54 protein-coding genes and 7 tRNA genes (2 of these 61 running past the window's edge) are annotated in these 55,848 nt (G+C 70.6%); 41 read left to right on the top strand and 20 right to left on the bottom strand.

All coding sequences use genetic code 11. The annotated features are described in order from the left end of the window. The 4 genes in view from argJ to OG507_RS07445 are tightly spaced (at most 10 nt apart) and all read left to right on the top strand, a layout consistent with a single transcriptional unit that may run on beyond the window. A protein-coding gene (argJ, locus tag OG507_RS07460) for a bifunctional glutamate N-acetyltransferase/amino-acid acetyltransferase ArgJ (RefSeq protein WP_327366349.1) crosses the window boundary here: on the top strand, positions 1–576 show its end. Its footprint begins 579 nt before the window's first position; the window shows 576 of its 1,155 coding nt (coding positions 580–1,155); the start codon falls outside the window, past its left edge; its stop codon occupies positions 574–576. Beyond that, positions 573–1,487 (top strand): acetylglutamate kinase, encoded by a 915-nt coding sequence (gene argB / locus OG507_RS07455; RefSeq protein WP_327366348.1) that lies wholly within the window; start codon positions 573–575, stop codon positions 1,485–1,487. The genes argJ and argB overlap by 4 nt, the downstream gene beginning before the upstream one ends. Continuing rightward, the gene (locus OG507_RS07450) at positions 1,484–2,680 is read left to right on the top strand and encodes an acetylornithine transaminase (RefSeq protein ID WP_327366347.1); all 1,197 of its coding nucleotides are present in this window, start codon (positions 1,484–1,486) and stop codon (positions 2,678–2,680) included. The genes argB and OG507_RS07450 overlap by 4 nt, the downstream gene beginning before the upstream one ends. Positions 2,681–2,690: 10 nt before the next feature. Beyond that, the gene (locus OG507_RS07445) at positions 2,691–3,227 is read left to right on the top strand and encodes an arginine repressor (RefSeq protein ID WP_327366346.1); all 537 of its coding nucleotides are present in this window, start codon (positions 2,691–2,693) and stop codon (positions 3,225–3,227) included. Positions 3,228–3,250: 23 nt separating this feature from the next. Here OG507_RS07445 and OG507_RS07440 read toward each other — a convergent pair whose 3' ends face one another. Both OG507_RS07440 and OG507_RS07435 read right to left on the bottom strand, forming a co-directional pair. Beyond that, entirely contained in the window at positions 3,251–3,952 is a 702-nt protein-coding gene (locus OG507_RS07440) for a L,D-transpeptidase family protein (RefSeq protein ID WP_327366345.1), read from the bottom strand. Between the two features lie 62 nt (positions 3,953–4,014). Continuing rightward, positions 4,015–4,608, bottom strand: coding sequence for a pyridoxamine 5'-phosphate oxidase family protein (locus OG507_RS07435; RefSeq protein WP_327366344.1), 594 nt, complete (start codon positions 4,606–4,608; stop codon positions 4,015–4,017). Between the two features lie 174 nt (positions 4,609–4,782). On the opposite strand from OG507_RS07435, the gene OG507_RS07430 reads away from it, so the two are divergent. From OG507_RS07430 to OG507_RS07415, 4 genes are all read left to right on the top strand, one after another. After that, a complete protein-coding gene (locus tag OG507_RS07430) occupies positions 4,783–5,976 on the top strand; it encodes an argininosuccinate synthase (RefSeq protein ID WP_283850718.1) in 1,194 nt (397 codons plus the stop codon). 119 nt (positions 5,977–6,095) lie between these two features. Beyond that, positions 6,096–7,523, top strand: a complete 1,428-nt coding sequence (gene argH / locus OG507_RS07425) for an argininosuccinate lyase (protein ID WP_327366343.1) — start codon at positions 6,096–6,098, stop codon at positions 7,521–7,523. 111 nt (positions 7,524–7,634) lie between these two features. After that, positions 7,635–8,606: an aldo/keto reductase gene (locus OG507_RS07420; protein WP_327366342.1), complete on the top strand. Its 972-nt coding sequence runs from the start codon at positions 7,635–7,637 to the stop codon at positions 8,604–8,606. Between the two features lie 81 nt (positions 8,607–8,687). Then, positions 8,688–9,587 carry a sigma-70 family RNA polymerase sigma factor gene (locus OG507_RS07415; protein ID WP_327371887.1) on the top strand — a complete coding sequence of 300 codons (900 nt, stop codon included), beginning with the start codon at positions 8,688–8,690 and terminating at the stop codon, positions 9,585–9,587. 27 nt (positions 9,588–9,614) lie between these two features. Here the strand turns inward: OG507_RS07415 and OG507_RS07410 are convergent, their stop codons facing one another. After that, a complete protein-coding gene (locus OG507_RS07410; protein WP_327366341.1) occupies positions 9,615–10,136 on the bottom strand; it encodes a hypothetical protein in 522 nt (173 codons plus the stop codon). Positions 10,137–10,220: 84 nt separating this feature from the next. Here OG507_RS07410 and OG507_RS07405 point away from each other — a divergent pair, with 84 nt between their 5' ends. Continuing rightward, the gene (locus OG507_RS07405; protein WP_327366340.1) at positions 10,221–10,772 is read left to right on the top strand and encodes a TetR/AcrR family transcriptional regulator; all 552 of its coding nucleotides are present in this window, start codon (positions 10,221–10,223) and stop codon (positions 10,770–10,772) included. Next, on the top strand, positions 10,769–12,313 hold the full coding sequence (locus OG507_RS07400; protein WP_327366339.1) for an MFS transporter: 1,545 nt from the start codon (positions 10,769–10,771) through the stop codon (positions 12,311–12,313). The genes OG507_RS07405 and OG507_RS07400 overlap by 4 nt, the downstream gene beginning before the upstream one ends. Before the next feature lie 108 nt (positions 12,314–12,421). Here OG507_RS07400 and OG507_RS07395 read toward each other — a convergent pair whose 3' ends face one another. Continuing rightward, the gene (locus tag OG507_RS07395; protein WP_327366338.1) at positions 12,422–13,093 is read right to left on the bottom strand and encodes a lysophospholipid acyltransferase family protein; all 672 of its coding nucleotides are present in this window, start codon (positions 13,091–13,093) and stop codon (positions 12,422–12,424) included. A 234-nt stretch (positions 13,094–13,327) separates the two neighbouring features. Here OG507_RS07395 and OG507_RS07390 point away from each other — a divergent pair, with 234 nt between their 5' ends. The 3 genes from OG507_RS07390 (at position 13,328) to OG507_RS07380 (ending at position 15,734) form a co-directional block, all read left to right on the top strand. After that, positions 13,328–14,506 (top strand): glycerophosphodiester phosphodiesterase, encoded by a 1,179-nt coding sequence (locus OG507_RS07390; protein WP_327366337.1) that lies wholly within the window; start codon positions 13,328–13,330, stop codon positions 14,504–14,506. 94 nt (positions 14,507–14,600) lie between these two features. Then, positions 14,601–15,194, top strand: a complete 594-nt coding sequence (locus OG507_RS07385) for an RNA polymerase sigma factor (RefSeq protein ID WP_327366335.1) — start codon at positions 14,601–14,603, stop codon at positions 15,192–15,194. Positions 15,195–15,230: 36 nt separating this feature from the next. Then, positions 15,231–15,734 (top strand): GNAT family N-acetyltransferase, encoded by a 504-nt coding sequence (locus tag OG507_RS07380; protein ID WP_327366334.1) that lies wholly within the window; start codon positions 15,231–15,233, stop codon positions 15,732–15,734. 26 nt (positions 15,735–15,760) lie between these two features. Here the strand turns inward: OG507_RS07380 and OG507_RS07375 are convergent, their stop codons facing one another. After that, complete coding sequence (locus OG507_RS07375; protein ID WP_327366333.1) at positions 15,761–16,198, bottom strand: hypothetical protein; 438 nt, start codon at positions 16,196–16,198, stop codon at positions 15,761–15,763. A gap of 2 nt (positions 16,199–16,200) precedes the next feature. Further along, positions 16,201–16,560 (bottom strand): hypothetical protein, encoded by a 360-nt coding sequence (locus tag OG507_RS07370; protein ID WP_327366332.1) that lies wholly within the window; start codon positions 16,558–16,560, stop codon positions 16,201–16,203. Between the two features lie 106 nt (positions 16,561–16,666). Between OG507_RS07370 and OG507_RS07365 the strand changes: the two genes are divergently transcribed. From OG507_RS07365 to OG507_RS07325, 9 genes are all read left to right on the top strand, one after another. Then, entirely contained in the window at positions 16,667–17,314 is a 648-nt protein-coding gene (locus tag OG507_RS07365) for an HAD family hydrolase (RefSeq protein WP_327366331.1), read from the top strand. A 364-nt stretch (positions 17,315–17,678) separates the two neighbouring features. Further along, entirely contained in the window at positions 17,679–18,737 is a 1,059-nt protein-coding gene (locus tag OG507_RS07360) for a methionine ABC transporter ATP-binding protein (RefSeq protein WP_327366330.1), read from the top strand. Beyond that, positions 18,734–19,405: a methionine ABC transporter permease gene (locus tag OG507_RS07355; protein WP_327366329.1), complete on the top strand. Its 672-nt coding sequence runs from the start codon at positions 18,734–18,736 to the stop codon at positions 19,403–19,405. Before OG507_RS07360 ends, OG507_RS07355 begins: the two co-directional genes overlap by 4 nt. A 75-nt stretch (positions 19,406–19,480) precedes the next feature. After that, positions 19,481–20,347, top strand: coding sequence for a MetQ/NlpA family ABC transporter substrate-binding protein (locus OG507_RS07350; protein WP_327366328.1), 867 nt, complete (start codon positions 19,481–19,483; stop codon positions 20,345–20,347). Positions 20,348–20,448: 101 nt separating this feature from the next. Continuing rightward, a complete protein-coding gene (locus tag OG507_RS07345; RefSeq protein ID WP_327366326.1) occupies positions 20,449–21,135 on the top strand; it encodes a GNAT family N-acetyltransferase in 687 nt (228 codons plus the stop codon). Positions 21,136–21,242: 107 nt separating this feature from the next. Then, positions 21,243–22,481 carry a precorrin-6y C5,15-methyltransferase (decarboxylating) subunit CbiE gene (cbiE, locus tag OG507_RS07340; RefSeq protein ID WP_327366325.1) on the top strand — a complete coding sequence of 413 codons (1,239 nt, stop codon included), beginning with the start codon at positions 21,243–21,245 and terminating at the stop codon, positions 22,479–22,481. Positions 22,482–22,813: 332 nt separating this feature from the next. Then, complete coding sequence (cobT, locus tag OG507_RS07335; RefSeq protein WP_327366324.1) at positions 22,814–25,987, top strand: nicotinate-nucleotide--dimethylbenzimidazole phosphoribosyltransferase; 3,174 nt, start codon at positions 22,814–22,816, stop codon at positions 25,985–25,987. Positions 25,988–26,162: 175 nt separating this feature from the next. Continuing rightward, a complete protein-coding gene (gene cobA, locus OG507_RS07330; protein WP_327366323.1) occupies positions 26,163–27,458 on the top strand; it encodes a uroporphyrinogen-III C-methyltransferase in 1,296 nt (431 codons plus the stop codon). A 65-nt stretch (positions 27,459–27,523) separates the two neighbouring features. Then, positions 27,524–28,342 carry a TrmH family RNA methyltransferase gene (locus OG507_RS07325; protein WP_327366322.1) on the top strand — a complete coding sequence of 273 codons (819 nt, stop codon included), beginning with the start codon at positions 27,524–27,526 and terminating at the stop codon, positions 28,340–28,342. Positions 28,343–28,346: 4 nt separating this feature from the next. Here OG507_RS07325 and OG507_RS07320 read toward each other — a convergent pair whose 3' ends face one another. Further along, positions 28,347–29,720, bottom strand: a complete 1,374-nt coding sequence (locus tag OG507_RS07320) for a serine/threonine-protein kinase (RefSeq protein WP_327366321.1) — start codon at positions 29,718–29,720, stop codon at positions 28,347–28,349. Between the two features lie 670 nt (positions 29,721–30,390). Here OG507_RS07320 and OG507_RS07315 point away from each other — a divergent pair. The 5 genes from OG507_RS07315 (at position 30,391) to OG507_RS40355 (ending at position 33,853) form a co-directional block, all read left to right on the top strand. Continuing rightward, entirely contained in the window at positions 30,391–30,600 is a 210-nt protein-coding gene (locus OG507_RS07315; protein WP_327366320.1) for a hypothetical protein, read from the top strand. A 344-nt stretch (positions 30,601–30,944) separates the two neighbouring features. Then, positions 30,945–31,910, top strand: coding sequence for a phosphotransferase family protein (locus tag OG507_RS07310; protein WP_327366319.1), 966 nt, complete (start codon positions 30,945–30,947; stop codon positions 31,908–31,910). A gap of 67 nt (positions 31,911–31,977) precedes the next feature. Next, positions 31,978–32,262, top strand: coding sequence for a TFIIB-type zinc ribbon-containing protein (locus OG507_RS07305; protein ID WP_327366318.1), 285 nt, complete (start codon positions 31,978–31,980; stop codon positions 32,260–32,262). A gap of 147 nt (positions 32,263–32,409) precedes the next feature. Next, positions 32,410–33,756 carry an L-lactate MFS transporter gene (locus OG507_RS07300; protein ID WP_327366317.1) on the top strand — a complete coding sequence of 449 codons (1,347 nt, stop codon included), beginning with the start codon at positions 32,410–32,412 and terminating at the stop codon, positions 33,754–33,756. After that, a complete protein-coding gene (locus OG507_RS40355; protein WP_442810952.1) occupies positions 33,737–33,853 on the top strand; it encodes an MFS transporter small subunit in 117 nt (38 codons plus the stop codon). Before OG507_RS07300 ends, OG507_RS40355 begins: the two co-directional genes overlap by 20 nt. 67 nt (positions 33,854–33,920) lie before the next feature. On the opposite strand, the gene OG507_RS07295 is transcribed toward OG507_RS40355, so the two are convergent. From OG507_RS07295 to OG507_RS07275, 5 genes are all read right to left on the bottom strand, one after another. After that, a tRNA-Val gene (locus OG507_RS07295) sits at positions 33,921–33,995 on the bottom strand. A gap of 23 nt (positions 33,996–34,018) precedes the next feature. Next, positions 34,019–34,090, bottom strand: a tRNA-Val gene (locus OG507_RS07290). 20 nt (positions 34,091–34,110) lie between these two features. After that, positions 34,111–34,182 (bottom strand) — tRNA-Val (locus OG507_RS07285). Position 34,183: 1 nt separating this feature from the next. Further along, positions 34,184–34,257 (bottom strand) — tRNA-Cys (locus tag OG507_RS07280). A gap of 36 nt (positions 34,258–34,293) precedes the next feature. Then, a tRNA-Gly gene (locus tag OG507_RS07275) sits at positions 34,294–34,366 on the bottom strand. Positions 34,367–34,529: 163 nt separating this feature from the next. Between OG507_RS07275 and OG507_RS07270 the strand changes: the two genes are divergently transcribed. From OG507_RS07270 to OG507_RS07260, 3 genes are all read left to right on the top strand, one after another. After that, on the top strand, positions 34,530–35,567 hold the full coding sequence (locus OG507_RS07270; protein ID WP_327371886.1) for a chorismate-binding protein: 1,038 nt from the start codon (positions 34,530–34,532) through the stop codon (positions 35,565–35,567). Then, a complete protein-coding gene (locus OG507_RS07265) occupies positions 35,564–36,385 on the top strand; it encodes an aminotransferase class IV (RefSeq protein ID WP_327366316.1) in 822 nt (273 codons plus the stop codon). The genes OG507_RS07270 and OG507_RS07265 overlap by 4 nt, the downstream gene beginning before the upstream one ends. 75 nt (positions 36,386–36,460) lie before the next feature. Next, positions 36,461–37,297, top strand: a complete 837-nt coding sequence (locus tag OG507_RS07260; protein WP_327366315.1) for a GNAT family N-acetyltransferase — start codon at positions 36,461–36,463, stop codon at positions 37,295–37,297. Positions 37,298–37,337: 40 nt separating this feature from the next. Here OG507_RS07260 and OG507_RS07255 read toward each other — a convergent pair whose 3' ends face one another. Further along, entirely contained in the window at positions 37,338–37,853 is a 516-nt protein-coding gene (locus tag OG507_RS07255) for a DsbA family protein (RefSeq protein WP_327366313.1), read from the bottom strand. 201 nt (positions 37,854–38,054) lie between these two features. Between OG507_RS07255 and OG507_RS07250 the strand changes: the two genes are divergently transcribed. After that, positions 38,055–38,510: a hypothetical protein gene (locus OG507_RS07250; RefSeq protein ID WP_327366312.1), complete on the top strand. Its 456-nt coding sequence runs from the start codon at positions 38,055–38,057 to the stop codon at positions 38,508–38,510. 285 nt (positions 38,511–38,795) lie between these two features. Continuing rightward, positions 38,796–38,951, top strand: coding sequence for a hypothetical protein (locus OG507_RS07245; protein WP_327366311.1), 156 nt, complete (start codon positions 38,796–38,798; stop codon positions 38,949–38,951). On the opposite strand, the gene OG507_RS07240 is transcribed toward OG507_RS07245, so the two are convergent. After that, entirely contained in the window at positions 38,941–39,543 is a 603-nt protein-coding gene (locus OG507_RS07240; protein ID WP_327366310.1) for a CGNR zinc finger domain-containing protein, read from the bottom strand. The genes OG507_RS07245 and OG507_RS07240 overlap by 11 nt on opposite strands. A gap of 354 nt (positions 39,544–39,897) precedes the next feature. Beyond that, complete coding sequence (locus OG507_RS07235) at positions 39,898–40,311, bottom strand: SsgA family sporulation/cell division regulator (RefSeq protein ID WP_003959770.1); 414 nt, start codon at positions 40,309–40,311, stop codon at positions 39,898–39,900. A 190-nt stretch (positions 40,312–40,501) separates the two neighbouring features. Between OG507_RS07235 and OG507_RS07230 the strand changes: the two genes are divergently transcribed. Further along, positions 40,502–40,993, top strand: a complete 492-nt coding sequence (locus OG507_RS07230) for a TIGR02611 family protein (RefSeq protein ID WP_327366309.1) — start codon at positions 40,502–40,504, stop codon at positions 40,991–40,993. 54 nt (positions 40,994–41,047) lie between these two features. Continuing rightward, positions 41,048–41,119: transfer RNA gene (locus OG507_RS07225), tRNA-Val, on the top strand. Positions 41,120–41,388: 269 nt separating this feature from the next. Here OG507_RS07225 and OG507_RS07220 read toward each other — a convergent pair. Next, a complete protein-coding gene (locus OG507_RS07220; RefSeq protein WP_327366308.1) occupies positions 41,389–43,875 on the bottom strand; it encodes an SCO7613 C-terminal domain-containing membrane protein in 2,487 nt (828 codons plus the stop codon). Positions 43,876–43,958: 83 nt separating this feature from the next. On the opposite strand from OG507_RS07220, the gene OG507_RS07215 reads away from it, so the two are divergent. Next, entirely contained in the window at positions 43,959–44,405 is a 447-nt protein-coding gene (locus OG507_RS07215; protein ID WP_327366307.1) for an SRPBCC family protein, read from the top strand. A 39-nt stretch (positions 44,406–44,444) separates the two neighbouring features. Continuing rightward, a tRNA-Val gene (locus OG507_RS07210) sits at positions 44,445–44,516 on the top strand. 79 nt (positions 44,517–44,595) lie between these two features. Here OG507_RS07210 and OG507_RS07205 read toward each other — a convergent pair. Continuing rightward, positions 44,596–45,321 (bottom strand): 3'-5' exonuclease, encoded by a 726-nt coding sequence (locus OG507_RS07205; RefSeq protein WP_327366306.1) that lies wholly within the window; start codon positions 45,319–45,321, stop codon positions 44,596–44,598. A 222-nt stretch (positions 45,322–45,543) separates the two neighbouring features. On the opposite strand from OG507_RS07205, the gene OG507_RS07200 reads away from it, so the two are divergent. From OG507_RS07200 to thrS, 3 genes are all read left to right on the top strand, one after another. Next, complete coding sequence (locus OG507_RS07200; RefSeq protein ID WP_327366305.1) at positions 45,544–46,110, top strand: DUF4365 domain-containing protein; 567 nt, start codon at positions 45,544–45,546, stop codon at positions 46,108–46,110. Further along, complete coding sequence (locus tag OG507_RS07195; RefSeq protein WP_327366304.1) at positions 46,110–47,384, top strand: hypothetical protein; 1,275 nt, start codon at positions 46,110–46,112, stop codon at positions 47,382–47,384. The genes OG507_RS07200 and OG507_RS07195 overlap by 1 nt, the downstream gene beginning before the upstream one ends. Positions 47,385–47,521: 137 nt before the next feature. Continuing rightward, entirely contained in the window at positions 47,522–49,498 is a 1,977-nt protein-coding gene (gene thrS, locus OG507_RS07190) for a threonine--tRNA ligase (RefSeq protein WP_327366303.1), read from the top strand. Between the two features lie 39 nt (positions 49,499–49,537). Here the strand turns inward: thrS and OG507_RS07185 are convergent, their stop codons facing one another. After that, positions 49,538–50,215: a potassium channel family protein gene (locus tag OG507_RS07185; protein WP_327366302.1), complete on the bottom strand. Its 678-nt coding sequence runs from the start codon at positions 50,213–50,215 to the stop codon at positions 49,538–49,540. A gap of 66 nt (positions 50,216–50,281) precedes the next feature. Between OG507_RS07185 and OG507_RS07180 the strand changes: the two genes are divergently transcribed. Beyond that, positions 50,282–50,845 carry an HIT family protein gene (locus OG507_RS07180; protein WP_327366301.1) on the top strand — a complete coding sequence of 188 codons (564 nt, stop codon included), beginning with the start codon at positions 50,282–50,284 and terminating at the stop codon, positions 50,843–50,845. A 73-nt stretch (positions 50,846–50,918) separates the two neighbouring features. Here OG507_RS07180 and OG507_RS07175 read toward each other — a convergent pair whose 3' ends face one another. Both OG507_RS07175 and OG507_RS07170 read right to left on the bottom strand, forming a co-directional pair. Continuing rightward, positions 50,919–52,589, bottom strand: a complete 1,671-nt coding sequence (locus tag OG507_RS07175) for a hypothetical protein (protein WP_327366300.1) — start codon at positions 52,587–52,589, stop codon at positions 50,919–50,921. A gap of 155 nt (positions 52,590–52,744) precedes the next feature. Continuing rightward, positions 52,745–54,970 carry an elongation factor G-like protein EF-G2 gene (locus OG507_RS07170; RefSeq protein WP_327366299.1) on the bottom strand — a complete coding sequence of 742 codons (2,226 nt, stop codon included), beginning with the start codon at positions 54,968–54,970 and terminating at the stop codon, positions 52,745–52,747. A 267-nt stretch (positions 54,971–55,237) separates the two neighbouring features. On the opposite strand from OG507_RS07170, the gene pgsA reads away from it, so the two are divergent. Further along, a protein-coding gene (gene pgsA, locus OG507_RS07165; RefSeq protein WP_327366298.1) for a phosphatidylinositol phosphate synthase crosses the window boundary here: on the top strand, positions 55,238–55,848 show its 5' portion. The gene runs 64 nt beyond the window's last position; only the first 611 of its 675 coding nucleotides appear in the window; its start codon is at positions 55,238–55,240; its stop codon lies beyond the right edge, outside the window.

Genomic DNA, 55,848 nt, shown 5'->3' with positions numbered 1-55,848 from the left:
GCCGGTCTCGACTCCGCGCTGCGCGCCGCCACCCGTACCACCTTCGACCGGGTCGACTCCGACGGCTGCATGTCGACCAACGACACCGTGCTGCTGCTGGCCTCCGGCGCGAGTGGCATCACCCCGGAGCAGGGCGAGTTCGCGGAGGCCGTACGGACCGTCTGCGCCGACCTCGCCCGGCAGCTCATCGGCGACGCCGAGGGCGCCTCGAAGGACATCCGTATCGAGGTCATCAACGCCGCGACGGAGGACGACGCCGTCGAGGTGGGCCGCTCCATCGCCCGCAACAACCTCCTCAAGTGCGCCATCCACGGCGAGGACCCCAACTGGGGCCGGGTCCTCTCCGCGATCGGCACGACGAAGGCCGCCTTCGAGCCGGACCAGCTGAACGTCGCCATCAACGGCGTCTGGGTCTGCAAGAACGGCGGCGTCGGCGAGGACCGCGACCTGGTCGACATGCGCTATCGCGAGGTCGAGATCACAGCCGACCTGGCCACCGGCACCGAGTCCGCAGTCATCTGGGCCAACGACCTCACCGCGGACTACGTCCACGAGAACAGCGCGTACAGCTCATGACCCCGGCGCGGAAGCACACCGCACTCCCGAAGGCGCAGATCCTCATCGAGGCGCTGCCCTGGCTGACCCGGCACAACGGCAAGACGGTCGTCATCAAGTTCGGCGGCAACGCCATGGTCGACGAGGAGCTGAAGGCGGCCTTCGCCCAGGACGTCGTCTTCCTGCGCCAGGCGGGCCTCAAGCCCGTCGTCGTGCACGGCGGCGGTCCGCAGATCAGCGCCCAGCTCGACAAGCAGGGTCTGGTCAGCGAGTTCAAGGCCGGGCTGCGCGTCACCACGCCCGAGGCGATGGACGTCGTACGGATGGTGCTCGCGGGACAGGTCCAGCGCGAGCTCGTCGGCCTGCTCAACCAGCACGGCCCGCTCGCCGTCGGGATGACCGGCGAGGACGCCCACACCATCACCGCCACCCAGCACAGGCCGACCATCGACGGCGAGCTCGTCGACATCGGCCGGGTCGGCGAGATCACCGCCATCGACACCGGGGCGATCCAGGCGCTGCTGGACGACGGCCGGATCCCGGTCGTCTCCTCCATCGCACGCTCCGCCGACGACAACCACGTCTACAACGTCAACGCCGACACCGCGGCCGCCGCACTCGCCGCCGCGCTGAACGCCGAGACGCTGATGGTTCTCACCGATGTCGAGGGCCTCTACGAGGACTGGCCCAACAGCGACGACGTGATCAGCCGCCTCACCGCCACCGAGCTGGAGAAACTGCTTCCCGAGCTGTCCAGCGGCATGGTGCCCAAGATGCAGGGCTGCCTGCACGCCGTGCGCAACGGCGTCGAGACCGCCCGTGTCATCGACGGCCGGGTCCAGCACTCGATCCTGCTGGAGATCTTCACCGACGAAGGAATCGGCACGATGGTCGTGCCCGACGAACAGCTCGACACGCAGGGGGAGTCATGAGCAACCAGGAGCTCTCGCAGCGCTGGAGCCACGCGCTGATGGACAACTACGGCACCCCCCAGCTGTCCCTCGTCCGCGGTGAAGGCGCCCGTGTGTGGGACGCCGACGGCACCGAATACCTCGACTTCGTCGGCGGCATCGCGGTGAACGCGCTGGGCCACGCCCACCCGGCCGTCGTCGAGGCCGTCTCCACCCAGATCGCCTCCCTCGGCCATGTCTCCAACCTCTACATCGCACCGCCGCCCGTCGCCCTCGCCGAACGGCTCCTCCAGCTCTTCGGCCGCAAGGGCAGGGTCTACTTCGCCAACTCGGGCGCCGAGGCCAACGAGGCCGCCTTCAAGATCGGCCGGCTGACCGGGCGTACCCACATGGTCGCCACCGACGGCGGCTTCCACGGCCGGACCATGGGCGCGCTCGCGCTCACCGGCCAGCCCAAGAAGCGGGAGCCCTTCCTCCCGCTGCCCGGTGACGTCACCCATGTCCCGTACGGCGATGCCGATGCCCTGCGGGCCGCGGTGACCACCGACACCGCGCTGGTGATCATCGAGCCCATCCAGGGCGAGAACGGTGTGGTCGTGCCGCCCAAGGGCTATCTGGAGGCCGCCCGGGAGATCACCCGGGCCACCGGCACCCTGCTCGTACTCGACGAGGTGCAGACCGGGATCGGCCGCTGCGGTCAGTGGTTCGAGCACCAGGCCCACCAGGGCATCGAGCCCGACGTCGTCACGCTCGCCAAGGGCCTCGGCGGCGGACTCCCGATCGGCGCGGCCGTCGCGTTCGGTCCCGCGGCCGATCTGCTGAAGCCCGGCCAGCACGGCACGACGTTCGGCGGCAACCCGATCGCCTGCGCCGCCGGTCTCGCCGTCCTGGACACCCTGGCGGCCGACGGCGCCCTGGACCGGGTGAAGCGCCTCGGTGAGAAGCTCCGAGGCGGCGTGGAGGGCCTCGGGCACCCCCTGGTCTCCCATGTCCGCGGCTCCGGTCTGCTGCTGGGTATCGTGCTCACCGAGCCCCTCGCACCTCAGGTGCAACAGGCGGCTCAGGGAGCCGGAATCCTGGTGAACGTACCCGCCCCCGATGTCCTGCGGCTCATGCCGCCGCTGATCATCGGCGACACGGAGGTGGACGCGTTCCTCCAGGCGCTGCCCGGCGCCCTCGACGCGGCAAACGGGGACGGACGATCCGGAGAATGAGGCGACGACGATGACCGAGGCGCAGGAATCCGAGCACGGCGGGCCGTCCGTGCCGCAGACCCGCACCGCACGCCACCGCCGGATCGTGGACATCCTGAACCGGCAGCCGGTGCGCTCACAGAGCCAGCTGGCCAAGCTCCTCGCGGACGACGGGCTCAGCGTCACCCAGGCGACGCTCTCCCGCGATCTGGACGAGCTGGGCGCGGTGAAGATCCGCAACACCGGCGGCGAGCTGATCTACGCGGTGCCGAGCGAGGGCGGTTTCCGCACTCCGCACGCGCCGCTCGGGGAGTCCGCCAAGGAGGAGCGGATGCGGCGCCTGTCCTCCGAACTCCTCATCTCGGCGGAGGCCTCGGCCAACCTGGTGGTGCTGCGTACGCCTCCCGGCGCCGCCCAGTTCCTCGCGTCGGCCATCGACCAGGCCGAACTGCACGACGTCCTCGGCACCATCGCGGGCGATGACACCCTCATGCTGATCAGCCGTGATCCGGCGGGCGGCCAGGCGCTCGCCGAGCACCTGCTGCGACTGGCCCAGAACGAGCGCTGAGCGGCCCGCCTTCCCGGGGGCCGTCAGTAACGCGTGATCGCGGTCGGGCCCGAGCGCGTCCCGATCGCGATGTGGGGACGGCGGACCGGGTCCGCCCAGTCGAGGATCCGGTCCATCGCGGCCGCCGGTACGGAGACGCAACCGGCGGTCGCGCCACGCCCGTTGACATGGAGGAAGATCCCGGCGCCGCGTCCCCGCACCGGCCGCTCGTAGTTGAAGCCGATGACCAGCGCGCGGGCGTACTGCGTCGGATACGCGGCCAGCCGCTCCGACTCGCCCGCCCGGCAGTCGGCAGGCCGCGGCTCCACCCACCGGTTGTAGGCCCGCGCCGCGTTGTCCTGGCACCACCACGACCGGCTGTTGACCCGGCGGTACGGGTAACTGGTGCCGGCCGGTGCCGCCTTGTTCCCGAAGGCGTACGGCAGGTCGTACAGACCGGTGGGTGTGGTGTCGGTGCCCTGCTTGCGCGAGGTCCCTTCCGTCAGCCCCTTCGCGCCGAACCTGGCGGGTGTGGACCCGCCCTTCACCCAGACGCCCCGGCGCATATTCCACCAGGTGACGGTGCCGGTGGTGGAGCCCTTGGCCGGGGCCTCGGCCGTGATCAGCTGCGTACCGCCGCCGGTGTCGGCCATCCGCTCCGGGAGAGCGGGCGCCGCCGCCGGCCGGGCCGCGACCGAGCCCGCCAGCGCGAGCAGTACCGAAGCGATCACCACAGATCTGCGCATGCCCAGGACGCTAGACCGTCCGACGGCACGCCACCGCCCGTTCTGCTCCGTACGGCGTAATCTCACTTTGCGCGCGGCATGGCCGGCAGCGGGAGCGGCAGCCCCGGCAGTCCGTCGATGCTCGTCGCGATGTGCTCCTTCTTCTCGAAGTAGGCGCTGAGCGACGCGTCGTCCTCGCGGGCGAAGCGCTGTGCGTGCAGCGACCGGTCCTCGTCGTACGACATGAAGGGGACGGCGAATCCGCAGGTGTCCCGGATCAGCTCGGCCCTGACCACGATGATGGCGCGCAGCCCGTGCGGGCCGGGGTCCACAGCGGGGAAACGGGCGAGCAGCGCCCCGAACCGCGGATCGTCACGGAAGACCGGCTCCCCGCGCCCGTGCACCCGCACGATGTTCGGCGGCCCCTGGAAGGCGCACCACATCAGCGTGATCCGCCCGTTCTCCCGGAGGTGCGCGACGGTCTCGGCATTGCTCCCCGCGAAGTCCAGATAGGCCACGGTCAGCTCGTCGATGACGGCGAAGGAGCCGCTGACCCCCTTGGGGGAGAGGTTGACCGTGCCCTCCTGGCCCAGGGGCGCGGTCGCGGTGAAGAAGATGGGCTGCTCTTCGATGAAGGCCCTGATCCGTCCGTCGATACGTTCGTACGTTTTTCCCATGCCGGTCATTATCGTCACCGCCCCGTTGGCTCATGGGGCATTTCAGCAGGTGGGACACGCGTGCGTGCCCGCCGCCGACGGCCTTGCGACACACCGTCCACCAGCACCTTTGACAAAACATACGGAGGACTGCATAGTTATACCCATCAGTGATTGCACCGTAAGGAGAAACCCGTGACCGAGCGCGTCGTACTCGCCTACTCGGGCGGCCTGGACACCTCCGTCGCCATCGGCTGGATCGCCGAGGAGACGGGCGCCGAGGTCATCGCCGTTGCCGTGGACGTCGGCCAGGGCGGCGAGGACCTGGACGTCATCCGCAAGCGCGCGCTCGCCTGCGGTGCCGTCGAGGCCGAGGTCGCGGACGCCAAGGACGAGTTCGCCGAGGAGTACTGCCTCCCGGCGATCAAGGCCAACGCCCTCTACATGGACCGCTACCCGCTGGTCTCCGCCCTCTCCCGGCCGACCATCGTCAAGCACCTCGTCGCCGCCGCCAACAAGCACAACGCCGGAATCGTCGCCCACGGCTGCACCGGCAAGGGCAACGACCAGGTCCGCTTCGAGGCCGGTATCTCCGCGCTCGGCCCCGACCTGAAGTGCATCGCCCCGGTCCGTGACTACGCGATGACCCGGGACAAGGCGATCGCCTTCTGCGAGGAGAAGAACCTCCCGATCGCGACCACCAAGAAGTCCCCGTACTCCATCGACCAGAACGTCTTCGGGCGCGCCGTCGAGACGGGCTTCCTGGAGGACATCTGGAACGCGCCGATCGAGGACATCTACGAGTACACCGAGAACCCCGCCACCCCGCGCGAGGCCGACGAGGTCGTCATCTCCTTCAAGGAGGGCGTGCCCGTCGCCATCGACGGCAAGCCCGTCACCGTCCTCCAGGCGATCCAGCAGCTCAACCAGCGGGCCGGCGCCCAGGGCATCGGCCGGATCGACATGGTCGAGGACCGGCTCGTCGGCATCAAGTCCCGCGAGGTGTACGAGGCCCCGGGCGCGATCGCACTGATCACCGCGCACCAGGAGCTGGAGAACGTCACGGTCGAGCGCGAGCTGGCCCGCTACAAGCGGCAGGTCGAGCAGCGCTGGGGCGAGCTGGTCTACGACGGCCTGTGGTTCTCCCCGCTCAAGCGCGCCCTGGACGGCTTCATCAACGAGGCCAACCAGCACGTCACCGGTGACATCCGGATGACCATGCACGCGGGCCGCGCCGTGGTCACCGGCCGCAAGTCCGAGCAGTCGCTCTACGACTTCAACCTCGCCACCTACGACTCGGGCGACACCTTCGACCAGTCCAAGGCGCAGGGCTTCATCGAGATCTTCGGCCTCTCGTCGAAGATCGCCGCCAAGCGCGACCTGGCCTGACATCTTCAGCCGCTCCGGCGTTCGAGGAGCGGGGTTCGGGGGCGGAGCCCCCCGGTTCGGGAAGGGGCGGGGCGGGGAAAGAGACCCCGCCCCGCCCGACCGCATATTTAGGAGCATCCGTGAGCAGCAACACCGGCGATGTCCGCCTCTGGGGCGGCCGGTTCGCCGACGGCCCCGCCGAGGCCCTGGCCAATCTGTCCGCCTCGGTCCATTTCGACTGGCGTCTGGCCCCGTACGACATCGCGGGCTCCCGCGCCCACGCACGCGCGCTGAACAAGGCGGGCCTGCTCACCGCGGACGAGCTGGACCGCATGCTCGCGGGCCTGGACCGGCTCGAACAGGACGTGGCGTCGGGCGACTTCGTGGGCACCGTCGCCGACGAGGACGTGCACTCCGCGCTGGAGCGCGGCCTGCTGGAGCGACTCGGCCCCGACCTCGGCGGCAAGCTGCGGGCGGGACGGTCCCGCAACGACCAGATCGCCACGCTCTTCCGGATGTTCCTGCGTGACCACGCCCGGATCATCGGCGGTCTGATCGCCGAGCTCCAGGGCGCACTGGTCGGCCTCGCCGAGGCCCACCCGGACGTCGCGATGCCGGGCCGTACGCACCTCCAGCACGCCCAGCCCGTCCTCTTCGCCCACCACGTGCTGGCCCACGTCCAGTCCCTGTCCCGGGACGCCGAGCGGCTGCGTCAGTGGGACGATCGCACGGCAGTGTCTCCGTACGGTTCCGGCGCGCTCGCCGGCTCCTCGCTCGGTCTCGACCCGGAGGCGGTCGCCGCCGACCTCGGCTTCGAGCGCGGTTCCGTCGCCAACTCCATCGACGGCACGGCCTCCCGTGACTTCGTCGCCGAATTCGCGTTCATCACCGCGATGATCGGCGTGAACCTCTCCCGGATCGCGGAGGAGGTCATCATCTGGAACACGAAGGAGTTCTCCTTCGTCACCCTGCACGACGCCTTCTCCACCGGCTCCTCGATCATGCCGCAGAAGAAGAACCCGGACATCGCCGAGCTGGCCCGCGGCAAGTCCGGCCGGCTGATCGGCAATCTGACGGGCCTGATGGCCACGCTGAAGGCCCTCCCGCTCGCGTACAACCGCGACCTCCAGGAGGACAAGGAACCGGTCTTCGACTCCTGCGACCAGCTCGAAGTCCTGCTCCCCGCCTTCACCGGCATGATGGCCACGCTGACCGTCAACCGCGAGCGCATGGAGGAGCTGGCCCCGGCGGGCTTCTCGCTCGCCACCGACATCGCCGAGTGGCTGGTCAAGCAGGGCGTCCCGTTCCGCGTCGCGCACGAGGTCGCGGGCGAGTGCGTCAAGGAGTGCGAGCAGCACGGCATCGAGCTCGACGAGCTCACCGACGAGCAGTTCGCGAAGATCTCCGAGCACCTCACCCCCGAGGTCCGCACGGTCCTCGACGTGGCCGGTGCGCTCGCCTCCCGCAGCGGCCGCGGCGGTACGGCCCCTTCGGCCGTCGCCGTCCAGCTCGCCGAGGTCAAGGCGGACCTCGCCGTCCAGCAGGCGTGGGCCACCGCGAAGGACTGACGGCGCGCAGAAGATCTCAGGGCGGGGAGCGGTTGTACGCTCCCCGCCTTTCGGTTTTCCCGGGCTGCGTTACGTTGACGGTGAGCGCACCCGACCGACGAGGAGCCCACGATGCCTTTCGCCCGGCTGGCCACAGCGACGACTCCGACCGCCCACATCGGGCTCGGCCTGGCGGCGGTCGGCAGGCCCGGCTACATCAACCTCCACCGCGACCGCGATCTGCCCGGGGACCGCAGCGTCGAGGCGCTGCGCGAGCGCACCCATGAGCTGCTGGACGCCGCCTACGCACAGGGCGTCCGCTACTTCGACGCGGCCCGCTCCTACGGCCGTTCGGAGGAGTTCCTCGGCGAGTGGCTGACGGCGCACCCCGACGTGCGCGATGTCGTCATCGGCAGCAAGTGGGGCTACACCTGCACCGCCGGCTGGAGCGTCGAAGCCGAGGCGCACGAGGTCAAGGACCACAGCCTCGCCGCGTTCGAACGCCAGCGCGCCGAGACCGACGCACTGCTCGGTGACCGGCTCGACCTCTACCAGATCCACTCGGTCACCGCGGACAGCCCGGCCCTCACCGACAAGGAGCTGCACGCGCGGCTCGCCGCCCTCGCCGCCGACGGGGTCAGCGTCGGTCTGTCCACCAGCGGACCGGGCCAGTCCGACGCCATCCGGGCCGCCCTCGCCGTCACGGTCGACGGCGAGCCGCTCTTCCGTACGGTCCAGGCCACCTTCAACGCCCTGGAGACCTCGGCCGGATCGGCGCTCGCCGAGGCCCATGAGGCCGGGCTCACCGTGATCGTCAAGGAGGCCATGGCCAACGGCCGGCTCGCCGGATCGGAGGCCCCGGCGCTGGTCCGGGAGATCGCCGCCGGGGCCGGTGTGGGCAGCGACGCGGTCGCCCTGGCGCTCGTACTGCACCAGCCGTGGGCCGGTGTGGTGCTCTCCGGCGCGGCGACCGTCGACCAGCTCGCCGGGAACCTGCACGCTGCCGTCGTCGACCTCGACGAGGAGCGGCGCGGCCTGCTCGACGCGCTGGTGGAGGAGCCGGAGGCGTACTGGCGTCGCCGCGCCGCGCTGCCGTGGAGCTGAACGAGCCGTCGGACGTGTCTGTCACATCACCGGGGTCCGGTTCGTCATCGCAGTGACGGAACACTACGGAGGAATGTGACTGTGTACGGAAACGAGTTCCTGGCCGAACGCTTCGAGGAGAACCGGACTCAGCTGAAGGCCGTGGCCTACCGGATGCTCGGCTCGGCCGGTGAGGCGGAGGACGCCGTCCAGGAAGCGTGGATCCGGCTCAGCCGCTGCGACAGCCGGGCGATCGAGAACCTGGGCGGCTGGCTGACGACGGTCGTCGGGCGGGTGTGCCTGGACATGCTCCGCACCCGCCGCTCCCGCCGTGAGGAGCCCCTCGACACCGTAACGCCCGAGCCGCACGCCTGCGGACCGGTGCTCGGCGCCCAGCGGGATGCGGACCCCGAGCAGCAGGCCGTGATGGCCGACTCGGTCGGTCTCGCGATGCTGGTCGTGCTCGAAACGCTGGACCCCGCCGAGCGGCTCGCCTTCGTACTGCACGACATGTTCGCCGTGCCCTTCGACGAGATCGCCCGCGTCGTGGACCGCACCCCGGCCGCCGCCCGGCAGCTCGCCAGCCGGGCCCGGCGCCGGGTGCAGGGCGTGGACCCGGCCCCGGACCCCGATCTCACCCGCAAGCGCGAGGTCGTCGACGCCTTCCTGGCCGCCGCCCGCGGCGGGGACTTCGAGGCCCTCGTCGCCGTGCTCGACCCGGACGTCGTGGTGCGGTCCGACACCGGCGCCGGTGGTATCGGTGCGTCGGCCCAGGTGCGGGGCGCCGCTGCCGTGGCCCGTCAGGCGATGATGTTCGCGCCGTTCGCCCGCTCCTCGCGGCGGGCACTGGTCGACGGGGAGCCGGCCGTCATCTCGACGCGCGAGGGCGGGCGGTTCTCGGTCATGGTCTTCACGATCGCGCGGGGGAAGGTCGTCGAGATGTCCGTCATCAACGACACGGCCCGCCTTCCCGGCCTCGATCTCACCGTCCTCAACGACTGACCCGCGGCGGATGGCCGGGCGACGGGCTCACTCCCCGCCGCTGCGGCCGTCCGCCCACGCGGCCAGCGTCTCGAAATCGGCCGGAAGCAGTCCGGTCCGCGGATCGATCCACAGAAGCAGCGTCTCGGCGGTCCCCTGCCCCGATATCCACGCCCGGTCCTGCTCGGTGATCTCGTCGTCGATCCAGGCGAACGGCCGCCCGGCCGCGTACTCCACGACGTACTGCGTCTTCCAGTACGTACCCTGCGGCGCGCCGCCGTGCATCGCCGGCCAGTCGATGTACGGCAGCGGGGGCAGTCCCAGGTGCGGCCCGATCCACACGTTGGCCTCGTCCTTCCAGGTCGTCGCCCAGACCAGTTCGTAACGCCCGGCGAGCGCCAGCAGCGCCCGGCCGTGGTCCGGATTGAGCAGGACGGGCAGCGCCGGCCCGTAGTCCCAGCCCACCGGCCGCATCCGGTGCCGCGCGTAGCCGTGCGGGATCCGTCGGTCTGCCAGTGCCACGTACGGATTGAGCGGACCGTCGATGTCGATCAGCAGCAGCGGCTTCATGCCGACATCGTGCTCTCTTCCTTCCGCCGGAGGCGACGCCTTTCCGATGAGACGTTCATGTCTCATATGGGTTATCGTCGTCTCATGACTCTCGACCGTGAGCGGGTGCTGCGCAGCGCCGCCGCCCTGCTGACCCGCAAATCGACCGCCACCATGGACGAGGTCGCCAGAGCCGCAGGCATCGGCCGCGCCACCCTGCACCGGCACTTCGCCGGACGGGACGCCCTGGTCAGAGCCTTGGAGAAACTGGGAATCCAGGAGTTCGAAGCGGCTCTGGACGCCGCCGCGCTCGACGAGGGCAGCGCCGAGGAAGCGCTGCGCCGGCTCGTCGCGGCCGTCGAGCCGAGCGCCGGACTGCTCTCCTTCCTCGTCACCGAGAACCAGCTCTTCGAGGGCGACGAGGTGAACGAGGGCTGGAACCGGCTCGATGCCCGGGTCGCCGCCTTCTTCCGGCGCGGCCAGGAGCGCGGCGAGTTCCGCATCGACCTCACCCCCGCCTGGCTGACCGAGGCCCTCTACGGACTCATCTCCACCGGCGCCTGGGCCGTACAGGCGGGCCGGGTCGCCGGGCAGGACTTCCAGTACATGATCGTCGAGTTGCTGCTCGGCGGCGCACGCCGGAGCGTGGAGCAATGAGCAGTCTCGAACAGCACACGGAAAGCTCCCATGAGCTGCGCCGCCCGGGGCGGTGGATCGCTCTGGCCGTCCTCGTTCTCGCCGTGCTGCTCGTGGCCGTGGACGCCACCGTCCTCGGCCTCGCCACCCCTTTTCTCACCGAGGACCTCAAGCCGTCCGGCACCCAGCTGCTCTGGATCGGTGACGTCTACTCCTTCGTCATCGCCGGGCTCCTCGTCTCCATGGGCAGCCTCGGTGACCGCATCGGCCGCAAGAAGCTGCTGCTGACCGGTGCCGTCGCCTTCGGCGCGGTCTCCGTGCTCAACGCGTACGCGAGCACCCCCGAGATGATGATCCTGGCGCGGGCGCTGCTCGGTGTCGCGGGCGCCACCCTGATGCCGTCCACGCTCGCCCTGATCCGCAACCTCTTCCACGATCCGCGCGAGCGCAGTTTCGCCATCGGTATCTGGGGGGCCATGGCCTCTGCGGGCGCGGCCGTCGGCCCCGTCGTCGGCGGGTTCCTCCTGGAGCACTTCTGGTGGGGCTCGGTCTTCCTGATCAACCTGCCCGTCATGGCCGTCCTGGTGGTCGTCGGCGTCAGGATGATCCCCGAGTCGAAGAACCCGGCACCGGGCCCCTGGGACCTGGGCAGCGTGGCGCTCTCCTTCATCGGCATGATCGGAGTCGTATACGCCGTCAAGGAGCTGGCCGCGCACGGCGTGAGCTGGGGCGTCGCCGTCGTGGGCATCGGGGGCCTGGCCGCGCTCTGCTGGTTCGTACGCCGGCAGCTCACGCTCCCCGCGCCCCTGCTGGACATGCGCCTGTTCCACCACCGGGGATTCTCGGGCGCGGTCCTCGCCGATCTGCTGACCATCCTCGGCCTCTCCGGGCTGGTCTTCTTCCTCTCCCAGTTCCTGCAACTGGTGCAGGGACGCGGACCGTTGGAGGCCGGGCTCGCCGAACTGCCCGCAGCCGTCGGTGCGGTCACCGCCGGCCTGATCGCCGGTGTGGCGGCCCGGCGTCACTCGGTACGGTCGGTGGTGTCCGGCGGTCTCGGGGCGATCGGCCTGGCGCTCGCCGCGGTCGTCCTGATCCACCAGGAGACCGCCTATCCGCTGATCGGCGCGCTGCTGCTGGTCGTGGGCGTCGGCGCGGGCTTCGCCTTCACCGTCACCTCCGATGTGATCCTCTCCAGCGTCCCGAAGGAGCAGGCGGGCTCCGCAGGCGCGGTCTCCGAGACGGCGTACGAACTCGGCGCGGCCCTCGGCATCGCCCTGCTCGGCTCGATCGTCACCGGCGTCTACCAGGACTTCGTCACCCCGAGGGGCGTCCCGGCCGCCAACGCCACCGCGGCCCATGAATCACTCGGCGGCGCCGTCGAAGCGGCCCACGGCCTTCCGGCGCAGCAGGCGAGCGCACTGGTCTCCGCGGCACAGGAGTCGTTCGTCGACGGACTGCGGCTCGCCGCGGGTGTCGGCGCGGCCGTCCTGCTGGCGACGGCTGGCGCCGCCTGGTTCCTGCTGCGCGGGCAGAAGCTGGAGGAAGGCATCGTGCACCAGTAGGCGCCGTGGCTTGCGCCCTGGGCCGAACGAGTGGTGATGACATGCGCAAGGGCCCGTACCGCCAACCGGGGTACGGGCCCTTGCACATGTCATGCGCGGCGCTTCAGCTCACGCGGCCTTGGCCTTCGTCGCATACATGTCGACGTACTCCTGACCGGACAGCCGCATCACCTCGGCCATCACGGAGTCGGTCACCGCCCGCAGCACATAGCGGTCGCGGTCCATGCCCTCGTAGCGGGAGAACTCCATCGGCGCGCCGAAACGGACCGTCACCTTGCCGGGGCGGGGCAGACCGGCACCACCGGGCTGCAGCTTGTCCGTGCCGATCATCGCGAAGGGCACCACCGGCGCGCCCGTCATCAGCGTCAGCCGCGCGATGCCCGTACGGCCTCGGTAGAGGCGGCCGTCGGGGGAGCGGGTGCCCTCCGGGTAGATGGCGAAGGCCTTGCCCTCCTCCAGCACCCGACGGCCCGTCATCAGCGCCGCGACACCGCCGCGGCCGCCGTCGCGGTCCACCGGGATCATGCCGCAGCCCGTGAAGAACCAGGCCATCGCCCGGCCCTTGAGCCCCTTGCCCGTCACGTACTCGTCCTTGCCGATGTAGTAGACCGGCCGGTCGCAGCAGATCGGCATGATCATCGAGTCGATGAACGTCAGATGGTTGCCCGCGAGGATCACCGGACCGTCCCCGGGAATGTTCTCCACACCTTCCACCTGGGGGCGGAACATCAGACGCAAGATCGGTCCGAGCACTGCCTTGATGAGTGCGTGTCGGGACAACGGTTCCTCCGGTGTAGTGGCCTGGCCGGCCGAGGTGCGGGATCGTGACGGTCCATGCAGGTGAGGACGATACTCGCGGGTACTCGCCGATCGCACATCGGGTTCATCGAGCAGATACGCAGTGTTGACGTGAGTTTCCGCCATGTTCGTCCAGGAGCTGCTCTTCCGACGGTACGGCTGCCTACGCTCGGCTCTCGCCCGACAGGTGCCAGACATCACACGCGAGGAGCATTCATGACTGAGCGCGCACAGGCAGGTCCCGGCCGCAGAACCCTGCTGGGGGCGGGGGCCGCGGCGCTGGGCACGGCCGCCCTGGGGCTGTCCGGCGGCCAGGCCGAAGCCGCGGGCAGGACCGGCCGGAACCCCTCCGAGCGGTCCGGCGGGCACGGCTTCCGTCTCGACCTGCCGGTGCCCACAGTCATCGGACACCGCGGCACCAGTGGCTACCGCCCCGAGCACACCCTCGGCTCCTACCAGCTGGCCCTCGACATGGGCGCCCACATAGTCGAGCAGGACCTGGTACCGACCAAGGACGGCCATCTCGTCTGCCGTCACGAGAACGACATCACCGCCACCACCGATGTCTCCGACCACCCCGAGTTCGCGAGCCGCAGGACGACGAAGAGCGTCGACGGCGTCTCCCTCACCGGCTGGTTCACCGAGGACTTCACCCTCGCCGAGCTCAAGACGCTCCGCGCCAAGGAGCGCATCCCCGGCACCCGCCAGAAGAACACGCTCTACGACGGCCGCTGGGAGATCCCCACCTTCGAGGAGGTGCTGCGCTGGGCCGACCGCGAGGGACGCAGGCGCGGAAAGCCGGTCTGGCTGTACGTCGAGACCAAGCACCCCACGTACTTCCGCGGCCTCGGCCTCGGACTCGAAGAGCCCCTCGCCAAGCTGCTGCGCCGCTACGACCGCCACCGCAAGCAGTCGCCGCTCATCCTCCAGTCCTTCGAGCCCGGCAGCGTCCAGCGGCTGTCGAAGCTCGTCGCCACCCCGCGCGTCGTCCTGCTCTCCGGCGCGGGATCGCGGCCGTGGGACTTCGTGGCCTCCGGTGACCCGCGCACCGTCGACGACCTGGTGAAGCCCGAGGGCCTGAAGTGGATGTCCTCCTTCGCCCAGGGCATCGGGCCCACCCTGGACCTGATCATCCCCAAGGACGCCACGGGCCGGCTCGCCGCACCGACCGCTCTGGTGAAGGACGCGCACGCCCAGGGCCTGGTCCTGCACCCGTACACCATGCGCAACGAGAACACCTTCCTGCCCGCCGACTTCCGGCGCGGCACGGACCCCAACGCCTACGGCGACGCGTTCGGCGCGTTCCAGGCGTACTTCGCGACGGGCATCGACGGGATCTTCTCCGACAACCCGGACACCGCTCTCCTCGCCGCGGTGGACTTCGCCGCGAAGTGACACCGGCGTCAGCACCCGGCCGGGACGTGCCCCGGTCGGGTGGTGCTCGCCGGGTACGGCAACCGCCCGTCGCCGCAGGCGCGTCGGCCGGTGCATGACCCTTCTCGATCTTGCTCCCGCAGTGACTCCCGCCGCGCCCGCCGCAGCGACTCCCGCCACTCCTGCCGCCGTTGTCCACGCCCTGTATCCGCTGGTGAGCGCCGAGGCCACGGCGGAGGCGGCCGCCTCGGCGACGGGCGCGGCGATCGAATCCGCCGATCTCGAACAGGCCGTCTGGCTGCGGCTGCTGGAGCGGCTCGCACAGCACGGGCCGCCGCCGGACACGGCGCGCTGGGTGCGGGACGCCGTACGGGCGGAGGCCCGCCGGGCCCGCCGTACCACCCGGCACGAACGCCCCTACCGTGACGAGACCTCGGCCGATCCGGCCGGGGGCTGCCCCGAGCGGATCGCCGTCGGGGCCGACGAACGCCGGGCGCTGCGCGCCGCGGTGGACCGGCTGCCCGGCCGGTGCGCCGGGCTGCTCGCGGCGATGCTCGCGCCCGGTGATCCCACCTACCGGGAAATCGCAGGGAAGTTGGGTATCTCACAGGGGAGTTTGGGTCCGGTCCGTTCCCGATGCCTTGGATGTCTGCGCAGAATGCTCGCGGCGGAGGTTGTAGCTCCTGAACTGTGGGGAAAGGAGCGTTAGACAACCGGTGGATCAGGTGGGCGGAGGCATGCGCAGATGGGCATGAGCGTGATCATCTCGGCGGCGACGGCACAGGACGCCGAACAGGTCTTGAAACTTCAGTACCTCTGCTTCCAGAGCGAGGCGGAACTGTACGGGAACTACCGGATCGACCCGCTCGTCCAGACCCTCGATTCGGTGCACGCGGAGATCGCCACGAATCTGGTGTTCGTGGCGCGGCTGGGTGACGAAGTCGTCGGTTCCGTACGGGCGTCCGCCGATCAGGACGGCACCGGGGAGATCGGAAGGCTCTGCGTGCACCCGCGGCTCCAGGGGCACGGTCTCGGCGCCCGGCTGCTGCGGGCCGCCGAGTCGGGACTCGTCGACGAGCGGTCGGCCATCCGCTTCCGGCTGCACACCGGACACCGCAGCGAGAGCAATCTGCGGCTCTACCGGCGTGCGGGTTACGCCCCCGTAGGCAACGAGACCGGTCAGGACGGCGTCCGGATGATCCTGTTGGAGAAGGACGCGACCGCACCCGCCTACGTGGCCAGCGCGTAGCACCGGTCACACGCTCTTCGCCGGTCCTACGCGGTCTTCGCGCGGCGCAGCCACATCATCCCGGTGATCGGCAGGATCACCGGGATGAACAGGTAGCCCATGCCGAAGTCCGACCAGACGGTGGCGTCCGCGAACGCCGAGGGCTCCACCATCGTCCAGGTCCCCACGACCAGCACGCCCAGCAGCTCGGCGCCGCAGCACACCAGTGCCGACCTGCGCGCCTTCTCGCCACCGCGCACCAGTGAGTACGTGATGAATCCGTACACGGCGGCGGCGACGGCCGACAGCACATAGGCGAGCGGTGCCTTGTCGAAGTCCAGGATCATCTGGACGATCGAGCGGGAGGCCGCCGCCACGGTGAACACCCCGTAGAACCAGACCAGTACCCGGCCAGGACCGGTGCCGAGGTCGAAGGGCTGCCTGCCGCCGGTGGCCGCTGCGGGGGTGCGATCGGTGTCGGTCACGGTCAGTTTCCCCAGATGTCGTAGAGCCGCACTTCGAGGACGGCCAGCACGACCGCGCCCGCCGACACCGTCACCGAACCCCACCGGGTCCGCTCGGTGAGCGACAGGAATCCGGCCGCGGGCACGGCGAGGAATGCGCCGGCCAGATACGCGATGAAGATCGTCATGCCCTGCTCGGGCCGTTCGCCCCGGGACAACTGCACGATGCCCACCACCAGCTGGGCCAGCGCCAGCAGCGAGACCACGGCCATCCCGATGAAGTGCCAGTCCTTGGTCGGCTGGTCCCGGTATGCGGCGAAACCGCACCAGGCGGTGAGGGCGAGCGCGGTCACGGCGACCGCGACCGTCAGGGCGTCAAGCATGAGGCGAGGGTATTACGGACCAAAAGGCCCCCTGCGTGCGCCCCCGCACCCAGGGCCCCGCACCCAGGGGACCCGGCCCGTGGGCGAGGCCCTAGGGTCGATGACCATGAAGATCCAAGCCGAAGCCCTGCTGTTCGACAACGACGGAACACTGCTCTCCTCGATCGAGTCGGTGTACCGCTGCTGGACCCGGTGGTCCCAGGAGCACGGGATCACGGCGGAGGACTTCCAGGGCGTCGAACTGCACGGCCGGACGGCCGGTGAGATCATCGCCGAACTGCTGCCCGCGGACCGGGTCGAGGCGGCCCTGGCCCGTATAGAACAGCTGGAGGTCGAGGACGCCCCCGGCGGAGTCGTGATCCTGCCCGGCACCAAGGAACTGCTCGGTGCGCTGCCCGCGGACCGCTGGGCCGTCGTCACCTCCGCCACCCGGCGGCTTGGCGAGGCCCGGCTGCGCGAGGCGGGGATCGACTTCCCCCTGATGGTCGCCGCCGAGGACGTCACCCGGGGCAAGCCCGACCCCGCGCCCTATCTCCTGGCCGCCGAGCGGCTCGGCGTCGACCCGGAGCGCTGCGTGGTCTTCGAGGACGCCCCGGCAGGGCTGCGGGCCGGACGGGCGGCAGGCATGAAGACCGTGGCCTTGGCCACAACACATGACCGCTCCGAGCTGGACGCGGATGTCGTCATCGATGACCTCTCCGCCGTATCGGTGCAGGTCACAGCCCTCGGCATGGAAATCACCACGGTCGGCTGAACTGGCTCGCACCGCCATCCACGGTCGTCCGCTATTCGGACAGGCGGGTCGGGCGGAACATTACGTCTGTTTTACTTGGCCCATGACCACGACGAGCAACCGCACCCTTGCGACCGAGGCGATCACGACGCCCGGTGCTCGTTGTATGTGTCGAATGCGCGCCTTCTGAGGGCCCCCGCCTGAGTCTCGCGCCCCGAAGCGAGACCGAGCCCGAGCCGTCCGCACCCCGCGGAACGAGCCTGCCCGAGCACCGCTGCCCCGGCCGACCGCCGCATCCAGCCGTGCGTCCCCACAGTCTCATCACACGAATGCCCCGTGCCCGGCGGACACCGCGCCGCGCACTCGACAGTGACGGAAACCCCCTGTGATCACCACTTCGGGCCTCACGAAGGTCTACCGGTCGCGCGACCGCGAGGTCACCGCCCTGGACGGCGTCGACCTGCACGTCCGCGAGGGCGAGGTGTACGGCGTCATCGGACAGAGCGGCGCCGGAAAATCCTCCCTCATCCGCTGCATCAACCTGCTGGAACGCCCCACCTCCGGCACCGTGACCGTGGCCGGCCAGGACCTGACCGCCCTCGCCGGACGCGGAAGCCGGGCCGGCCGGGAACTGCGCGAGGCGCGCAGCCGCATCGGCATGGTCTTCCAGCACTTCAACCTGCTGGCCTCCCGCAACGTCCAGAACAACGTCGAACTCCCGCTGGAGATCCTCGGAGTCTCCGGCAAGGACCGCTCCCGCAAGGCCCTCGAACTCCTGGACCTGGTAGGCCTCGCCGACAAGGCCAAGGCCTACCCCGGCCAGCTCTCCGGCGGCCAGAAGCAGCGCGTCGGCATCGCCCGGGCGCTGGCCGGAGACCCCAAGGTGCTGCTCTCCGACGAGGCGACCTCCGCACTGGACCCCGAGACCACCCGCTCCATCCTCCAGCTGCTGCGCGACCTCAACCAGCAGCTCGGCCTGACCGTTCTGCTCATCACGCACGAGATGGATGTCGTCAAGACGATCTGCGACTCCGCGGCGCTGATGCAGAAGGGGCGCATCGTCGAGTCCGGCACCGTCGGCGAACTGCTCGCCACTCCCGGCTCCGAACTGGCCCACGAGCTGTTCCCCGTCGGCGGCAGGGCCACCGGCCCCGACCGCACGGTCGTCGATGTCACCTTCCACGGCGAGTCCGCCACCCAGCCGGTGATCTCACAGCTCTCCCGTACGTACAACATCGACATCTCGATCCTGGGCGCCGCGATGGACACCGTCGGCGGCAAGCAGATCGGCCGGATGCGCATCGAGCTGCCCGGCCGCTTCGAGGAGAACGTCGTCCCGATCGGCTTCCTGCGCGAGCAGGGCCTCCAGGCCGAGGTCGTCGAGCACGACGCCGCCATCCCCGTGCAGACCCCCGCACGGCTCACCAAGGAGGTGGCGAAGTGACCTGGTCCGAAATGCAGCCGCTGCTCACCCAGGGCACCATCGACACCCTTTACATGGTGCTCTGGTCCGCGGCCGTCACCGTTCTCGTGGGACTGCCGCTCGGTGTCCTGCTGGTCCTCACCGACAAGGGCGGACTGCTCCGCAACACCCCGGTGAACAAGGTCATCGGCGTGATCGTGAACATCGGCCGTTCGCTGCCGTTCATCATCCTGCTGATCGCCCTGATCCCCTTCACCACCTTGGTCGTCGGCACCTTCATCGGCCCGACCGCGATGATCGTGCCGCTCGCCGTCGGCGCCATCCCCTTCTTCGCACGGCTCGTCGAGACGGCCGTCCGCGAGGTCGACCACGGGCTCGTCGAGGCCGTCCAGTCGATGGGCGGATCCATCCCGACGATCGTCCGCAAGGTACTGCTGCCGCAGGCGCTGCCCTCGCTCGTCTCCGGCGTCACCACCACCGTCATCGTGCTCATCGGCTACTCCGCGATGGCCGGCGCGGTCGGCGGCGAAGGGCTCGGCTCCAAGGCCGTGACCTACGGATTCCAGCGCTTCGACAACCAGTTCATGCTCATCACCGTCGCGCTGCTGATCGTCATCGTGACCGTGATCCAGCTGATCGGCGACGGAGCCGTACGCCTGCTGGCCCGCCGCGGCCGCACCACCACCTGAGACCTCCTCTCCGCTCACAAGCCCGAACTCCTTGCTCGGGCGCACCACCCTCACCATCAGAAAGAGGCACTTTTCGTGCGCAAGAACATCAAGATCACCGCAGCTGCCGCCGCCACCGCCGCCCTGGCCTTCGGCCTCACCGCCTGCGGTACGTCCTCCGACCCGGCCGCCAAGAGCGAGACCGGCGCCAAGGCCGACACCTCCAAGGCGCTCGTCGTCGCCGCGTCCCCGACGCCGCACGCCGACATCCTGAACTTCGTCAAGAAGAACCTGGCGGCCAAGGAGGGCCTCAAGCTGGAGGTCAAGGAGTTCACGGACTACGTCCTGCCGAACACCGCCACCGAGAGCGGCCAGGTCGACGCCAACTTCTTCCAGCACGTGCCGTACCTCGACGACTTCAACAAGAAGAACAACACCCACATCGTCTCCGTGGGCACCGTCCACCTGGAGCCCCTCGGCCTCTACTCCAAGAAGGTCAAGACTCTCGGCGACATCAAGTCCGGCCAGACCATCGCGGTGCCCAACGACACCACGAACGAGGGCCGCGCCCTCCAGTTGCTCGCCGAGAACGGCCTGATCACCCTCAAGCCCGGCGTCGGCACGTCCGCCAAGCTGAGCGACATCACCGACAAGAAGGGCCTGGAGTTCAAGGAGCTGGAGGCCGCAACCGTGCCCCGCGCCCTGAACGACGTGGACGCCGCCGTCATCAACGGCAACTACGCCATCGAGGCCAAGCTCGAGCCCGCCAAGGACGCCCTGGTGCTGGAGAAGGCCGAGGGCAACCCCTACGCCAACATCATCGCCGTGAAGAAGGGCAACGAGAAGGACGCCCGCGTCCAGAAGCTCGTGAAGCTCCTCCACTCCGACGAGGTCAAGAAGTTCATCGAGGACACCTACCAGGGATCGGTCATCCCGGCCTTCGGTACCGACGCCAAGTCCTGACACCCGCACGGCATTTGTCCGACGAGCCCCGCACACCCCACCAGGGGGCGCGGGGCTCCGTCGTGCGGACCCGCCCATGCACAACGCGGGGCCGATGCTGCATGCTGTGCCTTTACACGGCCTTCGGCATGGAGCTGCGCATGACTTCCACCTTTCCGGACATCTCCATCAGCACGGACCGGTTGGTGCTGCGCCCCTTCGACATGGCGGACGTCCCCGCGTACATCGAGATGATGAACGACGAACTCGTCACCGCCTGGACCGAGGCCCCCTACCCGTACACCCAGGTCGACGCCGAGCGCTGGGTCCGCAGGATCGCCCCCGCACAGCGCTCCAGCGGCGACGGCATCGTCTTCGCCGTCACCGAATTCCTCACGCAGCGCCTCGTCGGCTCGGTCCGCCTGCGCAACACCGACTGGCGCACCCTCGCCACCGAGGCGGCGTACATCACCGCCCCCTGGGCACGCGGCGAGGGATACGCCACCGAGGCCGTGCTCGCGCTCGCCCAGTGGCTCTTCCGCGACCAGGGCTTCGAGCGCATCGAGCTGCGCACCGCCGCCGACAACACCGCCTCCCAGCAGGTCGCCCAGAAGCTCGGCTGCATCAGCGAGGGCGTCCTGCGCAACGCCTGCATAGCGCGCACCCGGACCGAGAACGGCACGGACGGAGGCTGGACCGACATCAGGACCGATCTGATCGTCTGGGGCCTGCTTCCCGAGGATCTCGAAGGGGTTGCCGAGCAGCTCGCCGACGCGGGTGGCTACGGCGCCTACAACGACTGGAACTGACCCCGCACAGGGGTCCTGGCGCCGCGTTGGTACGGACCGGGTAGTCTCAGGCTGCCCGTCTCTCGCGGGCATCCCCACCTGCGACAACTCCAGGAGACTGACGACAGATGGCCGATCGGGTCACCGTGATCGGCTGGGACGGCTCGCCACTGACCGGAGCGGCCACGGCCGCCCTCTCGGCCGCCACGCTCGTCGCCGGGGCCGCTCACCACCTCGCACTCCCCGAAGTCCCGGCCGACGCCGAACGGATCCGCCTGGGCTCCATCGACCTGGCCGCCCGCCGGATCGCCGGACACCGGGGCAGTGCCGTGGTCCTCGCCGACGGGGATCCCGGCTTCTTCGGAGTCGTACGCAACCTCCGCGCGCCCGAGCACGGCCTCGAAGTCGAAGTGGTGCCCGCCGTGTCCTCCGTCGCCACCGCCTTCGCCCGCGCCGGAATGCCGTGGGAGGACGCCCAGATCGTCGTCGCCCACCCCCGCACCCTGCGCCGCGCCGTCAATGTCTGCCGCGCCCACCACAAGGTCGCCGTCCTCACCTCGCCCGGCGCCGGCCCCGCCGAACTCGCCCTGCTCCTCGAAGGCGTCCACCGCACCTTCGTCGTCTGCGAGGAACTCGGCACCGCACGCGAACAGGTCAGCGTCCTCACCTCCGACAAGGCCGCCGACCACGTCTGGCGCGACCCCAACGTCGTGATCGTCATCGGCGGCGGCCCCGAACCGCAGGCCACCGGCGCCTGGATCGCCGGCCGGAACCCCGCCCAGCCCCCGGGCGTACGCGGCTGGGCACTGCCCCCCGAGGCCTACCCGGGCGGCGCCATCGGCACCGGGGACGAGAGCGGCGAGGGCGAGTCCCCGGGGCTGCGCGCCGCCCAACTGGCCGCCCTGGGCCCCCGTACCGGAGACCTCCTGTGGGACATCGGCTCCGGCAGCGGGGCCCTGGCCGTGGAGGCCGCCCGATTCGGGGCGGCCGTCCTGGCGGTGGACAGCGACCCGGCGGCCTGCGCCCGCACCGCGGCGGCCGCCCGGTCCTTCGCCGTCCAGATCCAGGTCGTCGAGGGCCGGGCGCCCCATGTGCTGGAACGGCTGCCGGAGCCCGATGTCGTACGCATCGGGGGCGGGGGAGCACCCGTCGTCACCGCCGTCACCGAACGCCGCCCGGAGCGCATCGTGACCCACGCGTCGACGCGCGACGAGGCCGAGGCGCTCGGCGCGGCGCTCACCGGGAACGGGTACACCGTCAGGTGCTCGCTCCTCCAGTCCGTCGAACTCGACACGGCCGCATGGTCGGAGCGCGAACGCTCGGTCGTGTTCCTGCTCTCGGCGCTGCGTTCGGACCTCGCCCCCTGACCCGTCGGCGTACGGCGCGAGGTAGGCTGGCCGATCGTTGCACCGCGGCTGGACGTTCGTCGCTTCGTTCGTCAATGTCCGGAAAAGGGGACCGTTTTGGCCCCCGTTGTGGTACGGCAGAACCGGGGGATGCGCGACGTGGCGCAGTCCACAGCGGGCCGTGGCGAAATGAGCTGCCGCGGCGGCGAACGGCCGCGAGAATGCAGTATGTCCGCGACCGTTTCGTGCCGCGCGGCGCGCCCGCTCGTTCTTGTTGACGAGCGCCGGCGTGCCGTGTTCGGGCGTCCCGGGCGAAGGGCCGAAGGAGCACTGACGATGGGCGAGGGGTACGCATGAGTGACACCGGCCAGATCCCGGGTGAGGGACTGCCGGAGAACGCAGGCATGGTGGAGCAGCCGGGGATCGCCGCCCCGGATGCGTACACCTACCTCGCTCCCTCCGAGCATGTGTCCGAGGACGACGACCTCCTGCTGATGCCGAGCCCCCAGGGCGCCTGGAGCGACCCGCCGGCGCTGCCGGTCCCCGGCCAGTACCCCGAGGGCGTCGCCGCCCAGGCACTGCTGCCCGAACAGGGCGCCTACCACGCCCAGCCCCTGGCGCAGACGACCCACGCTCAGCCGCTCGGCGAGGCTCCCGTGCAGCCCCAGGGACCCGTACAGGTGCAGGTGCAGGAGCACGTCCAGGTCCAGGTGCAGGTCGCGGAGGCTTACGCCGCGCAGCAGCCGGTGGCCGAACCCCTGCCCGCGCCCGGGACGCACGAGTCCGGTGGCCGCGACTCCGGATCGGTCGACCTGAGGGGCGTACGCATTCCGTCGCCCACCCCGGCTCCCGCTCCGGCGGCGCAGACCCAGGTTCCGGTGCGCCGACCGCTGCACCGCGGCCCGGTCGCGGCCGACGGGCCGTCCTACGGCGGGACACCGACCGGCGGAGTGGTCCGCTCGCTCGCCGACCGCGGCCCCGCGGGCGCGCCCCAGGCGCAGGCTCCCGTCCAGACCCAGCCTCCGGCCCCTGCTCGGCACGCCGGACCGCCGACCGCCGGGCCCGAGTACTTCGAGATGCCGGTCGAAGAGGCGGCCGTACTGCCCGGCCCGCAGCTCGGCGAGATCCTGCCGCAGGGCGGGAGCCCGTGGGCGGCCGAGGCACCGCAGCCGGTGACAGAAGCGGTCGTGCCGGAGCCGGTACAGCCGCCTGTGGAGGTTGCTCCGGTCGTGGTGACGGAGACCGTGGATGCGGTACCGGCCGCTGTTGAGGCTCCGACCGAGGTCAAGGCCGAGGCCGAAGCGGTGGTGGAGGCCGTGGCCGAGGCGGTGCCTGCCGAAGCCGCTGTCGCCGCGCCGCAGGACGCCGCGGAAGCCGCTCCCATGGGCCGGTTCGTGCCCGTGGAGGGTTCGGTGCCGACGACCCCGCACCTGGCTCCGACGCCCGTCGTGGAGGAGGCCGCGGAGGCCGAGCCCGAGCCCGAGCGCCTGGTCTTCGCGATGGAACCGGTACGGCCTGAGGCCGCCGAGAACGCCGCGCCCGCCGAGACGCCCGAGCCGATCCCCGCATCCGTCCCTGTTCCCGTCCCCGTTCCTGTCCCCGTCCCGGAGGCCGAGGTCCTGCCGGTGGCCGAGCCGGAGCCCGCGCCGGGCCCGGAGGCCATCGAGACCGTGGACACCACGGCCCCCACACAGAGCGCGCACCTGGAGTCCGTACAGCCCGAGGTGCAGCCTCAAGCCGAGGAGACAGCGGCCCCCGAGGCACCCGATTCGAGCGAGACCGAGGACCCCGCTTCCCCGCCCGCCCCCGGCTACGACGACGCGGAGCGCGAGGCGGTGCTCCGGGTCATGCGCGAGCGCCGCGACATCCGCAACGGCTTCCGCAGCGACCCGATTCCGCACGAGGTGCTGCTCCGCGTCCTCGAAGCCGCGCACACGGCCCCCAGCGTCGGGCACTCGCAGCCCTGGGACTTCGTCGTCATCCGCTCGGCGGAGACCCGCCGTTCCATGCACGAACTGGCGCAGCGTCAGCGCGAGGCCTACGCCAAGTCGCTTCCCAAGGGCCGGGCCAAGCAGTTCAAGGAAATGAAGATCGAGGCCATCCTCGACACCCCGGTCAACATCGTCGTCACCGCCGATCCCACCCGCGGCGGCCGCCACACCCTCGGCCGGCACACCCAGCCGCAGATGGCCCCGTACTCCTCCGCGCTCGCCGTCGAGAACCTGTGGCTCGCCGCCCGCGCCGAAGGCCTCGGCGTCGGCTGGGTCAGCTTCTTCGACGAGCGCGAGATGGTCCGCGCCCTGGGCCTGCCCGAGCACCTCGAAGTCGTCGCGTACCTGTGTGTCGGTTACGTCGACGAGTTCCCCGAGGAGCCCGAGCTGATGCAGGCGGGCTGGTCCAAGCGTCGCCCGCTGTCCTGGGTCGTCCACGAGGAGACGTACGGCCGCCGCGCCCTGCCCGGCGAGGAACCGCACGACCTGTTGCAGGAGACCATCTCCAGCATCCGCCCACTGGACGCCAAGGCGCTCGGCGAGGCATGGGAACGCCAGAAGCGGATGACCAAGCCCGCCGGTGCGCTCGGCATGCTGGAGATCATCTCCGCGCAGCTGTCGGGACTCTCCCGGGTGTGCCCGCCGCCGATCCCGGAGCCCGCGGCTGTCGCGATCTTCGCGGGCGACCACGGGGTGCACGCCCAGGGCGTCACCGCCTGGCCGCAGGAGGTCACCGGCCAGATGGTCGCCAACTTCCTGGGCGGCGGCGCGGTCTGCAACGCGTTCGCGAGCCAGGTCGGCGCCGAGGTGTGCGTGGTCGACGTCGGCGTGGCCACGGAGCTGCCCGCGACGCCCGGCCTCCTGCCCCGCAAGGTGCGCGCCGGTACGGCCGACTTCACGACCGGCCCCGCGCTCACCCGCGACGAGGTCCTCGCGGCCATCGAGGTCGGCATCGAGACCGCCCGCGATCTGGTCGCGGCAGGCAACAAGGGCCTGCTCACCGGTGAGATGGGCATCGCCAACACCACCGCGTCGGCCGCCCTGATCTGCGTCTACACGGGCATGGACCCGGCCGAGGTGACCGGTCGCGGCACCGGCATCAACGACGAGATGCACGCGCGCAAGGTCGATGTGGTCCGCCGGGCCCTCGAACTCCACCAGCCCGACCCGGCCGACCCGATCGGCGTCCTGACTTCGGTCGGCGGCCTCGAACACGCGGCGATGGCCGGCTTCCTGCTGGGCGGCGCCTCCCTCCGTACGCCCGTCATCCTCGACGGCGTGAGCGCGGGCGCCGCGGCCCTGGTCGCCCGGGCGATCGCCCCCGAGGCCCTCGCCGCCTGCATCGCGGGCCACCGCAGCGCGGAGCCCGGCCATGTCGCCGCGCTCAACAAACTGGGCCTGCGCCCGCTGGTCGACCTCGACCTCCGCCTGGGCGAGGGCACGGGCGCACTGCTGGCACTGCCGATCGTCCAGAGCGCGGCACGGGCGATGCACGAGGTGGCAACGTTCGACTCGGCAGGAGTCACGGAGAAGTAGCGGCTGAGAAACCGGCCTCGCCGGCGTTCGAGGCGCGGGGCCCGGGGCTGCCCGTCCCGCGCCCACGCCCACCCCCACGCCCCACCCCGTATCGTGGACCTCGCCCCACAAACCCGCACGTCACAGCCGTCCCACCCCCGGAGCGGCCCACACCGTACGAGGAGCCCGCACCGCCATGGCCGAGCACGCAGACCACGCCGACCACCCCGCGTACCCCGTCGGACTGCGTCTCAGCGGCCGCCGGGTCGTCGTGGTCGGCGGCGGCCAGGTCGCCCAGCGCCGCCTCCCCGCACTCATCGCGGCGGGCGCCGACATCGTCCTCGTATCACCGGCCGCCACCCCGTCCGTCGAAGCGATGGCCGACGCGGGCGAGATCCGCTGGGAGCGCCGCCCGTACACCGACGGAGACCTGACCGACACCTGGTACGCCCTCATCGCCTCCGACGACACCGCGGCGAACGACGCCGCCTCCGCCGAGGCCGAACGCACCCGCACCTGGTGCGTCCGCAGCGACAACGCCGACGCCGCCACCGCCTGGACCCCGGCCACCGGCCGCAGCGAGGGCGTGACCGTCGCCGTCCTCACCACCGACACCCACGGCCGCGACCCGCGCCACTCCGCCGCCGTCCGCGACGCCATCGTCGAGGGCCTGCGCGACGGCACCCTCGCCGCACCCCACCACCGCACCCGGACCCCCGGCGTCGCCCTGGTCGGCGGCGGCCCCGGCGACCCGGACCTGATCACCGTCCGGGGCCGCCGCCTCCTCGCCGAGGCCGACGTCGTCATCGCCGACCGCCTCGGCCCGCGCGATCTGCTCGACGAACTCCCGCCGCACGTCGAGGTGATCGACGCCGCTAAGATCCCGTACGGCCGCTACATGGCCCAGGAGGCGATCAACCGGGCGCTCATCGAGCACGCCAAGGCCGGCAAGGCCGTCGTACGGCTCAAGGGCGGCGACCCGTTCGTCTTCGGCCGTGGCATGGAGGAGGCCCAGGCGCTCGCCGCCGAAGGCATCGCCTGCACGGTGGTCCCCGGTATCTCCAGCTCGATCTCCGTGCCCGGTGCGGCCGGAATCCCCGTCACCCACCGCGGTGTGGCCCATGAATTCACCGTCGTGAGCGGCCACGTCGCCCCCGACGACGAACGCTCACTGGTCGACTGGCCGGCCCTCGCCAAGCTGCGCGGCACCCTCGTGCTCCTGATGGCCGTCGACAAGATCGGCGCCATCGCCCGTACCCTCATCGCCCACGGCAAGGCCCCCGGGACCCCGGTCGCCCTGATCCAGGAGGGCACCACGGCGGCCCAGCGCCGGGTCGACGCGACGCTCGCGACCGTCGCCGAGCGGGCCGTCGCCGAGGACGTACGCCCCCCGGCCGTCATCGTCATCGGCGACGTCGTCACGGTCGGCACGAGCACCACCCCTCCCCACCCACTAGCCCGCGCGAGCGCCGCCCGCACACCCCCCGCGTAACCACCGGTAACGGATCTTCTCCCGAGCCGTTGGCACCACACACCGGACAAGGCAGTATCAAACCCGTGGCTGACCTCATCACCGTCGACGACCCCGACGACCCCCGCCTGCGCGACTACACCGGACTGACCGATGTCGAACTCCGGCGCAGGCGCGAGCCCGCCGAGGGCCTCTTCATCGCCGAGGGCGAAAAGGTGATCAGACGCGCCAGGCACGCCGGGTACGAGATGCGGTCGATGCTGCTCTCGGCGAAGTGGATCGATCTGATGCGCGACGTCATCGACGAGGTCCCGGCCCCGGTGTACGCGGTCACCCCTGAACTCGCCGAGCGCGTCACGGGCTATCACGTCCACCGCGGCGCCCTCGCCTCGATGCAGCGCAAACCGCTGCCGACGGCCGACGAACTGCTGGCGACGACCCGCCGGGTGGTCGTCATGGAGGCCGTCAACGACCACACCAACATCGGGGCGATCTTCCGCAGCGCCGCCGCCCTCGGCATGGACGCCGTGCTGCTCTCCCCGGACTGCGCCGACCCGCTCTACCGGCGTTCCGTCAAGGTCTCGATGGGCGCGGTCTTCTCCGTCCCCTACGCCCGTCTCGACACCTGGCCCAAGGCCCTGGAGACCGTACGGGAAGCGGGCTTCCAACTCCTCGCGCTGACCCCGGACGAGAAGGCCACCAGCATCGACGAGGCGGCACCGCACCGGATGGACAAGGTGGCGCTGATGCTCGGCGCCGAGGGCGACGGACTGTCCACCCAGGCACTGGTCGCCGCGGACGAGTGGGTGCGCATCCCGATGGCGCACGGCGTCGACTCGCTGAATGTGGGCGCTGCTGCGGCGGTCGCGTTCTACGCGGTGGCCTCGGGCCGCCCGCAGAGCTGACCGCCTACCGAGGCCGCGAACCCCGGTCCTGTTCCTGGCCCCGGTCCTGAGTCTGCGCCTCAGTCTGCGCCTGCGTCTGCATCTCGGTCCGGCTCCCGCCCGTGCCCAGCCCCCGGGCCGGACCCTGGCAGCCCTGTGCCGCCGCGATGCCCAGCGCCACCAGCAGCGTGACCACGACGAAGACGACGAGCCGCTGCCGCAGCAGCCGCGGATTGGCGGGACGCCGCCCCGTCGACGTCTGACGGGTCCCGGGCCGCGTCCCGGGCCGGCCGTTCGTCCCGTTCGTGCCCTGCGGGCGCTTGCCGGACCGTGTTGTGTTGCGGGGCGGCTGCTGATGCTGCTGGGGGCGCGAACCACCGGTACGGGACGAGCCGGCGCGCGACGACGTGGCCTGCCGGCTGCCCTGCGGTTGCTTCTGCTTCTGCTTCTGCTGACGGGGCGCCGGGGGAGCCGTGCGCCGGGTCTGATGCTCGGTGTACGGGCCGTCGATACGGCCGGTCGGCCGGTCCAGTTCCTGCGCCGAACGCTGAACCGGCGGACGGCTCTCGTGCAGACCCTGCGCCTCGCGCGCCGCGATCTCCTTGAGCCGCATGGAGAGTTGGAGCGTGCTCGGCCGCTCCTCGGGGTCCTTCGCCAGACAGGCACTCACCAGCGGCGCGAGCGCATCGTGCACGTCGTACAACTGCGGTTCCTCGTGCACCACGCGGTACAGCATCACCTCGGAACTGCCGTGCCCGAAAGGCGAGTCGGCCATTGCCGCGTACGCCAGCGTGGCACCGAGCGAGAACACGTCCGTCGCGGGAGTCACCGCCGCGCCGCGCACCTGCTCGGGCGCCAGGAATCCGGGCGAGCCCACCGCCGTACCGACGTGCGTGAGCGTGCTCGCCCCGGTCGCCCAGGCGATCCCGAAGTCGATGATGCGGGGGCCCTTGGGAGAGAGGAGGATGTTCGACGGCTTCAGGTCACGGTGGACGACACCGGCCTCGTGCACCGCCACCAGGCCCTCGGAGAGCGCCGCCCCGATCGAGGCCACTTCCGCCGCCGACAGCGGACCCTCCTCGGCCACCTTGTCGTGCAGCGAGGGCCCCGGGACGTACTGCGTGGCGAACCACGGGCGGTCCGCCTCCAGATCGGCGGCCACCAGACGCGCCGTGCAGCCGCCGCGGATCCGCCGTGCGGCGGACACCTCGCGCGCGAACCGCGAGCGGAACTCCTGGTCCTCCGCCAGATCCGGCCGGATCACCTTCAGTGCCACCCGCTGGCCCCGCCGGTCCGAACCGAGATAGACGACACCCATGCCGCCCGCTCCGAGCCGCCGGTGCAGCCTGAACGAGCCGACGACACGCGGGTCCTCGCGCCGGAGCCGCATCATCGCCATGTCTGCCCATCCCCGCTGCCTGGTACGCCTGACGAGGCACAGCTTACGTACCCGGCGCCCGGGGTGCTCAGAGGCCGCGCCCTCGCCCGTCCATCGATTGTCATTGCGAGGCATGGTCCATGACGGGCAGTGGGACCGGAGCCGGTCCCGCACGGAATCGGGCCGGCCCCTCAACGCGGCTGCGGTGACGACGGGTTGGAGCCGTGCAGACCCGCGGTCCCGGCGAGAGGGGCGCGCGGCATGGACCCCGCCGGGACGGCACGGCACCGGCTCCGGCGACGTACCGGCGGCCCGCTGCCGGGAGCCGGTCACGGGCGAGTGAGTGAAGTCACGGTCGTCGCCCGACCGGCCGACAGCCGCGTCCGGGTCCGGGTCAGGGTTCGGGTCCCTCCGGCACAACATGCCGCACCTGTCGCCGCATCCGTCCGCCCATCTGATCCGCAACATTCAGGGCACCCCTCCGGGATGACCCCGGGATCGGCCGCCCGATCTCCACCCAGGGGAGTACATCGGCTACCCACGGCTCATCCTCCGGGAGGCCCGGTATTCGGTACGCGGGCATGACGTCGTACGCCTTCCGCGTCCCTAATGTTGAAGTCAAGCGGCGGGCGCAGCACTCGTCCCCCGAGGTCACACGCCCGCCGCTCCACAACGAGTCAGGAGAGGAACCATGGCCGATATGGCAACGCGGACCATGATCCGCACCCGGGGACGCAGGGTCCAGGCCGCCTTCGGCAGCCGCCCGTCGTCCGGTACGCGCCACCCTCTGGTGGCGACGGCCATGGTTCTTCCTCTGGCGGCCCTGCTCGTAGTCGTCTTCGGCGGCTGGGACGCAGTGGTCACACAGGCGTCGTCCGTGGGCGTGATGCTGGGGCGCTGAGCGGCGCTCCGCAGGTCCGGAAGAGCGGTCCGGACCGGGACATCCGGCCAACAACCCCGTGGGGACGGGGGTGCGGCGGACGGCAGCGTTTGTCCGGTCAGCTGGGGAGCTGACCGGACATCGCGCTTTCCGGGCCCTTGTCGCGACGCGAGCATGCCCATCACCGGGCCTTCTGCCGCCGCACCTACGGTCATCGGCGTGCCTCCCCACGTCGCACGTACGCTTGTCGGCGGGCCTTCGCCCGGCGCGCGTACCCTCATCGGCGGGCCCGGCCGCGGACCGGGCCCCGCCTCGCCGTACCGCCACACCTGTCCGCCACACCTGTCCGCCACCGGGGGGAGACCGTGACCACCGCAGTCGTACGCGCGCTGGGCGCACTCGCCCATCGGGCCGCCCACACGCATCGCGAGCATGCCTGCGCCTGCCCGCCGCCGGCCGTCCTCGCGGACCGCGCCGACGGCACGGTGGTCCGCAGTGGGCCCGTCGTCGCCAAGGCCCACGCCCCCGGCACGGACACCCCCGGCCTGCTGACCCGCCTGAGCCTCGCGAACGACCCCCGCCTGACCGGCATCCTCCTCGCCCCCCTGCGGCCCCGGCCCTTTGCACCCGCCCTCCACGGCCGTCCGGTCACCCTGTGGCCGCACGGCGAACCCGTCGACCCTGCCGACCCGGACGCCGCCCCCTGGGAAGCGGCCGCCGTACTGCTGGCAAGGCTGCACCGGACCCCGGTCCCACCCACCCTCGCGCTCCCGCCCATGCGGGGCCCCGCCAAGGCAGCGCTCGCCGTCGCCCGGATGCGCGCGGCCCGGCCCGGCGACCCGGTCACCGCTCCCGTGCTCGAAGCCTGGCACCGGCTGCCCGACTGGGCCCGCGACGAGGCTTCCGCGCCCCCGCACCGCTCACGCTTCCTCTGCCACGGCGACCTGCACCTCGGGCAACTCGTCCGCCACCCCGCTCCGTACGGCCCCTGGCTGCTCATCGACGTCGACGACACCGGCCTCGGCGACCCCGCCTGGGACCTTGCCCGCCCCGCCGCCTGGTACGCGGCCGGGCTGCTGCCCCCCGAGGTCTGGCTCCGCTTCCTGGACGCCTACCGGGCGGCAGACGGGCCGGCGGTACGCGCCGAGGGCGACCCCTGGCCCGAACTCGACGTTCCGGCGCGGGCCTTGACGGTGCAGACCGCCGCGCTGGCGTTCGCCAAGTCTGCCGCGGAGGGGAGGGCTCCGGATGAAGTGGAACAGATGATGATCGACGCCTGTGCCCGAATTGCGTCCCTCCCGCACGAGTTGGCCGCCGAACACTCGTCGTAGGGTGAACCGATCGTCTCCGGGCATGAATTCCGGGACGGCGAACCGACGGCGAGGAGCTGAGCCGACCATGCAGTGTCCCAAGTGCCACGCGCAGATGCAGACATACAACCGCAATGGCATACAGATCGAGCAGTGCAGCGGCTGCCGGGGGATCTTCCTCGACTACGGCGAGCTGGAGTCCCTGACCCGTATCGAGGCGCAGTGGACGCAGCAGGGCCCGCCCGCGCCGCCCGCCCCGCAGGGCTACCCGGCCGCCCAGGCGCCCGCGTGGGGCGCCCCGCAGCACCATGGTGGCCACCACGGCGGTCACTACCGGCAGAAGAGCTTCGGCCGCATGCTCTTCTCGTCCTGATCGGGCAGACGCCATGCTGCGGGCCTGGGCGCACGGTGTCCGGGCCCGCAGCGCGCACAGCGCGTGGCCCGGCCGCAGTGCATACCGTCGACAAAGTCTTGTCGGACATCTAGGCACCGGCATGGTTGATCCTTAAAGTTCCGGCCCATGACCTTCCTCGACAGGTCCCGGACCGTCGCGCCACCCGGCTGGAGCCGCTGGCTAGTCCCGCCCGCCGCCCTCGCGGTGCATCTCTCGATCGGGCAGGCGTATGCCTGGAGCGTGTTCAAGCCCCCGCTTGAGTCGGCGCTCGGCCTTTCCGGTACCGCCAGCGCCCTTCCCTTCCAACTCGGCATAGTCATGCTCGGCCTCTCCGCGGCCTTCGGCGGCACCCTCGTCGAACGCAACGGACCGCGCTGGGCGATGTTCGTCTCCCTCGTCTGCTTCTCCTCGGGTTTCCTCGTCGCCGCCCTCGGCGTGGCCACCGGTCAGTTCTGGCTGGTCGTCCTCGGCTACGGCTTCATCGGCGGTATCGGACTCGGCATCGGCTACATCTCGCCGGTCTCCACACTCATCAAGTGGTTCCCCGACCGCCCCGGCATGGCCACCGGCATCGCCATCATGGGCTTCGGCGGGGGAGCGCTGATCGCCTCGCCCTGGTCGACCGGGATGCTCGAAGCCTTCGGCTCCGACAGCACGGGAATCGCCACCGCCTTCCTGGTCCACGGTCTCGCCTACGCCGGTTTCATGGCGCTCGGCGTCCTCCTCGTCCGGGTGCCGCCGGACGGCTGGCTCCCGGACGGCCACCGGCCGGAAGCGGCGCCCCGCCGCCTCGTCACCACGGCGCAGGTATCCGCCCGCAACGCGCTGCGGACACCGCAGTTCTGGTGTCTGTGGGTGGTGCTCTGCATGAACGTCACCGCGGGCATCGGCATTCTGGAGAAGGCCGCTCCCATGATCTCGGACTTCTTCACGGGTACCTCGGCCCCGGTCACGGTCTCCGCCGCGGCAGGCTTCGTCGCCCTGCTCTCCCTGGCCAACATGACCGGCCGGCTCCTGTGGTCCTCGACCTCGGACCTCATCGGCCGCAAGAACATGTACCGCATCTACCTGGGCGTCGGCGCGCTGATGTACCTCACGATCGTCCAGTTCGGCAGCTCCAAGCCGCTCTTCATCTGCTGCGCGCTGGTGATTCTCTCGTTCTACGGAGGCGGATTCGCCACGATCCCCGCCTATCTGCAGGACCTCTTCGGCACATATCAGGTCGGCGCCATCCACGGCCGGCTGCTGACTGCCTGGTCCACCGCCGGCGTCCTCGGCCCGCTGATCGTCAACTGGGTGGCGGACGCGGGCGAGCGTGCGGGCCGCAGCGGGTCTGGCCTGTACACGACATCGCTGACGATCATGATCGGGCTGCTGATCGTCGGCTTCGTCGCCAACGAGCTCGTACGCCCCGTCCATCCACGGTTCCACGAGGCGGCGGAGAGGAAGACCCGTGCACTCCAGCAGTCGTAGAACACTCACTGCCGTGGTCTGGCTCTGGGTCGCCCTGCCGTTCGCCTACGGGCTGTACGAACTGATCCGTAAAGCCACCCAACTCTTCACCGGCTGACCCCGGTCGGTCGGGCCCACCGCGGAAACGAAAAAGCCCCGGTCGTCGAGACGACCGGGGCTTTTGCTGGTGCGCGATACTGGGATTGAACCAGTGACCTCTTCCGTGTCAGGGAAGCGCTCTCCCGCTGAGCTAATCGCGCAGGGTGAACCTGCGTGTACTGCGTGCGCGATACTGGGATTGAACCAGTGACCTCTTCCGTGTCAGGGAAGCGCTCTCCCGCTGAGCTAATCGCGCGGGGGATCCTTATGGATCAGTGGACGATACTGGGATTGAACCAGTGACCTCTTCCGTGTCAGGGAAGCGCTCTCCCGCTGAGCTAATCGTCCTTGGAGGTGGAGACGGGATTTGAACCCGTGTAGACGGCTTTGCAGGCCGTTGCCTCGCCTCTCGGCCACTCCACCAGGAGTGGGGGCCGGGAAGATCCCCCACTTTCTGCGAGCGGACGACCAGGTTCGAACTGGCGACCTCAACCTTGGCAAGGTTGCGCTCTACCAACTGAGCTACGTCCGCTTGTCTTTCCCGGTCGGCTTGCGCGTCCCGGCGACGTGTTGAACTCTAGCGGATACCCGGGCCAGTACAAAAACGCGTTTGTGCAGCGTGCTGAGGTGCGTCCGCCCCGGCGCAGGTCATCGCGGGCCGTCCTAGACTCAACGGCGTGCACGACCTCGCTCCAATGGCCCGCTTCGGCGGCCTCGTCGCGTCCGATCTCAAGGACGTCACCAGTGATCCCGCAGCTCTCGACTCGTCCGGCTTCTGGGCGGTATCAGCCGATTTCGAGGGCCGCCTCGTCTGTGCGCGCTTCGCCGCCGTACGGACCGAGGCGGTGCCCGCACCGGTGCGCGGTGCCTGGCGCGGGCCCGCGGCCGGTGACTGGGACTCGTCCCTGGACCGTGCCGCGTACACCGCGGGCGTACGCCGGATCCGCGAGCACATCGCGGCGGGCGAGGTCTACCAGGCCAACCTCTGCCGGGTGATGACCGCTGCGCTTCCCGACCCGGCCGCCGCCGACGTGGACGCGCTGACCGCACTGCTCGCGCGCGGCAACCCCGCGCCGTATGCAGGAACGATCCGGCTGCCCGCGCACGGCGTGGAGATCGCCACCGCCTCCCCCGAGCTCTTCCTCAGACGGGACGGCCGGACCGTCGAGTCAGGACCGATCAAGGGCACGGGACGGACCGAGGACGATCTTCTGGAGAAGGACCATGCCGAGAACGTGATGATCGTCGACCTGGTCCGCAACGACCTCGGCCGGGTCTGTGCCACCGGATCGGTCACCGTCCCCGACCTCTGCGTGGTGGAGAAGCACCCCGGCCTCGTCCACCTCGTCTCCACCGTGCGCGGAGAGCTCGCCGAGGGCGTCGGCTGGCCGGAACTCCTCGACGCCGCGTTCCCGCCCGGCTCCGTCACAGGGGCACCCAAGTCCAGCGCGCTCCGGATCATCGAGGACCTGGAGACCGCACCGCGCGGACCCTACTGCGGCGGCATCGGCTGGGTCGACGCCGACCGCCGCACCGCCTCCCTGGCCGTCGGTATACGCACCTTCTGGATCGACCGGACCGGGCCCGCCCCGGCCCTGCGCTTCGGCACCGGGGCCGGCATCACCTGGGGCTCCGACCCGGAGCGGGAGTGGGACGAGACCGAACTCAAGGCCTCCCGGCTGCTCGCTGTAGCGTCGGGCGCTCACGAAGAGACTGGAAGGACCGCGTCATGAGGATTTGGGTCAACGGCGAACTGCGGGACGCCGAAGACGCCCGGGTGTCCGTGCTCGATCACGGACTCACCGTGGGGGACGGCATCTTCGAGACGGTCAAGACCGTCGACGGCAGGCCCTTCGCCCTCACCCGCCACCTCGACCGGCTGACCCGCTCCGCCCGCGGCCTGGGCCTTCCCGAGCCCGACCTCGACGAGGTGCGCCGCGCCTGCACCGCCGTCATCGAGGCCAATCCGGCGGCGCTCGGCCGGCTGCGCATCACGTACACCGGAGGGCTCTCCCCGCTCGGCTCCGACCGCGGCAACGCCGGTCCCGGCCTGGTCGTAGCCCTGGGGGAGGTGGCGTGCCGCCCCGACACCACCGCCGTGATCACCGTCCCCTGGACGCGCAACGAACGCAGCGCGCTCGCCGGGCTCAAGACCACCTCGTACGCCGAGAACGTCGTCGCCCTCGCCCGCGCCCATGAGCACGGCGCTTCGGAGGCGCTCTTCGCCAACACGGTCGGACAGCTCTGCGAAGGCACCGGTTCCAATGTCTTCGTCGTCCTCGACGGGCGGCTGCACACCCCGCCGGTCGCCTCCGGCTGCCTCGCCGGGATCACCCGCGCACTGGCCGTGGAATGGACGGGCGCCGAGGAGACCGACCTGCCGTTCGACGTCCTGGAGCGGGCCGAGGAGATCTTCCTGACCTCCACCCTGCGCGATGTCCAGGCGGTCCACCGGGTGGACGGCCGGGAGCTGCCCGGCGGGCCCGGACCCGTGACGGCGAAGGCCATGCGGATCTTCGACGAGCGGGCCGGTAACGACCTCGACCCGTAGAACCCGCGCACCTCGAACCCGTGGAACCCGTAAAACGGGGTGACTGGCCGGGGCCCAGCGGATAGAAATTCCCCGATGACCACGACCCTCCGGCCGACCGGGCCGATCCAGCAAGGCGCCGACGGCGCGAAGAGCCGCTCGTACGACGTGTGCGACAACGGACGGCCCGTCGGCGCCGTCGAGATCGGCACCGATCCGGGGTTCGGTGCGAAGGCGGGCGTGCTGCGCTCCCTGCACATCGACGAATCGCGCCGCAGGCGCGGCCGCGGCACCATCGCGGCGCTGGCGGCCGAAGAGGTGCTGCGCGGCTGGGGCTGCACCCAGATGACGCTGTCGGTCATGGTGGACGAGACGGCGGCGCAGGGGCTGGCCGCGGCGCTGGGCTATGCCGAACGCAGCAGGAACATGCTCAAAGAGCTGCCCTCGACTCCGCCCGAGCTGCCGGACGGTGTCAGCGCCCGGCCGATGACCGACGACGAGTTCGCGCACTGGGCGAGCGACGCGCTGCGCAGCTATGCGCAGACCTGGATCGACCGAGGCGTCCCCGTGGATCAGGCCGTGCGGAAGGCCGAGACCAGCCATGCGCAGTTCCTGCCGCACGGCCTCGCCTCCGAGGGGGTGCATCTTCACGTCCTCGTCCACGAGGACGGGGTCGTGGGCCATGTCTGGGTGGCGCGGCACGAAATGCACCCAGGGATGCTGGTGTCGTACGTGTTCGACGTCGAGGTGCGTGAGGAGTTCCGCGGGCGGGGGTACGGCCGGGCGCTGATGCTCCAGGCCGAACGCATCGCTCTGGAGGCGGGCGACGACCGGCTCGGTCTGCATGTCCTCACGTCCAACACACCGGCCCTGCGGCTGTACGAGTCGCTGGGTTACCGGACGACCCAGTACAGCCTGGCCAAGATGTTGTAGCGGCCCCCGGCCTCGGGCTTCGGGCCCCGGTTCCGCTGGTTCAGCCCTGCCCGGCGAGCAGCCGGTCGGCGATCTCCTCGATCCGCTCGCGCAGCCCGTCCTGGCTCTTGCCGCCGTCCAGCAGCTCGTCGCCGATCAGATACGTCGGTGTGCCCGTGACGCCGATCGCCTTGCCCTCGGCCTGGTCGGCGTCGACGATCAGCATGTGGCGCCCGTCGATCAGGGCGGTGTCCATCTCCTCGGCGTCCAGACCGAGTTCCCGCGCCACCTCGATCAGCAGCGGCTCGCCGGTGCGGTCCAGGTCGGCGGTACGGGCGAGGACCGCCTCGATGTACGGCCAGCCCTTGCCCTGGGCCGCGGCCTCCTCGGCGGCCTGCGCGGCGGCGTACGCATGCTTGTGCTTGTCCAGCGGGAAGTGCCGCAGCCGCACCTCAAGACGGTCGCCGTACTTGGCCCGCAGGGCGTGCACATCGGTGAGGGCCTGGTGACAGTCGGGGCACTGGAGCTCGCACCAGATATCGAGGACGACGGGCGCTGCGGGGGTGGAATCGCTCATACGGCCAGTCTCCCAGGGCCCGCGCGAGCGTCCCAATCGGCACCCGGTCCGCTCACGCCCGATACGCCCGTAGCGCCTGCATCGGCACCTGGGGAGGATCCCGGCCCTGAAATGTCCCTGATGCGGTCCCGGATCGTGGCCGTCCGGCGGGTGGGCGGTGCAGGATGGAAGGGACGTTTCCCCTTGCGCCTGGAGGCCCCGATGCTTGCCGAGACGATCTGTTCCGCGGTGTCCGCGGCGGGCCTGGGCATCGCCGCCGTCTCCGCGTACCGGAAGCGCTTCCTCACGGCGGCCCGGATCGCCGCCTACTCCCTGGTCCCGATCGGCCTGGTGCTGACCGGGGTGGTGGACTGGCTCGCCGGAATCGCCTTCAAGCCGAGCGTCTGGATCGGCTTCGGGCTGCTCGCTGTGGCCTGGCTGCTGTTCATCACCACGCGTGCGATCGAGCGACGTGGCGTCGGCACCCGTAAGGAACGCAAGGCCGCCGCACGGGCGGCGCGGGGCGAGGCGATCGCCCCCGCGGCCTCGGCACCCTCGCTGGGGACCGGGCTCCCGGCGACCCGGACACAGACGAATCCGAATCCGAAGCAGCAGCCCGCGTCCTCGGGCGAGGACTTCAGCGACATCGAGGCCATCTTGAAGAAGCACGGCATCTGACCCGGCCCCCCACCGCGGTGCGGTGCCCCGGAGGACCAACTCCGGTAATGCCGCCGGGAGTTCGGTGAGACCGGCCGGTCACTCGGCCGCCGGACTCCGAATTCGACGGGCACGTAGCGGTGTTGAGCAGGGCCGGCACCCTGTGTGCCGGCCGTCGTACCGAAAATGTGACGGCCGATCGGACGCCGGAGCGAATTGCGACCGCCCCCGGTGAGGGTGAACTCAGCGCACAAAAAGGCATGTTGATCGCCAACGGGCCCCGGACTGCGTCATGATCGTCCCGAGATGGTGGACACCTCCCGGGGCGATGCCCCCGCAAGCCCTGCCGAAGAGCCGCGCGGCTGCCTCTTCGCGCTTTCCCAGCCCCCGTTGATGATCTTCCTCGCGGTGATCGGCAGTCTGCTGCTGATGGCCGCGTTGCATGATCTCTTCATGCTGTGAACGGATCGCCGGCCGCTTCCTTGCGGCGTGCCCGGTACGCGGCCACATGCAGACGATTACCGCAGGTGCGGCTGGAGCAGTAGCGCCGGGAGCGATTGCGGGAGAGGTCGACGAAGGCGTGCCGGCAGTCCGGTGCCTCGCAGCGCCGCAGTCGCTCCTGCTCGCCCGCCACCACGATGAAGGCCAGCGCCATGCCGCAGTCGGCCGCGAGATGGTCGGCGATCGAGGCGTCCGGCGCGAAGTAGTGCACATGCCAGTCGTAGCCGTCGTGATTGCTGAGCTGCGGTGTGGTGCCTGCGGCCGCGATGAGGGCGTTGACGAGCGAGGCGGCGGTCTGTGCGTCGTCCGTCGCGAAGACCGCGGCGAAGCGGGCCCGTACGTCGTGCACGGCGCGCAGGTCCTTCTCGTGGAGCTCGCCCACGCCGCTGATGCGATGGCGCCGCGCGAAGTCGTACAGCGCTTCGATGCCGGCGAGACCGTCGGCCGGCTCGCCCTCCGGCTGCCCGCACGCCGGCGGTTCGCTCTCCGGCGAGGTGTTCAGCAGATCGACCACAATGTCGAGGGCGATCCGGGTGTCGTGGGGGATCAGCACGCTTTCGCTCCCTGGCCTCCGGCGGGCGGGTGCCCGCCGATGCCGGCTGACTCTACTGGCTCGGCGGCGGCGCACAGAGGCCCGAGACGGCCCATGAGGGGCGCGGGGAACGCTTACCGGCCACCCGTGGGTGTCCATGGCCGGTGGCCGCCTGTCCGGGCCGTGGGCGGGCGCTGCGGGCCTGCGGGGCGTGTACCGGTGCGCGGGGCGTGCGGGCGCGGCCGTGGGGGAACGCGCGCCGACGCCGTCACCACGGTGGATTCCGTGATGACGGCGTCGGTGTCAGCCCTATGAGGTTTTCCGCGCGGCGCCGCCTCCCCGAGTCGGACGGCGCCGTGCAGCTCTCGGCCTGGCTCAGCTCTCGGCCAGGATGTGTGAGAGCTCCGTATCGAGATCGAAGTGACGATGCTCGGTGCCTGGCGGAACCGCGGCGTCGGTCCTTTTCAGGAACGACTCCAGGGCCCTCGCCGGGGCTTCGAGCAGGGCTTCGCCCTCTGGGGAGCTCAGCGCGATGCAGACGACGCCTTGACCGTGACTACGGGATGGCCAGACGCGGACGTCTCCGGTGCCGGTGGGCCTATGAAGCCCCTCGGCAAGGAGGTCGCGGGCGAAAACCCACTCGACCGTCTCCTCCGCTCCGGTGTGGAAGGTGGCGTGCACGGCATACGGATCGGCCGTGTCATACCGCAGGCCCGCGGGTACAGGCAGTGAGGACTCGCTCGACACAACGAGGCGCAGGTGCAGCTCGCAGCTGACCGTGGTGTTCATAAGCGCCAGGGCCTTTCGCTCAGTGTGCGCTCGGGGATTCGCACGTCGGCGAAGTCGACATGCCACCTACGGTGGCGTTGTAAACCCCTCTGACCTTTTTGTGTTCGTTCAGGTAGCTCGTACGGCGGTGTGTAACTTTGGGTTATGCGGCCATTCCGGTGACGGAGACCGTTCGGGTAGGTTGGCAAGCATGAATGCGGAGAGTGACGAGCGGGACGGAGGCGCCGTGCCGGCGCGACCGGTGTCCGCCGCGGGGGATGGGACGAAGAGCGTGACGGGAGATGCCGCGGAGGGTGTGACGAAGGTGGAGCGGGAGCTCGGATCCCGGGCGCCCGGGTTCATCAAGGCGTCCAGGACACTGCATCTGAGCTGGCAGGTCGGCGTCTTCGTGGTCGGCCTCGCCGTGGTCGTGGCGGGCGTCATCATGCTGCCGCTGCCCGGTCCCGGCTGGCTGGTGATCTTCGGTGGCATGGCGATCTGGGCGACTGAGTTCGTCTGGGCCCAGCTGGTGCTGCGCTGGACGCGGCGCAAGGTCACCGAGGCCGCCCAGCGGGCGCTCGACCCCAAGGTCCGGCGGCGCAACATCGCCCTCACCGTGATCGGTCTGGTGATCATCGCGGTGCTGGTCGGGATCTACGTGTGGAAGTTCGGCATCACCATGCCGTGGAAGATCAACGAGTGACCCGGGGATGGTCATGGGGCGCCACTGACATGGGGTAATGTTTGGCCTGCGCCCGGGCGATTAGCTCAGTGGGAGAGCGCTTCGTTCACACCGAAGAGGTCACTGGTTCGAAACCAGTATCGCCCACCCCGGACAGAGGGCCCGTGAGACCGCAGAGTCTCACGGGCCCTCTGCATTTCTCGCGTCCACTCGTCACGACGCCCGTGTGAACGATTCAATCGATCGTGGCAGCGGATAACACCCCCGATTCGCTATTCCGGAACTCCGCCGTAATTCCGCGCAGGTGCGGCGAGAAACGCCTACTGCGTAATTCCGAGGGGCAGTTCGGTTGCGACGGCCAGCCGATGACCACATGGCCGGCCCGGTTCTTCCGCGGCCGGCCATGTGGCACACCGTCAGCGCATCCGGCCCAGGGCGTCCTTCAGCCGCCGGGCGTCGCGCAGCCGCTGCTCGTACGTCGACCCGACCACCAGCAGCAGCACTCCGGCCAGCGCGGGCGGCAGCCAGCGAGGCAGGGCGCCGACGACCTGGACCACGTACGGCGCGAGTTCGTGCAGGGCGTCCAGAGCCAGCACCGCACCACCGAGCAGCAGCAGCGCCTGCAGCCGCAGCCGCGCGCCCGCCAGGGTGATCACCAGCACCGCCACACCGAGCAGCAGCGGCCGCAGCCAGTGCGGATCGGCCCATGCCGCGAAGAGGCTCGGCACCAGCGTCGCCGCGAGACCCGCCCCGTACGCCGTCCACGACGACGCCTCCGGATCACGGCGGCGGCGCAGCACACCGACCGCCAGAGCGGGCACCGTCACCGGCAGGGTGTAAGCCTCGGGAGCCGACACCCCCGAGGCCGAGAGCCGCAGCCAGGTCGCCAGGACGAACAGCGCCATCGCCAGATACCCGGCCACCGGCCGCCGCTCGGCACGCACGGCCGTACCCGCCGCCAGTACCCCGCACAGCGCCAGCACCAACGCCAGGAACGGCCGGTCCGTCACCGCCATGCCCACCGCCACCACACCAGCCACGGCACCGGTCAGCTCGATGGGCAGAGCCGACGGGAGACCCCGCAGCCGCGCCCCGAGCAGCACCGTCACCGCGGGGACGACCAGGAGGAGCGGCGCCGCCTGGTACCCGGCAAGCCCCAGCGACGCCCCGGCCGCACGGGCGAGCACGATCGCGCACACCACGGCAGCGCACGCCGGCACCGCCGGCACGAGCCGCAACGCCCGCGCCGCCGACGACGTGGCGCCGCCGAGCAGCACCGCGGTCACGCCGAACATCACCAGCAGCACCCCGAACACCGCGTATGTGGCGGCCTCCGCCGCGAGCGACAGCAGCCCCGCGCTCGCCGCACCGACCAGAGCGCACACCAGGGCGGTCGGCCCCACCCCGGCCACCCCGCGGCGCAGACCCCGTACCGCCACCGCGAGCACCCCGGCGGTCAGCACCAACTGCACCGGCACAGCCGCCGCGTACGACAGCCCCAGCACCGCGGGGAGCACGGTGAGCCCCGCCCAGCCGAGCACCACCGCACCGGACCCCGCCGCATCCCGCCACGCGGCACCCGGCGACAGCACTGGCCCCGCCACCCGTACCAACGACGCCCACGACCGGTACGCCGCCCCCAGCACCACGGCCACCGCCAGCAGCACCACCGGCGCCGCCGCCATGCCGGACCACGCCATCTCCCGCGCACCCAGCGCGCCCCGGACCCCACCGTCCGGCGCCCCCGACCACACTCGGTCCAGCTGCGACACGGCACCCATCAGCGTCAGACCGACCGGCGGCGCCGCGGACAGCACCGCGCCCGCGGTCACCGCGGACGAGGCCCACACGAGCCCCCGCCCGAGCGGGCGCGGCAGCGGAGCGCGTACCGCACCCAACAGCACCACACCGCACAGCAGATACACGGGCACCGCCCAGTCCCAGGCCACCCAGGTGTGCAGCACACCGCCCACCGCGGCCACCCCGCACAGCCCGGCCACCACACCGCCGGCCACCGAAAGGCCCGCCGGCGCACGCCACGCCCCGAACACCGCGATCGCCGCGCCCATGAGCAGCAGCGCACTCGGCGCCGAAGCGGCCCACGCCGTATCGGCGGAGACCGACTGCCCCAGGGCGGCCAACAGGCCCAGCAGACCCGTTGCCCAGCAGCAGACACGGGCCGTCACCCGTACCGCAACGCCCTTGCCCCACACCGCGATCGCGCAGTCCAGCGCGGCCGTGACCAGCAGCGCCCAGCTGAACGCCGTGATCCCCGCGCCCGCCGCCCAGGCCCACAGCAGCAGCGGCAGTTGCACGGTGATCACCGCCAGCGGCAGCGGCAGCCTCAGCCGGTCGAGGAGCAGCCCGTACGCGCCCCAGAGCACGGCCAGCACCGCCGAGGCTGCCGCGGCGTAACCGAGGCCGTCGGCCTCCGGCACCGCCACCCGGTGCAGCGCATACGCATCCAGCACCATCAGCACCGACGCCAGGGCCGCGAGAGCCTCGGCCGTCGACGGCAGCCCGCGACGCAACAGCACGGCGGGAGCGGACAGCGCCGCGACCGTCACCACGCCGAGGACCGCCGAGCGGCCGCCGATGCCCATGTGACCCCAGCTGACCAGAGTGAACGCGATCGCCGCGATCGTCAGCAGCAGACCGCCCAGGGTGAGCAGCACATTCTGCGCACTGCGCGGCCCGGCCGGCACGGCAGACGGCCCGGACGGAGCCGCGAACGGAGCGGCGAGCGGGGGTGCGGGTGGCAGGGCGGGGCGCGCGACGGCTGGTGTCAGCACGCTCAGCAGCCAGGCGCGACGAACCAGCAACTGGGACCGGCGGGCATCCAGCCGGGCCAGCTCGCGATCGAGGAGCGCCAATTCCTCGGCGGGCGGCGGCACATGTTCCATGGACGGGAGTGTGGCGCGAGCCACAGCTTCGGACATGCGCTCGGATACTCAGTTCCCTGGCTGAGTACGCGCAGACTGGGGCCATGGACTGGAGTCGCTACCGATTTGTGAGTATCTGGGACCTGCCCGGCACTCCCGATGACGTGTACGAGATCCTCGGACGCCCCGATGACTACCCGCGATGGTGGCCGCAGATCCGCGAGGTCACCTCGGTCGACGACACCACCGGCACCACCCGCATCCGCTCCTTCCTCCCCTACGACCTCGTCATGACCGTCCGCGAACGCCGCAGGGACCCCGGGGCCAGGGTCCTCGAAGCAAGCCTGAGCGGCGACCTCGACGGCTGGGCCCGGTGGACGGTCACCGCGCACGGCACCGGCAGCCGTGCCGTCTACGAGCAGGAGGTCGAGGTGCGCAGACGGCTGATGAGGCTCCTCGCCGTGCCCGGACGCGGCGTGTTCCGGGCCAACCACGCCCTGATGATGCGTGCCGGACGGCGGGGCCTCGCGGCCCGGCTGGAAGGAGTTTGAACCAGACCCTCCATGCCCTGTATGGTTCAACCCGTTCCCGGGCGATTAGCTCAGTGGGAGAGCGCTTCGTTCACACCGAAGAGGTCACTGGTTCGAACCCAGTATCGCCCACCCGGGAGAGGCCGGTCCGTCAGCGACATCGACGGACCGGCCTCTGCGTATCCGGGAAATGCTCCGGGGGCGTGAGCGATCACGCGGCAGCGGGCAGCTCCGGGCGCAGCGGCCACGCGGGATCCACCACCTCCATCGTGCCGCTCTTCGCGAACCACGCCTGCAGACCACGAGCCTGTGCCGCATGCCACACGGCCTGCAGGGTATGCAGTTCCGGCGGTGTCAGCCGCTCCAGGCGGGACGAGAACCGCCGCCCCACCGCCCGTACCAGCTCCAGCGAGGCCGCCGCATCGGCCGCCGCGTCATGCGCGCCGTCCAGCACCACCCCGTACAGCTCGCAGAGGTCGGTGAGGGTCCGCCGGCCCTTGCGGTAACGGTCCAGATGCTTGTCGAGCACGCGCGGATCCAGCACGCACAGCGGCGCGTTCTGCAGATACCCGGCGAGCGACGACGCCCGGTGGCGCTTCAACTCCCGGTCCAGCAGCGTCAGATCGAACGGTGCGTTCATCACGACGAGCGGCCGGCCCGCCGCGGACTGCTCGGCCAGCGCCCGGGCTATCTCCTCCACCACCGGCGCGGGCCAGCGGCCGTTGCGCTGCAGATGATCGTCGGTCAGACCATGGATCTCGGTCGCCCCTGCGGGCACCGGCACCCCTGGATTCACCAGCCAGCGGGTGATGCGCACCCGCCCGCCTGCCGTGTCCTGGACCACCAGGGCGGCCGAAACGATCCGGTCCTCCTCGACGTCCACTCCCGTTGTCTCCGTGTCAAAAGCGGCCAGCGGTCCTTCGTACCAATGAGTCATCCCCGAACTCCTCGTGCCCGAACGGCAGATGGCGTGATTCCCCTGCCCGGTTCGGTGATACCCGCACCCTTTGCCTGATACGCCGTTTGCGGGCCGTCCTGTGCGGTGACAACAGAGGTGACGGGAAAGGAAGTTGCCCGCCGCCCTTGTCACGAAGATCTCTGCACCGAAGACCTCTGCACCGAAGAACCGATCGGCACAGCCCGGAAGGCACACGCAGCCATGGCGCTCGCGCAGCCCGAACCGAGCGGGCTGCTGCCCCAGCGGGTCACTCCGCTGCGCGGCACACTCGCCACCACCGCCTGCATGGAGACCCTCCAGGTGGGCTACCTTCACGCCGTCGCGGCCGCGGCGGGGTGCTCCCTGTCCCAGCCCTTTCCCGACAACGGCATCGACTGGCACGTCAGCCACGGCGCCCCCGGTCACACCGTGGACGACGAGGTGACCATAAAGGTGCAGCTCAAGTGCACCTACCAGCTCCCGCCGCACCCGCCCGGACCGACGTTCTCCTTCACGCTCGACAACGCACACCTCGTGAAGCTCGCCCGGACGCCCGTGTCGGTGCACAAGATCCTGGTCGTGATGATCGTGCCGCGCAGCCAGGACGAGTGGCTGCGCGCCGGACACGACCGGCTCGATCTGCGGCACTGCTGTTACTGGACCAACCTGGCCGGCCACACGGTGACGGGCCGGCACAGGACCACCGTGCGGATCCCGACCTCGCGCATATTCGACGACCGGGCGCTCTGCGAGATCATGACCCGCGTAGGGGCGGGAGGGAGACCCTGATGCACCGGCCGATGGACGAGTCCGTCAATGAAGCGATCCCGTCAGCCACACGCCCGCACCCCAGCGAGTACGCGGGACCGTGGCCCACTGCCGCCCAGCCGCTCGGGGGCATCCCCGACCCCGCCCGTATCGACCCCGCGGTCCTCGGCGCCCTGCTCGACCGGCACGGCTGGCAACGCCGCGGCGGGGCCGCGGGCCGCTACAGCCGCTGGACCCCACCGGGACCACCGGCCCCGCGCGGCGGCGGCACGAGCCTGCTGGTCCCCGACACCACCGCCTTCCCCGACAGCGAGGACCTCCTCGGCGAGGCGCTGACCGCGCTCGCCCGCAGCGCCGCACCCTCCGCCCGCGAGGTCCTGGTCTCCCTCGCCGTGCCCAGCGACGAGATCCGCTGGTGGCGCGAGGTGCCCGAACCGGTCGCGGGAGCGGCCGGGGCCGCCAGCTGGACGGGGGCCGAGCAGCTGCACGCCGCCGCCCGGCAGATCCTGCTCGCCGGAGCCCTCGCCGTCCGCGAACGCACCGGCTACCACGGGGCGCGCCACCGCCGCAGGGCCCTGGCGGCCCTCGAAGGCATCCTCGTCGGACCCGCGCCCGGCGGCCGCGATCTCGCCGCGTTCGTCCCCGTCGAACCGGGCCGCGCCGTCGCCGTACGGCTCTACCACGCCCTGCACGCCACCCGCGAGGCCGTGGACTACCAGCGGGCCACCGGTGGCTTCGAGGCCTTCGACACCGCTGTGGAGGCGGGCGTCAGCCGGGAGCTCACGGAGGCCGTCATCGCGCTGGTCCGGGGCTCGGAAGGGGCCGGGATCGCCCTGGAGTGGGCGCCCGCCGCCGGGATTCCCGAGGGCTGCCCGGCCCGCCCCGAACGGGTGGAGTTCTCCCCGGGCGACCTGCCCGCCCTGCGCCGGGCCGGGGCCCGCTACCTCCAGGACGAACCCGCCGTGACGGTACGCATCACCGGCGCGGTCGTCCGGATGCGCCGCTCGGGGCCGCGCGGCGCCGGGATCGTACGGCTGCGGGTGCTCGCGGGCGCCGAGGTGCCGCACGTACGGCTGGAGCTGGACGAGGAGGCGTACCGGATCGCGGGCCACGCCCATCTGGTGGGGCTGCCGATCCGGGTGGAGGGCAGGCTGGAGAGCCGCGGCGGCTTCCGGCGGCTGACCCGGACCTCGCAGGTGGTGCCCGTGCAGGTGGACGAGGCGGAGCGGGACCGGCTGATGAAGTCGCTCCAGGAGAACGTCGACTACTTCGAGGAGGCGTGCACCGGCGAATAGGGGTGCGGGGGGTGGGTCGAGGGCAGCAGGCGGGCTTTCGGGCTCAACCGTTTCGCAGAGGGGGCCCGCGGCTCGGTACGATTCGTATCGCACGTGCACCATGAATGCGTGCGTACCCCCTGAGTCAGGAGAGACCGGTGTCAGACGTCCGTGTGATCATCCAACGCGATTCCGAGCGGGAAGAGCGCGTGGTGACGACGGGCACTACGGCAGCCGAGCTCTTCCCCGGCGAGCGCACCGTTGTCGCCGCCCGGGTCGCCGGTGAGCTGAAGGACCTCGCGTACGCCGTCGCCGACGGCGAGGTCGTCGAGCCCGTCGAGATCTCCTCCGAGGACGGCCTCAACATCCTGCGGCACTCCACCGCGCATGTCATGGCGCAGGCCGTGCAGCAGCTGTTCCCCGAGGCCAAGCTGGGCATCGGTCCGCCGGTCAAGGACGGCTTCTACTACGACTTCGACGTCGAGAAGCCGTTCACTCCCGAGGACCTCAAGGCCATCGAGAAGAAGATGCAGGAGATCCAGAAGCGGGGGCAGCGGTTCTCCCGCCGGGTCGTGACGGACGAGGCCGCCCGCGAGGAGCTGGCCGACGAGCCGTACAAGCTGGAGCTCATCGGCATCAAGGGCTCCGCCTCCACGGACGACGGCGCGGATGTCGAGGTGGGCGGCGGCGAGCTGACCATCTACGACAACCTCGACCCGAAGACCGGTGACCTGTGCTGGAAGGACCTCTGCCGGGGTCCGCACCTGCCGACCACCCGGTTCATCCCGGCATTCAAGCTGATGCGCAACGCCGCGGCGTACTGGCGGGGCAGCGAGAAGAACCCGATGCTCCAGCGCATCTACGGCACCGCCTGGCCCACCAAGGACGAGCTCAAGGCGCACCTGGAGTTCCTGGAGGAGGCCGCCAAGCGCGACCACCGCAAGCTCGGCAACGAACTGGACCTCTTCTCCTTCCCGGACGAGATCGGTCCCGGTCTCGCGGTCTTCCACCCCAAGGGCGGCGTCATTCGCCGGGCCATGGAGGACTATTCGCGCAAGCGGCACGAGGAGGAGGGCTACGAGTTCGTCTACTCCCCGCACGCCACCAAGGGCAAGCTCTTCGAGAAGTCCGGCCACCTGGACTGGTACGCCGACGGCATGTACCCGCCCATGCAGCTCGACGACGGGGTGGACTACTACCTCAAGCCGATGAACTGCCCGATGCACAACCTGATCTTCGACGCACGCGGGCGCTCGTACCGTGAACTGCCCTTGAGGCTCTTTGAGTTCGGGACCGTTTACCGGTACGAGAAGTCCGGCGTCGTGCACGGTCTGACCCGCTCGCGCGGCTTCACGCAGGACGACGCGCACATCTACTGCACGCGCGAGCAGATGTCGGAGGAGCTCGACCGGACGCTCACCTTCGTCCTGAACCTGCTCCGCGACTACGGTCTGACCGACTTCTATCTGGAACTCTCCACCAAGGATCCCGAGAAGTTCGTCGGCTCGGACGAGACTTGGGACGAGGCCACCGAGACGCTGCGCCAGGTCGCCGAGAAGCAGGGTCTGCCGCTGGTCCCGGACCCGGGCGGCGCCGCCTTCTACGGACCGAAGATCTCCGTCCAGGCGCGGGACGCCATCGGCCGTACCTGGCAGATGTCGACGATCCAGCTCGACTTCAACCTGCCGGAGCGCTTCGACCTGGAGTACACCGGCCCGGACGGCTCCAAGCAGCGCCCGGTCATGATCCACCGCGCGCTGTTCGGCTCCATCGAGCGGTTCTTCGCGGTGCTCCTTGAGCACTACGCGGGTGCGTTCCCGGTCTGGCTGGCCCCGGTCCAGGCGGTCGGCATCCCGATCGGCGACGCGCACATCCCGTACCTCCAGGAGTTCGCGGCGGAGGCGAGGAAGAAGGGGCTGCGGGTCGAGGTGGACGCCTCGTCCGACCGGATGCAGAAGAAGATCCGTAACGCGCAGAAGGCGAAAATGCCCTTCATGATCATCGTCGGTGACGAGGACATGAACGCGGGCACGGTGTCGTTCCGGTACCGCGACGGTTCGCAGGAGAACGGCGTTGCACGTGACGAGGCGATCGCCAAGCTCGTTGACGTGGTGGAGCGTCGCGTTCAGGTGTGATGTGGTCCCCGCACACGCGGGGATTCGGCCCCCGGAGAGCTAACCGCCCTCCGGGGGCCTCTTCTCGTCCTCCCGTCTGAACACCTGCAACAGCCACGACGAGAACGAACCCGTCACCGCCCCCAGCAGCGCCAGCCCGCAGGCCATCAGGCCCGCCGCCACGAGCCGGCCGACCGGCGTGACCGGTACCGCGTCCCCGTACCCCACCGTCGTGAGCGTCTCGCACGCCCACCACACCGCGTCGCCGAAGGTACGGATCGAGGCCCCCTTCGCGTTGCGTTCCTGGCGGTAGACGGCGAGCGCGGCGGAGAAGCCGAGGAGCAGGGCGCTCGCACCGGCATAGGTGATCACACGGGCGTACAGGCTCAGCCGGGGCTGCGCCCTGCGTCGCCGGACCGCGGTGTAGACCTTGATCAGTCGCAGCGGCCGCAGCAGGGGAAGCAGCAGTACCGCCGTGTCCAGCGCGTGCACCCGGATGAAGCGGAGGCCGAGGCCGCTGAGCCGGAGCCGTACGACGTAGTCCACCGCGAAGATCAACCAGGTGGCGCCGACCAGGGCGAGGGCGATGTCGTTCCAGGGCCTGGCGTCGTGAGGGGCGAGGACGCGGAACGCGTAGCCGAGCAGGAAGAGCAGTGAGGCGTAGAAGAGCGGCACTTCCGTGCGCTGCTCCCAGCGCGTGAAACGTGGCGGGGCGGAGTCCGCGGGCTGGTCGCTCATCGGCTCAGCATCTCCGTGCGCGGACGGGTGCAGCCCCGGCGACACGCTCACCGGGAGTGAAGCAATATGCTGATCGCCATGACGAGTGAGCCGGAGCAGCAGATCGGAGTGGGGACGCCCGACGCGTTCCAGCGCCTGTGGACGCCCCACCGGATGGCGTATATCCAGGGTGAGAACAAGCCGACCGGTCCGGAGGCCGGCGACGGCTGTCCATTCTGTGCGATCCCGTCGAAATCGGACGAGGACGGGCTCATCGTCGCGCGCGGCGAGAAGGTGTACGCCGTGCTGAATCTGTATCCGTACAACGGCGGGCATCTGATGGTGGTGCCGTACCGGCATGTCGCCGACTACACGGAGCTGGACGGCCCGGAGACCATGGAGCTGGCCGATTTCACCAAGCGGGCGATGGTGGCTCTGCGGGCGGCTTCGGGGGCGCACGGGTTCAATATCGGGCTCAATCAGGGTGCTTCCGCGGGGGCCGGTATCGCTGCGCATCTGCACCAGCACCTGGTGCCGCGCTGGGGTGGTGACACCAACTTCATGCCGGTGATCGGGCACACGAAGGTGCTGCCGCAGCTGCTCGCCGATACGCGCAAGATGCTGGCCGACGCCTGGCCGGCGGCGGGCTGATCCGAGCTGTTTTCGCTGCGTGGGCGCCCCGGTCTCCGCTTCTGCCGGGGCGCCCACGCATGTCTATGCGTCTCTATGCGTCGTACAGGTCGGCCTTGCGCGGGGTCGGGTCCTGTACCAGGCCGCTCAGTATCGTCGAGCGGTTGTCGAAGCGTTCGGTGTCCACGCCGTTCTCCTCCAGGACGCGCATGGCGGCGTTGTGCACGGCGCGCAGGACGGGAGTGGCGGCGCGCATGGCGTCGTCGGCCATGAAGCGGTGGCGCCACGGCTTCTCGGCCCAGGCGTGGCGCAGGCCGAACGGCTCGGGCAGGGCGATCTTGCCGCCCAGGTAGTCGAGGAGCGGCGGGTACCAGGTGAAGGGTGCGCGCAGGGCGAGGCGGACGACTTCCTGGGGTTCGACCAGGGCGAGGGTGATGTCGCGGGTCTCCCAGAACCGGACGGTCTTGTTGACCGTCTTGGTCTTGGCCGCCGGCTTGCTGGTGAAGAGCGAGTGGACGGGGCCGAGCGCGTGTCCGGTGACCTCGATGCGCAGGGTCTCGTAGAGCACCGTGACCGTGATCATCATGGTGATGACCAACTGGCCGTCCCAGAGGGTGAACTGGACGCCCAGATAGTGCCGGTCGCCGCCGCCGAACTGCTGGTGGTTGCAGATCCGCTGTATCTCGTGCGGCTTGACCTGGAAGGTGGCGACGTCCTCGCCTTCGGGCCGGGAGACCGAGTCGGCGTTCTCGCCGACGGGTGAGACGATCCAGTGGGTGACCGACGGGGTGGGGAATCCTCCGGTGTTCAGCGGACCGCGTTCCAGCACCTTCAGCTGGTCGTGGATGACCCGTATCAGGTCCCAGCTGCGGAAGCGGTGGAATTCCTTGCCGGGATCCTTGGAGACGAGTTCCTCGGCGAGCTGCCAGCTGCCCCAGCGCGTACCCATGCCGAGGATGCCTTTGGGGCCGGCGTAGAAGACCGCGTTGGACTGCTGTTCGGCGGAGAGCTTCTCCAGGCCCTGGCGGAGCGCCTCGCGGGAGGTCTCGTTGGGGTTCTTCGGTACGGCCTCGGGGATCTTGGCGATGACGCCGCCGCCGGAGAGCAGCCCTTCCCAGCGGGCGCGCATGTCCTTGGCGGAGGTCTCGGCGATCCGTTTGGCGATGAGCCAGCCGATGACGGGGGCGACGATCATCGCCCGTACGTAGAGTGCGAGGAATCCGGTGAGCGGCAGTTTGATCAGGAAGAACAGGGCGACGATGCCGATGACCGGGAGCAGGGCGTTGCCCAGGACGGCCAGGCCCTTGTCCTTGGTCTTGCCGAGGGAATCGCGCAGTCGGAAGGCGATGACCCACAGGAGCAGTCCGGGCAGGAAGAGAAAGCCGAACAGGGCGGTGACGGCGGTCAGTTTGCCATCGCGTGCCCTGCGCAGGCGGGTCGCGGACAGGCAGTGCTCGACGACCGTCTGCGGGTCGGTGCCGAAGGACTGGATGAGGGCCTTGCGGGCGCCGCCCAGCATCCGTTCCTGGACGGCGCGGGAGAACGCCTCGCCGAGGTTGGGCTTGAAGTAGTCGGACTTGAAGAGCTTGGAACGGCCCCCCTTCACCTCGGACTTGTGCCACTCGCTGTTGGCTTCAAGGATCTTCTCCACGGGGCTGTCGCGGTACGCGGCGGAGGCGAGGGCGTTCGTCGCCACCGCCTGTGCGCCCGCGCCCTGGAGCGGGATCTGCGCTCCGGGAGAGAAATCGAATCCGTCGTTGGCCACTGTCGCCCCCACTCGCCGCCGAGGAACCGCTCCTGCGGCTGTTTCCCAACTTCCCAACTGCCATGCCCGGCACACCTTCTGAGCTGGGATCACAGCGTATCGTCCGGAGCGCCGCGCCGCCCGCCCCTGTGGACAAGGGCGGGCGGAACCGTCGATCACGCGTCGTTCGGGTTGTTCTCCCGCTGTTCGCGGATGCGTTCGGCGAGCTGTGGGGGCATGGCTTCGTGCCGGGCGTACGCCCGGTCGAAGCGCCCGGCGCCATGGGACAGGGAGCGCAGGTCGATGGCGTACCGGCCGATCTCCAGCTCCGGGACCTCGGCCCGTACGAGAGTGCGTCCGGGGCCGGACTGTTCGGTTCCGATCACTCTGCCGCGCCGCCCGGACAGATCGCTCATCACCGGCCCGACGTAGTCGTCGGGGACGAGGACATGGAGTTCGGCGACGGGTTCGAGGAGCTGGATGCGGGTGTCGGCGGCGGCTTCGCGCAGGGCCAGCGCGCCCGCGGTCTGGAACGCGGCGTCGGAGGAGTCCACCGAGTGGGACTTTCCGTCCCGCAGGGTGATGCGTACGTCGACCAGCGGATGCCCGGCCGCGACGCCTCGCGCGGCCTGGGCGCGCACGCCCTTCTCGACGGAGGGGATGAACTGGCGCGGTACCGCTCCGCCGACCACCTTGTCGACGAATTCGATGCCCGATCCGGGTGGCAGCGGCTCCACGTCGATCTCGCAGATGGCGTACTGGCCGTGGCCGCCGGACTGTTTCACATGCCGGCCGCGGCCGGTCGACGGGGCGGCGAAGGTCTCGCGCAGCGACACCTTGTGCGGTACGGCGTCGACCTGGACGCCGTAGCGGGTGCGCAGCCGGTCCAGCGCCACGTCCTGATGGGCCTCGCCGAGGCACCACAGGACCACCTGGTGGGTGTCCTGGTTCTGTTCGAGCCGCATGGTCGGGTCCTCGGTGACCAGTCGGGAGAGCCCCTGGGAGAGCTTGTCCTCGTCCGCCTTGCTGTGTGCCTCGATGGCGAGTGGCAGCAGTGGGTCCGGTGTGGTCCAGGGGTCCATCAGCAGCGGCTGGTCCATGGCGGAGAGGGTGTCCCCGGTCTCGGCGCTGCCCAGTTTGGCGACGCAGGCCAGATCCCCGGCGATGCACGCGGTGAGCGGGCGCTGCTGTTTGCCGAAGGGGGAGGAGAGTGCGCCGACGCGCACCTCCGCCTCGTGGAAGGGGCGGGTCTCGTGGCCGGGCTCGGTGAGGCCGTGGCCGAAGACATGGACGGTTTCGTCGGGGCGCAGGGTGCCGGAGAAGACGCGTACGAGCGAGACCCGGCCGACGTACGGGTCGGAGGCCGTCTTGACGACCTCGGCGACGAGCGGGCCCTGCGGGTCGCAGCTCAGGACCGGCCGCGGGGCCCCGTGCAGCGGGGTGACCTCGGGGAGCGGGTGTTCCATCGGGGTGGGGAAGCCGCCCGTGATCAGGTCCAGGAGCTCGACCGTTCCGATGCCCTGGCGGGCGCCCTGCGCGGCGGGGGCCGCGGTGAGGACGGGGTGGAAGGCGTCTCGGGCGACGGCGCGCTCCAGGTCGTCGACGAGTGTCTTGATGTCGATGTCGCCGCCGCCGAGGTAGCGGTCCATGAGGGTCTCGTCCTCGCTCTCGGCGATGATCCCCTCGATGAGCCGGTTGCGGGCCTCCTGGAGTGTGGGGCGCTGTTCGTCGGCGGGCGGGTTCTCCTGCCGCTCGCCCGAGGAGTAGTCGAAGATCCGCTGGCCGAGGAGTCCGGTGAGTCCGGTGAGCGGGGCGTGCCCGTCGGGGCCCTCGGGGCCGTGTACGGGCAGGTAGAGCGGGAGTACGGCGTCGGGGTCGTCGCCGCCGTAGATCTCGCCGCAGATCCGGGTCATCTCCTCGAACGAGGTGCGCGCGGTGTCGAGGTGCGTGACGACGATGGCGCGCGGCATTCCGACGGCTGCGCACTCGTCCCACACGGCCCGGGTGGCACCCGCCACGGCATCGGCCTCCTGGGCCGCGGACACGATGAACAGGGCCGCGTCCGCTGCCCGCAGACCGGCCCTGAGTTCCCCGACGAAATCGGCGTATCCGGGGGTGTCCAGCAGATTGATCTTGTACCCGCCCCATTCGACGGGGACGAGCGAGAGCTGTACGGAGCGTTGCTGGCGGTGTTCGATCTCGTCGTAGTCGGAGACGGTGGCGCCGTCCTCGACCCGGCCCGCCCGGTTGACCGCGCCCGCGGTCAGTGCGAGGGCCTCGACGAGGGTGGTCTTGCCGGATCCGCTGTGGCCGACCAGCACCACATTCCGTACGGATGAGGGCTGGTCGGCCGTCGCTGCCCTGCCGGCGGCCCCGGTGTGTGCGTGTGCCTTGTCGCCCATGATGCGTGCCTCCCAGATAGTGGCGCGGAGCGGGAAGAAGATCCGGCGCGGTGTGGGGAGAAAGGTGCACGGGCACGGGGGAGCCGCCGCGGCGGCTACGGCGACGCCCGCGGTAATTCGAGCTTTCCACTCCGGTCAGGCCGCGTCCATACGTCGTGCACCGCGGCGCGATGTCGGTGCCCGGACGGTGGAGTACCGCGGGCGTGACTACGATGGGCCAGCCGGTGGCCGTAGGGGCCGCTCGGCCCACCGACCCTCGGGAAGGCCATGCTGAACAAGTACGCGCGTGCATTTTTCACGCGTGTCCTCACACCGTTCGCCGCACTGTTGCTCCGTCTCGGCGTGAGCCCTGACGCGGTCACTCTGATCGGTACGGCCGGGGTGATGGCAGGTGCGCTGGTCTTCTTCCCGATGGGGGAGTTCTTCTGGGGCACGATCGTCATCACGATCTTCGTCTTCTCCGACCTCGTCGACGGCAACATGGCCCGGCAGGCGGGCATCTCCAGCCGCTGGGGCGCGTTCCTGGACTCGACCCTGGACCGGGTCGCCGACGGGGCGATCTTCGGCGGTTTCGCGCTCTGGTACGCGGGCAACGGCGACGACAACGTGATGTGCGCGGTCGCGATCTTCTGCCTGGCGAGCGGCCAGGTGGTCTCGTACACGAAGGCGCGTGGCGAGTCGATCGGGCTGCCCGTCGCGGTCAACGGTCTCGTGGAGCGTGCCGAGCGGCTGGTCATCTCGCTGGTCGCGGCCGGGCTGGCCGGGCTTCACACGTTCGGTGTCCCCGGCATCCAGATCCTGCTGCCGATCGCGCTGTGGATCGTCGCCGTGGGGAGTCTGGTGACGCTCGTGCAGCGGGTCGTGACCGTGCGCCGCGA

Origin of the sequence: Streptomyces sp. NBC_01217, assembly GCF_035994185.1 — a bacterium.
Classification (GTDB): domain Bacteria; phylum Actinomycetota; class Actinomycetes; order Streptomycetales; family Streptomycetaceae; genus Streptomyces.
This window is presented reverse-complemented; position numbering and strand designations above follow the sequence as displayed.

Bases quoted from the DNA above. Each gene is read 5' to 3' on its own strand.
- cobA (WP_327366323.1), top strand. From the start codon at position 26,163: ATGGCCGAGCACGCAGACCACGCCGACCACCCCGCGTACCCCGTCGGA.
- OG507_RS07400 (WP_327366339.1), top strand. From the start codon at position 10,769: ATGAGCAGTCTCGAACAGCACACGGAAAGCTCCCATGAGCTGCGCCGC.
- OG507_RS07410 (WP_327366341.1), bottom strand. From the start codon at position 10,136: ATGAAGCCGCTGCTGCTGATCGACATCGACGGTCCGCTCAATCCGTAC.
- OG507_RS07270 (WP_327371886.1), top strand. From the start codon at position 34,530: ATGGCCCGCTTCGGCGGCCTCGTCGCGTCCGATCTCAAGGACGTCACC.
- OG507_RS07250 (WP_327366312.1), top strand. From the start codon at position 38,055: ATGCTTGCCGAGACGATCTGTTCCGCGGTGTCCGCGGCGGGCCTGGGC.
- OG507_RS07420 (WP_327366342.1), top strand. From the start codon at position 7,635: ATGCCTTTCGCCCGGCTGGCCACAGCGACGACTCCGACCGCCCACATC.
- OG507_RS07435 (WP_327366344.1), bottom strand. From the start codon at position 4,608: ATGGGAAAAACGTACGAACGTATCGACGGACGGATCAGGGCCTTCATC.
- OG507_RS07445 (WP_327366346.1), top strand. From the start codon at position 2,691: ATGACCGAGGCGCAGGAATCCGAGCACGGCGGGCCGTCCGTGCCGCAG.
- OG507_RS07230 (WP_327366309.1), top strand. From the start codon at position 40,502: ATGAATGCGGAGAGTGACGAGCGGGACGGAGGCGCCGTGCCGGCGCGA.
- argB (WP_327366348.1), top strand. From the start codon at position 573: ATGACCCCGGCGCGGAAGCACACCGCACTCCCGAAGGCGCAGATCCTC.
- OG507_RS07405 (WP_327366340.1), top strand. From the start codon at position 10,221: ATGACTCTCGACCGTGAGCGGGTGCTGCGCAGCGCCGCCGCCCTGCTG.
- OG507_RS07450 (WP_327366347.1), top strand. From the start codon at position 1,484: ATGAGCAACCAGGAGCTCTCGCAGCGCTGGAGCCACGCGCTGATGGAC.
- OG507_RS07315 (WP_327366320.1), top strand. From the start codon at position 30,391: ATGGCCGATATGGCAACGCGGACCATGATCCGCACCCGGGGACGCAGG.
- OG507_RS07370 (WP_327366332.1), bottom strand. From the start codon at position 16,560: ATGCTTGACGCCCTGACGGTCGCGGTCGCCGTGACCGCGCTCGCCCTC.
- OG507_RS07365 (WP_327366331.1), top strand. From the start codon at position 16,667: ATGAAGATCCAAGCCGAAGCCCTGCTGTTCGACAACGACGGAACACTG.
- OG507_RS07300 (WP_327366317.1), top strand. From the start codon at position 32,410: ATGACCTTCCTCGACAGGTCCCGGACCGTCGCGCCACCCGGCTGGAGC.
- OG507_RS07320 (WP_327366321.1), bottom strand. From the start codon at position 29,720: ATGGCGATGATGCGGCTCCGGCGCGAGGACCCGCGTGTCGTCGGCTCG.
- OG507_RS07345 (WP_327366326.1), top strand. From the start codon at position 20,449: ATGCTGTGCCTTTACACGGCCTTCGGCATGGAGCTGCGCATGACTTCC.
- OG507_RS07380 (WP_327366334.1), top strand. From the start codon at position 15,231: ATGGGCATGAGCGTGATCATCTCGGCGGCGACGGCACAGGACGCCGAA.
- cobT (WP_327366324.1), top strand. From the start codon at position 22,814: ATGAGTGACACCGGCCAGATCCCGGGTGAGGGACTGCCGGAGAACGCA.
- OG507_RS07390 (WP_327366337.1), top strand. From the start codon at position 13,328: ATGACTGAGCGCGCACAGGCAGGTCCCGGCCGCAGAACCCTGCTGGGG.
- OG507_RS07215 (WP_327366307.1), top strand. From the start codon at position 43,959: ATGGACTGGAGTCGCTACCGATTTGTGAGTATCTGGGACCTGCCCGGC.
- OG507_RS07305 (WP_327366318.1), top strand. From the start codon at position 31,978: ATGCAGTGTCCCAAGTGCCACGCGCAGATGCAGACATACAACCGCAAT.
- OG507_RS07440 (WP_327366345.1), bottom strand. From the start codon at position 3,952: ATGCGCAGATCTGTGGTGATCGCTTCGGTACTGCTCGCGCTGGCGGGC.
- OG507_RS07195 (WP_327366304.1), top strand. From the start codon at position 46,110: ATGCACCGGCCGATGGACGAGTCCGTCAATGAAGCGATCCCGTCAGCC.
- OG507_RS07170 (WP_327366299.1), bottom strand. From the start codon at position 54,970: ATGGGCGACAAGGCACACGCACACACCGGGGCCGCCGGCAGGGCAGCG.
- cbiE (WP_327366325.1), top strand. From the start codon at position 21,243: ATGGCCGATCGGGTCACCGTGATCGGCTGGGACGGCTCGCCACTGACC.
- OG507_RS07385 (WP_327366335.1), top strand. From the start codon at position 14,601: ATGACCCTTCTCGATCTTGCTCCCGCAGTGACTCCCGCCGCGCCCGCC.
- OG507_RS07220 (WP_327366308.1), bottom strand. From the start codon at position 43,875: ATGGAACATGTGCCGCCGCCCGCCGAGGAATTGGCGCTCCTCGATCGC.
- OG507_RS07185 (WP_327366302.1), bottom strand. From the start codon at position 50,215: ATGAGCGACCAGCCCGCGGACTCCGCCCCGCCACGTTTCACGCGCTGG.
- OG507_RS07260 (WP_327366315.1), top strand. From the start codon at position 36,461: ATGACCACGACCCTCCGGCCGACCGGGCCGATCCAGCAAGGCGCCGAC.
- OG507_RS07180 (WP_327366301.1), top strand. From the start codon at position 50,282: ATGCTGATCGCCATGACGAGTGAGCCGGAGCAGCAGATCGGAGTGGGG.
- OG507_RS07235 (WP_003959770.1), bottom strand. From the start codon at position 40,311: ATGAACACCACGGTCAGCTGCGAGCTGCACCTGCGCCTCGTTGTGTCG.
- OG507_RS07200 (WP_327366305.1), top strand. From the start codon at position 45,544: ATGGCGCTCGCGCAGCCCGAACCGAGCGGGCTGCTGCCCCAGCGGGTC.
- OG507_RS07245 (WP_327366311.1), top strand. From the start codon at position 38,796: ATGGTGGACACCTCCCGGGGCGATGCCCCCGCAAGCCCTGCCGAAGAG.
- OG507_RS07255 (WP_327366313.1), bottom strand. From the start codon at position 37,853: ATGAGCGATTCCACCCCCGCAGCGCCCGTCGTCCTCGATATCTGGTGC.
- OG507_RS07265 (WP_327366316.1), top strand. From the start codon at position 35,564: ATGAGGATTTGGGTCAACGGCGAACTGCGGGACGCCGAAGACGCCCGG.
- OG507_RS07205 (WP_327366306.1), bottom strand. From the start codon at position 45,321: ATGACTCATTGGTACGAAGGACCGCTGGCCGCTTTTGACACGGAGACA.